Here is a 57671-nt window from a genome sequence, read left to right as displayed (position 1 = left end):
CTATCTAAGCATTTTTTGTATCTCATATAATTGATTAAGCGCTTGAAGCGGCGTCATATCTAGTAAATTCAACGATTCAAGCAAACGAATTACTTCTTTTTCTTTTTTAGACAACGATACATCCTTTGATTTCGCTGGCGCTTCTTCAGCAAATAAACTTAATTGCTCAAATGGTTTTGTTTTTTCTTGTCCCGGCTGCTCTAGCTCCGCTAAAATTTCTTTTGCACGCTGAATTAATTCGGCTGGAAGTTCTGCTAATTCCGCGACGTGAATGCCATAGCTTTGATCAGCTGGGCCGTCTTCGATTTTGTGAAGAAATACGACTTTTCCATCCTCTTCAATGGCTCTAACATGGACATTTTTTAATCGTGGAAGCGCTTGTTCTAATACCGTCAATTCGTGATAATGTGTACTAAACAGGGTTTTCGCCCCAATTTTATGATGAACATACTCGATAATCGCCTGTGCCAATGCCATGCCATCATAAGTGGAAGTGCCCCGCCCGATTTCGTCAAATAAAATTAAGCTGTTTTGCGTTGCATGGACAATCGCGTTACGTGCTTCTAACATTTCAACCATAAACGTACTTTGCCCAGATACAAGGTCATCAGCCGCTCCGATTCGGGTAAATACTTGATCAAAAATCGGCAACACCGCTTGATCCGCGGGTACAAAACAACCGATTTGCGCCATAATCGCTGTGAGCGCCACTTGACGCATGTAGGTGCTTTTCCCCGACATATTAGGCCCTGTAATAAGCAAAAGCTCACGCTCACGATTCATCATACAATCGTTTGGAACGTACGTTTGTGATCCTAGCACCTTTTCGACGACAGGATGGCGTCCAGCCTGAATCCATAGCTCACGCTCATGAGAAAAGCGCGGCCTTACATAATGACGCGCTTCACTTACTGTAGCAAACGACTGCAGCACATCAAGCTGGCTGATCATTTTGGCCAGCATTTGCAAGCGAGGAATAAACTGTTTAACCTGTTCCCGAATTTGTACAAATAGCTCATATTCTAACTCCATGCTTTTTTCTTCCGCTTCTAAAATGAGCGCTTCTTTCTCCTTTAATTCCTGAGTGACAAACCGCTCTGCATTGGCTAGCGTTTGCTTTCGTTCATAACGTCCTTCCGGCAGTAAATGAAGGTTGGCCTTCGTCACTTCGATATAGTATCCGAACACGCGATTATAGCCGATTTTCAGCGACTTAATGCCCGTGATCTCGCGCTCTTTGCTTTCCAGCTGGGCAATCCATGTCTTGCCATTGCGGCTGGCATCTCGAAAGCGATCCAATGTTTCGTTATAACCGTCTTTAATGATATTCCCTTCCTTAACCGATAGCGGCGGCTGCTCCTGAATCGCTCGCTCCAACAGCTCCACAAGCTCAAAGCAAGGGTCAAGACGTTCAGCCAGCTGCTCCGCCTCTTGATGGTTTAAACGTTGAACCACTTCCTTTAAAGCAGGAATTTGCTGCAATGATTTTTTGAGCTGAACAAAGTCACGAGCGTTGACATTGCCATAGGCGACACGTCCAGCAAGCCGCTCTAAGTCATAAACCTCGCGCAGCAGCGTGCGCAGTTCTTGGCGTTCAAAATATTGCTGAAGCAATGTTTCCACAATGCTAAATCGCCATTCAATCACTTCGCGATCCAACAAAGGACGATCAAGCCACTGCTTTAATAAACGGCCGCCCATGGCTGTCACTGTTTCGTCCAAAAGCCAGAGCAGTGAGCCTTTGCGCCCTTTTGACCGAATCGTTTCCGTCAGCTCTAGATTGCGCTTCGAATACACATCCATTTTCATGTATTGATCGACTTGATAGACTTGAGCCGGCTGCAAATGATCCAAACTCCGTTTTTGTGTCCGCACAATATAATGGACGAGCCGGGCAAACGTCATTTTTAGCTTGTCCTGCTCCAAAGCTGCCGCAACGGTAAAAAATGTTTCTGGGAGTACCGTGTTTTCTTCCTCAGACACGGTCATATCGTAACGCTCTTTCAATAACTGGCGCAACGTTTCTGGAAAATCTGGTGAAATAACGATTTCCTTCGCACCAATCGCATAGAGCTCATTCATCACCTCTTCCCACGAGTAAAGCAGTGTCACTCTGTTTTCTCCTGTCGATAAATCCATATAAGCCAATCCGTATGTTCCATCTTGAAAAGCCGATACAGTTGCCAAATAATTGTTCTCTTTCTCAAGCAGCCGCTTTCCTTCCATCACCGTTCCCGGCGTAATTAACTGAACGACCTCGCGGCGAACGACTCCTTTAGCTGTCTTCGGATCTTCCACTTGTTCGCAAATGGCAACTTTATAACCTTTTTCAATGAGTTGCTCGATATATCCTTGCGCCGAATGATAGGGGACACCGCACATTGGAATCCGTTCTTCTGCTCCACCGTCGCGGCTTGTCAGCGTGATCTCTAATTCTTGAGCCGCCTTCACCGCATCCTCAAAAAACATTTCATAAAAATCCCCTAAACGAAAAAATAAAAAGGCATCTGGATATTGTGCCTTGATCTGTAAGTATTGCTGTATCATCGGTGTGTATGTAGCCATTGCTCTCCTCCAACCGTTACGATTTCACGCTTTTTATTATAACAAGGGATAAAAGAAAAAACTAGGAAAATCGCTTTCCTAGCTTACTCGTCATCCCCAATTAGAACATCTGGGGTTAAGTCTTCTAATTCATCATCTACATCATAATCAAAATCTTCTTCACTGCCATAGCCATCTGGATGAATCGCCACCCATACTTTTGTTTCTCCGATCACCTCTGCCACAAATTCTCTTTCCGCCTGCACTACAATCTTGTTGCCATTGGCAGAAATCGTGCATTCTAAGCAATTCGGCTGCTGGACCACACGAACAATGATGTCGCTATCATCACTGATCACTTCATCGTCATTGCGATATTTTAATTTTACAATATCTGTATAAGAAACTGTTTCATTCACTACCTCTGTTTTTGTGTTGTTATGATACGAATACCACACATTAATGTCATAGCGTCCATGAATTTCAATGGTTCGGCCGTTTTTCTTTGCTTCATAGCGATGGTTAATAATCCAGCATCCTAAAATACTTGACGGATGATTTGGCGCAGCAAGCGTATGTGTCGACTGTGAAAATTTGCGCCCTTTTCCGACGACTGATTTTGTAATAATTTCTCTGTATTCAGACATACGAGCAAACCCTCCTCAAATAAATCTTCAATTCATCCTATGCATCTTTGCGCCTAATGTGCACATAAAGTTATCAATAAATCCGTATAGTTCATTGTATGCGGGGTTGCTCGAATATGTGCCTATTTTTTCAAATTACAATAACTTACTCATTTAATTACAAATATTCCAATATTTATATAAAAATGAACAGAGCGAGGAGCCGATTTCGACACATAGAGTACGATAAGCATGGTGTCTTTCTCTCACTATATAGAAAAAAGAGACTCTTTTTGAACTGAACCCCCCAAAGTTAGACAAAACGATTGGAGTTCGGTTCATTTTAGAGTCTCCTTTTTGCTTAATGGCAGCCGTAGCTACGATTTCTCATTTGCGCTCCTGTCTCTCCGCTGAGCAAATCGCCACCAGTGGAAGTAATAATTTCATCAGCCACTGTTTTAGAAATGGTAGAAGCGACTAGCTGAAGGAGATCATTCACTTCCAGTTGGGATTGCTGAAACTCATCAACAATCGGAATTTGAGAAAGCTGTTCGTAAATGTCATCAATCTCTGCCTCTACTTTTTTTAACGCTTCATGCTTGCCATAATGACGAAGGTTGACAGCCTGCTTTTGCAACGATTTCATTTGCTGAATCATCGTGCGCACTTTTTCGTTTTGGTTAATTTTTTCTTCCGCGCGCTTGAAAAAATCAACTTCTTCTGTCTCGGCGATCATTTTCGCTAACTCTTTCGCCTGAGCTAAAATGTCGTCTCTTGTATATTTCGCCATCCTATTTCACCTCAATCGCTTCTTCTACCATTTCACCATCTAATGTCCATGTTTTGGCCTTGGTAATCCGCACTTTGACAAGCTGGCCAATTGCTGATTTTGGACCTTTAAAGTTGACAAGCTTATTTTTGCGGGTATAACCTGCAAGGACATCAGGGTTATTTTTGCTTTCACCTTCTACTAATACTTCGACAACCTGCCCTTCATATTCCTTCAATTTCTTCGCAGAAATTTCATTGACGAGAGTATTCAAACGCTGCAAGCGCTCTTTTTTCACTTCCATCGGCACATTGTCCTGCATTTTAGCGGCCGGTGTACCTTCGCGAGGTGAATAAATAAACGTATAGGCGGAGTCAAATTCAACTTCACGATATAGAGATAACGTTTCCTCAAACTGTTCATCGGTTTCATTCGGGAAGCCAACGATAATATCTGTTGTCAACGCTACATCCGGAATGGCTGCTTTAATTTTGCGCACAAGCTCTAAATATTGCTCTCTTGTATATTTGCGGGCCATCATTTTTAGCACAGCCGAACTTCCAGATTGCACAGGCAAATGAATATGTTCCACTAAATTGCCGCCTTTCGCGAGCACCTCGATTAGATGGTCATCAAAATCGCGCGGATGGCTCGTCGTAAAGCGAATACGAGCGATATCGATTTTGCGAAGCTCATCCATTAAATCGCCAAGGCCGTACTTCATGTCCGTAAAGTCTTTCCCGTAAGCATTGACATTTTGGCCAAGCAGTGTGATCTCTTTATACCCTTGCGCTGCCAGATGGCGCACTTCCTGAATAATATCGGCTGGACGGCGGCTGCGCTCTTTTCCGCGCGTATATGGGACGATGCAGTACGTACAAAACTTATCGCAGCCATACATAATATTGACCCATGCCTTAATATTTCCTTTGCGTACTTTCGGCAGGTTTTCAATTACGTCCCCTTCTTTGGACCATACTTCTACAACCATTTCTTTTGACATATACGCTTCATGCAAAATATGAGGCAAACGATGAATATTATGTGTGCCGAAAATCATATCAACATATTGGTATTGCTTTAAAATTTTATTAACGACCGACTCTTCCTGTGACATACAGCCACATACACCGAGAAGCAAATCAGGATTGTTTTGCTTTAACGGCTTTAAATGGCCGATTTCTCCAAACACCTTATTTTCAGCATTTTCGCGAATCGCACATGTATTTAATAAAATGACATTAGCATCTTCTGGACGGTCTGTCGCTTCGTATCCAAGCGCCATAAAAATACCGGCCATCACTTCTGTATCATGCTCATTCATTTGACAGCCGTATGTGCGAATGTAAAACTTACGACCATTCCCCATGCCGCGAAACTCTTCCGGAATCGCAAAATCTTCATGATACTTCACTTCTTCTTTTCCGCGTCTTTTGGCCTCTTTTAAGCTTGGCGGAATAAAAACAGTAGAAAAATATTTTTCATAATCCTTGCTTGTTTTTTTCTTCAATTCATCCAAAGCGGATTTTTTGTCCGTTGGATGATCTGCCGTTTGAATATGATTGGTTTGCTCAAGACGTTGTTTTTCGTTCATAACGATCTCCTTTCTACTCTATCTGTGCCATATTACACACTATCATAGTATATAATTTGTCGCAAAGTTAAACAATAGCGTGATGCAACCTTTCCTATTTTCTTGTCTGGCCACATGCCAGACTATTTATAGTAACAAAAAACTCCTAAACAGGCAACCGCCCGTCTAGGAGCTTATGATTCGTTACATAAACTCAGCCACTAATTCATCGAATTTTTCTCTGCTCAATTGAAGGTTTGCATGGACAAGCGGTGTTTCGCTATAACCATGAATTAAATCTTGATACGATTTTTGTTCTTTATTTTGATAAATAAGACCTGTTACCAAGCCTTTATGTTTCATTAATGTTTGCATAGCCATTGTACGGTCAGATGGGTCATATTCGTCAATTGTGCTTAAATTCGTTAAATGCTCTTTAAACCAGTCATATGTGTTGACTTTATTGTAGGTCACGCACGGGCTGAATACGTTAATTAAGGAGAAGCCTTTATGTTTAATCGCTTCCTCGATTAAGTGAGTCAATTCCTTCAAATCGCTGGAAAAGCTCTGGGCAACAAATGTAGCTCCTGCACTTAGCGCCATTTCCATGATGGATAAAGCAGGCTCAACTGAACCTTGCGGCGTGCTTTTTGTTTTAAAGCCTACATCGCTCCGCGGCGATGTTTGACCTTTCGTTAACCCATAAATTTGGTTATCCATCACAATGTACGTAATATCGATATTGCGCCGGATGGCATGAATCGTATGTCCCATACCGATCGCAAAGCCGTCACCATCTCCTCCAGCTGCAATTACGGTTAAATCGCGATTGGCCATTTTGACGCCTTGAGCGATTGGCAGCGCCCGTCCATGAATGCCATGGAAGCCATAGGAATGAATATAGCCAGAAATCCGTCCCGAACAGCCAATTCCGGAAATAACAGCCAATTGGTGCGGCTCTAGGCCAACGTTGGCTGCAGCACGCTGAATCGCCGCTTGCACAGAGAAATCGCCACATCCTGGACACCAGTTAGGTTTCACATCATTACGAAAGTCCTTAAATGTCGCCATGATTATAACAACTCCTTGCTTTTTGTGTAAACTTCATTTGGCAAGAACGGATTGCCATCATATTTTAAGATGCTTGAGATTTTTTCAGCATGTCCGACATTCATTTTTAACAGATTGGCAAGCTGGCCTGTTGCATTATGCTCAACGACAATCACTTTTTTCGCTTTTTGTACAAGCGGAAGCATTTCATCTGTCGGAAACGGATGAATGAGACGAACATGGGCATGGTTAACCTTCAAACCATCCCGCTCAAGCCGCTCCATCGCTTCTTCAATCGCTCCGCGCGTCGAGTTAAAGCCAACCAGCAAGACATCTGCTTCCTCATGTTTCGCATTTTTGTGAACTGGTGTTTGAAATTTGAGCTGCTTTAATTTCCGTAAGCGCTTGTCCATTTGTGCGTTACGGTTAGAAGCCACTTCAGACGGTTTTCCTGTTTCGGCGTGCTCCACCCCAGTTACGTGATGAATGCCGTTTATCATTCCAGGAAGTACGCGTGGGGAAATGCCATCGTCTGTGATTTCATAGCGTTTAAAATTCTCTTTATTTGCCAAAGGCGGGAGCTCGTCCGCTACAAGTTTACCGCGGCGAATTTGGATTTTTTCATACTCTAGCGGTTCCACCGTCTGTTTTCCTAAAGAAAGCTGCAAATCAGATAAGACAATGACAGGGCATTGATACTCTTCCGCTAAATTAAAGGCCTCAACCATATCATAAAAAGCTTCTTGAACAGTGCTTGGCGCCATAACGATTTTCGGAATTTCTCCGTGCGTTCCATAAATCATCGCCATTAAATCTGACTGCTCTTGTTTTGTCGGCAACCCCGTACTTGGACCTCCGCGCTGCGTATCGACAATGACTAATGGTGTTTCGGTAATGCCGGAAAGCCCAATGGCTTCCATCATTAATGAAAGACCAGGACCAGCTGAAGCTGTTAATGTTCTCACACCAGCATAGTTCGCACCAATGGCCATCGTACATGCTGCGATTTCGTCCTCTGTTTGAATGACTGTGCCGCCTAATGCTGGAAGCTTCTTAATTAAGTATTCCATAATTTCCGATGCCGGAGTAATTGGGTAAGCGGCCATAAAGCGAGCACCACCAGCAAGCGCACCGAGCGCAATAGCATCATTGCCAATCATATACATCCGCTTTTTGCCGTCTGCTTGGTCCAGCTTCATCAATTGGAGGTTTTCTCCAAGCTGTTCTTTCATAAATTGAGCTCCTGCCCGGATTGCCTCCATATTTTTTTCAACTACTTGCTGTCCTTTGCGACCAAAAATTCCCTCTACTACTTCTTGGAATACATTTATATCAAGACCGAGAACCGCGCTGGAAGCGCCGACGGCCACCATGTTTTTCATGAGAGAGGTCCCTAGGTTAGTCGCTATGTCTGTAAATGGCACAGCATACAGCGTGACATGAGATCCTTCTGGAATGACTGGATTAAACTTCGCATCTGCAATCACAACGCCGCCATCGCGAAGTTCGTGGAAATTAAAATCAATACTCTCCTGATCAAAAGCTACCAATATATCAAGATCGTCAGCAACGGAACGAACTTGGGTCGTGCTTACTCTAATCTTATTATTAGTATGTCCCCCTTTAATCCGCGAAGAAAAATGGCGATAACCGTATAAGTAATAACCTAAACGGTTCAATGCAATAGAAAATATTTCGCCTGTACTCTCGATCCCTTCCCCTTGTTGTCCTCCAACTTTCCACGAAAGCTGACTAACCATTTCTTACACCCCTTTAGCTTCCATCGATTATAGCATATACATTGCTATCCATAAGTGTAGCACTTTTCAAATGAAATCACTACCATTTCAGCTTGTGATTTTTTCAAAAAATTTAGCATACATCTTATACTAAACGATTACATTCTAGACCCATCGAAAAAAAAATGCAACCCTTTCTCTGAAAATTTGTCCCCTTCTTCCCATGATGCAATCGATTCACAAAAAAGCTTGATGAGGCAGTCTATTCGGCTTATCAACGAGAACAAGCCTCTTATGTAGAATCTAAGTGTTTTAAGCGATCCAACAGATAGGAATGAATCGACCGCTCCTCTTTATAAACCTCATCCGATATAGAGGTAACTTGATATGTTAACATTTGCGACAACATGGAACATCGTTGCATCTTTCTTTTAACGGTGTAATCTAGCGTAAGGATATCAATCCAATTTAGTGTGTTAGCATTTCACGTTTTATTTTATAGGGCTCTCGGTCATAGAGAGATGCCATCCAATCATTCACGAACGAAGGGCAAGGCGCCGAGGCGAAACGTTTGATTCCCCGCGCCCGCTAAGTGTGAAACAACCGTTTTTTCATTTATTATGACAGCTATTGCGGCAAATGCTCATAAAAATTGCGGAAAAGAAATTGTTCCACATCTGTTTCAGAATAGCGCTTTTGCAGCTCGTTAATTAAATTTTCATAACCTCTTGCATTCTCCAATCCCGCCGCTGTTGTTTCGATGCCGTCGAAATCAGAACCAAAGCCGACATGGCGCGAACCGCCAAGCGAGCAAACGTGCTCAAGATGGCGGAGAACATCCAAAACAGCAGCCTGCTCTGCGTTTTCAGATAAAAAATATGGAACAAAGCTGAGACCGATCATACCATTTTTGCGAATGAGCGCTTGAATTTGTTCATCACGCAAGTTTCGCGGATGTGGGCACAAAAGGTAAGCATTCGAATGAGAAGCAATTGGAAATTGGGCGATCTCCATCACATCCCAAAACGCTTTTTCCGATAAATGAGAAACATCTGTCCATCGTTTCATTTCATTTAATTGTTGAATGACTTCTTTTCCAAACTGAGTTAAACCAGCTCCCCGTTTTTCCCATGCCCCATCGGCAACAGCATTAGCCCAGTTCCATGTTAATCCAACTGACATCACACCAAGTCGCAAAAGGGTTTTCAGTTTGATAAGGTTTGTTCCAATCGCCTCGCAGCCTTCAAGCGTAAGCATCGCTCCGATCTCATCATCTGCCAACGCCGAGATGTCCGCCTTGGACTGAACAAATTTCACATTTGGAAAACGGGCAACAATCTTTTCAAAAAACAAGTCCACCATTTCCAGCGCAGCAGTAAAACGAATTTCTTCTGGCACACGCTCAGGAACATAGATCGCAAAGCATTGCACCTTGCTGTTTATATTCATTAACGATTGCAGTGTTACATGGAGTTCTTTGCTATCATAAAATGATAAAGTCCGGTTGAGCCACAGCTTCATCAGAACATCACAATGTGCATCAAAAATCATCTGTAACCCTCCCAGAAGCAAAATAAAAATAACCTGTTTGAGAGCAAACAGGTTATGATATGATTGGACCCATCAGCGAGGTTCGACGATCAATTTAATCGCTGTGCGCTCTTCGCCATCAATGATTATGTCTGTGAATGCAGGAATACAAATAAGGTCTACTCCACTCGGTGCCACAAATCCTCGTGCGATCGCTACGGCCTTAACGGCTTGGTTTAATGCACCTGCGCCAATCGCTTGGATTTCGGCAGCTCCGCGTTCACGCAATACTCCAGCAAGTGCACCAGCTACAGAGTTAGGGTTCGATTTTGCTGAAACTTTTAATATTTCCATTCCTGGTTCCTCCTTAATTTCCACATAAGTTCATTCGTTATAAATTTCGTTCCATTTTTACTATATTCACTGTTTTCTCAAGTATTCCTGCTAGAATCAAAAATATTTTTTTAAAATTCTCAAAACAACCATTATTCAAAATAAGGGTGATCGTCGTTGATCATAACCCGTTCAATCGCTTTGGCTTTTCCCGTTTTCGGTTCGATATGAATCAATACAGCATTCAGCTGACTTCTTCCTTCAGGCACTTCAAATCGGACAGGAAGAGAGGTCAAAAACTTCCGCAACACAGCTTCACGATCTACTCCTAAAATACCGTCGTATAAGCCCGTCATGCCAACATCTGTCATATATGCTGTTCCTCGCGGAAGAATACGGGCATCAGCTGTTTGAACATGTGTGTGCGTACCTACTACTGCTGAAACACGGCCATCTAAATACCAGCCCATCGCTTGTTTTTCGCTTGTAGCCTCAGCATGAAAGTCTACGAAAATCATTGGCGTTCGCTGCAACGCTTCTGCAATTAATTCATCCGCCTTTTTAAAAGGACAATCAATGGCCGGTAAAAACGTTCGTCCTTGCAAGTTAATGATAGCCACCTCTCCATGCTCTGTCTGTACGTATACAAGTCCCTTTCCTGGGGTCCCTTCCGGAAAATTAGCAGGACGAACAAGCGATTTCGCCTCATCTATAAACTCAAAAATATCGCGGTTATCCCATGCATGATTTCCAAGTGTAATCACATGAGCCCCCTGATCAAGAAAACTGCGATATATTTTTCCGGTAATTCCTTTTCCTCCTGCTGCATTTTCTCCGTTGACAATAATGGCACTCGGCTTATGCTTTGCTTTTAATTTCGGAAGATATTGTTCGACCATTTTTCTTCCTGGCGATCCCACGACGTCTCCAATAAACAACAGTTTCATCTTATAACCCTTTCTAATATTAGAAGTCTCACTAGTTCAAGTTTGTCATAAAACCAAAAAAAAATAAAGTGGCAATACCGCCACTTTATTTTGCATATTCCACCGCTCTTGTCTCACGAATAACGGTAATTTTTATATGTCCTGGATAATCAAGCTCTTCTTCAATCTGTTTGCGAATGTCGCGAGCTAAACGATGCGCCTCAAGATCATCAATGGCATCTGGTTTCACCATAATCCGCACTTCGCGTCCTGCCTGAATCGCATAGGATTTTTCAACTCCTTCATGCGATTCAGCAATTTCCTCAAGCTTTTCGAGACGGCGTATATAATTTTCCAACGTCTCACTTCTCGCTCCAGGCCTTGCTGCAGACAATGCATCTGCTGCCGCCACTAAAACGGCGATAATGGAAGTTGGTTCCGTATCGCCATGGTGGGAAGCGATACTATTAATTACCACCGGATGTTCTTTATATTTCGTTGCCAGTTCAACACCAATTTCAACATGGCTTCCTTCCACTTCATGATCGATAGCTTTTCCAATATCATGGAGCAAACCGGCTCTTCTTGCAAGCATCTCATCCTCGCCCAGTTCAGCAGCCATCAGCCCAGCTAAAAAAGCCACCTCCATCGAGTGTTTCAACACGTTTTGTCCGTAGCTTGTCCGGAACTTAAGACGACCTAAAATTTTGATTAAGTCTGGATGCAGCCCATGAACACCCACTTCGAAAGTCGTTTGTTCCCCGACTTCACGAATGTGTTCATCCACTTCACGTCTCGCCTTTTCCACCATTTCTTCAATTCGCGCCGGATGAATGCGGCCATCTTGAACAAGCTTATCCAAAGCAAGTCTGGCCGTTTCTCGGCGAATCGGATCAAACCCTGATAAAATGACCGCTTCTGGCGTATCATCAATAATTAAATCAATTCCTGTCAATGTTTCGAGCGTGCGAATATTGCGCCCTTCACGGCCAATAATCCGACCTTTCATCTCGTCGTTTGGCAGGTTTACAACAGATACAGTCGTTTCTGCCACATGGTCAGCTGCACAGCGCTGAATTGCAAGCGATAAAATTTCTTTAGCCTTCTTATCTGCTTCTTCTTTCGCGCGCATCTCGGCCTCTTTAATCATGACAGCAATTTCATGGGATAGCTCTTTCTCAACACGCTCTAAAATAATCTGGCGTGCTTCTTCGCGCGTTAGGCTAGAAATACGCTCCAATTCGGCCTGTTCCTTGTTCACGAGTTCTTCCACTTTGCTTTCCATCTCTTCAATATGCTGTTGTCTTTGGTTAAGAGTGTCTTCTTTTTTCTCTAAAAGCGTCTCGCGTTTGTTCAGCATTTCATCCTTGCGGTCGAGATTCTCTTCCTTTTGCAGCAAGCGGTTTTCCTGTCTTTGTAATTCACTGCGACGATCACGAATCTCGCGCTCAGCCTCTGTTCGAAGTTTATGAATCTCATCCTTCGCCTCAAGAAGCGCTTCTTTTTTCAACGCATCCGCTTCACGTTTTGCTTCTTCAAGAATTTGGTTCGCAGCTACTTGTGCGCCGCCAATTTTCGCCTCAGCAATCGATTTACGAACAAAAAAGCCAACAACTGCACCAACGATTAGACCAAGCAAAGCGGAGATGATTGTACTGACCCCCATCCTTTTCACCTCCTCTTGCTATAAACTGGTTTGCTGTTTCATGAATGTCGGCGTGTACATTGTTACAAATTCAACATACAGCGCAAAGGCTTTTTCAGCTTGTCTGATCAAATGCATTTCCGACAAAAGGCCTTCAGCTATAAATTTTCATGATCCACTCATGCTTTGTCCGCCCTATTCAGCATGTCCCCCTCTTGGAGAGAAAGTGCGGACTTCTACATTTTTCTTGTAAAATATACATGTTAATTTTAAAGGTGGTAACATTTGTTGTCAAGATAATAAGCATCGCAATATGACAGAATGTTTCAAAAACTAATTGGAATACGATAAAATGGAAGTAAATTTCCTGTCATCTAGATATTCCATCCGCACAAATTTTTCGTTTGAATATAATGTGTGACATTCGTGCAATAGGGTAACTTGCTCTTACTTCAAACATTTTGCGCATGGACTGTGGGGAAATGTGTAATAATCATCATGTTATGTTGACATGTCAACATTTGTATCGATATCAAGTCTGAACGGTTGTTCAACAATTGAGTGAAGTGATTGAGCAACACGGCTTCACAGAATCATGGACGGACTATAAAGGCGGCACGGTTCGGCTCTTCGTCATGCAAATGGCGCCATCAATAGGCAAGTTACAGAACTCTTCCGATCGCAGGTGTTTATAAACCCTCATTGGTTCCATCTTTATAAAGATTCGACTGTTATCAGAGAATAATGCTTAATAGAGACTGCTTGAATAAGACATTTTGGCTTTCGTATCGTACGTTATGTGCTTGGCATCATTGTACTAAAAAATGAAAAAGCCGTGGCTATCAAACCACGGCCCTTTTTGGCTATTCGTCCAAAAAGCCTAGTTCTTCTTGCTGATCCACCGAAGCGCTACCGTTGCCGCCAAGCTCGTCCACACCGTAATGCTGGCGAATTTCTTGAGCGATCTCCTCCATGATTTGCGGATTTTCTTTCAAAAATTGTTTCGCATTTTCTCGACCTTGGCCAAGACGCTCGTCCTTGTAAGAATACCAAGAACCGCTTTTTTGGATAATATCAAGTTCTGAGGCCATGTCGATAATTTCTCCCTCACGCGAAATCCCTTCTCCATACATAATATCCACATCTGCTGTCTTGAATGGAGGAGCCACTTTGTTTTTTACCACTTTAATTTTTGTCTTATTACCGACCATATCATTTCCTTGTTTAATCTGCTCAGCACGGCGCACTTCTAGACGCACAGACGCATAGAATTTCAACGCGCGACCACCAGGGGTGGTTTCTGGCAATACCTATAGATTTACCATTTCTATAGCTTGGACTATCTCTTCATCTCCGCATAGGAGAGCCTTGCGCTTCCAGCAGTAGCCTATCCTCTGCTGTACCCTACTTCGAACCGTTGTTCTTTTCGGTAGTCTCTACACCTTCCTTACGAATGGTAAGGCTTGGCACGGTATTACCCCATTAAAAATTGGAGGGCTCCACCGTTAGCACGAGAAGCTTTCTCGCACACCCCTAGGCAATCGGGTTCACAAGGTTTTTTTCTTGCTATCGCTAGCAAGGGAAACCCAGAATAGCAGCAGCTTAATCTCTAGATGATGCATAAAAAGGCAAAGATTAAGCAGCGATCGTTTGTTGATTTCCGAACATAACCCCTACTTTTTCACGGATTTGGTTAATAAAAATGGCGATCGTTTTAGATTTATTGATCGCTCCCGATAGCTTACGAAGCGCTTGAGACATAAGGCGCGCCTGCAATCCGACATGGGCGTCCCCCATATCTCCTTCAATCTCTGCTTTTGGCACAAGCGCCGCAACCGAGTCAATGACAACAATATCTACTGCACCACTTCTGACAAGAGCTTCCGCAATTTCAAGCGCTTGCTCCCCTGTATCTGGCTGAGAAAGTAACAGTTCATCAATATTGACTCCTAGCTTCTGTGCATAAACAGGGTCAAGAGCGTGCTCCGCGTCGATGAAGGCTGCCTGACCGCCCAGTTTTTGCACTTCCGCGATGGCATGAAGGGCTACTGTTGTTTTACCTGAAGATTCCGGCCCATAAATTTCAATGATCCGGCCGCGCGGATACCCTCCAACACCTAACGCGATGTCCAATGCTAAAGACCCGCTTGAGACGGTGGAAATTTGCCGATCCGTCTGTTCTCCTAGCTTCATAATCGATCCTTTACCAAACTGCTTTTCAATTTGCTTTAGCGCCTGTTCTAAGGCTGCTTGACGATCTTGGTTCACTCGCCATTCCTCCTTATGCATTACCTATCTAATAATATAACGTTTTTTTGCTGCTTTGCCAAGAAAAAAATCGAACGTTCATTCGTTTTCTTTTTATTTTTGCTGGTAAACAGGGAAAGTAAAGGAGAAGAATAAATGAATTTCCGCTGTAAGAAATAAGTGGGGACATTATCAAAAAATTTAAAGGAAAACGGAAGCCACAAAAACTGACAGCTGTGTCATAAGGAAGCTGTCAGTTTTTTTAAAATAGCGAAACAACCATATTTGATGGTACGCGTGCGAATCGTTTCACGGTCTCCGCTTAACAATAATGCATGCACTTCCGTTTCTTGTCCGCTGATCGATATTCCTACGTACACCGTTCCGACCGGCTTTCCTTCTAGAGGATCAGGCCCTGCCACTCCTGTAAAACTAATGCCAATATCCGCTTTGCAAAAGGAACGGACATGCTCCGCTAGCAACTTCGCGCATGGTTCACTCACCGCTCCGTCTGTTGCCAGCACAGAAGCAGGGACAGAAAGAACTTGCTCCTTTATTTCGTTTGTATAGCAAACAACCCCGCCTTTTACTATTTGAGAAGCTCCAGAAATAGCCGTCAGCTCGGCAGTAAACCGACCGCCTGTTAAGCTCTCAGCAGCCGCCACTGTTTTATTTTGCTCCTTTAGCCGCTCGACTAGCTTTGAAAACAACGTATCGTTGTCATATCCATACACATATTGACCGACGCGGCGGGCAATGGCGGCTTCCGTCTCATCAAGCAGTTTTTTTGCTTCCAAAGATGATTCATGTTTGGCTGTCAAACGTAATGTGACCTCTCCATCACCTGCAAGTGGCGCAATCGTCGGATTGGATTGCTGGTCAATTAAATCGGCAATTTCTGTTTCCAACTGAGATTCGCCAATGCCAAAAAAACGCAATACTCTTGATTCAATGCGCTCATGACGCTCCAGCTTGCTCATAAGAAAGGGGCGGCCATATTGAATAAACATAGGCCTCATTTCTTTTGGAGGGCCAGGCAAAAGCATGTAGGTAATCGACGCAATCGTCAGAGCCATGCCTGGAGCCATTCCGTAGTCATTTTTCAACACTTCTGCTCCTTGTAATACAAGCGCCTGCTTTTTATTATTTTCCGTCATCGTTCGCTTGGTTCGTTTGAAATACTCCTCAATTGATCGAAGCGCTTCCTGATCCATCACAAGCTCCCGCTGCAAGAGATGAGCGATCGTTTCCTTCGTCAGATCATCTTTTGTCGGTCCAAGCCCACCTGTAAAAATAATCAGATTGGCCCTTTTTTGGGCTGCTTTGACCGCCGCTTCGAGCCTCGTTGCATTGTCGCCGACAACGGTATGAAAATAAACATTAATCCCTAATTCAGCAAGCTGCTGCGATAAAAACTGAGCGTTTGTATTCGCAATTTGCCCCAATAGCAGCTCTGAGCCGACCGCAATAATTTCAGCATTCAATGGCCGCTTCCCCTTTCTTCTTGGTTATTTGGAATGTAAAAAAGCATGCTTGTTTTTCAAAAAATAGTCCCAGCCAGACCAAATCGTAAAGATGACCGCTACCCAAAGAGCTAAATCGGCAAACGGAAAAGAAATAAACGCAAATGGCCAATTATGGAGGAGAAGTGCGGCGATCGCGACAATTTGTGTCCATGTTTTAATTTTTCCAAGCATGTTGGCCGCCACCACTTCTCCTTCTCCTGCCAACACAAGACGAAGTCCTGTAACCGCGAACTCTCGACTAATAATGACGATCACCATCCAAGATGGCGCATAATTCAAATCCACTAACACAATCAAAGCTGCGGAAACAAGTAGTTTATCCGCAAGAGGGTCTAAAAATTTTCCCAAATTCGTTACAAGCTGATATTTACGGGCATAGTAGCCATCAATCCAGTCCGTAGCTGATGCGATAATGAAAATGACCGCACCGACCAAATGGGTTACAGGCAGCGAATAGGCTCCTGCTTCAATGTTCCCCCATCGAAAAGGAACGAGCATCACAATCAAAAAGAGAGGAATGAGCATAATGCGTGCTATCGTAATTTTATTCGGTAAATTCACAATCCATACCTCCGCTGCTGAACATGCAAAAGCCATCTACGACATAGATGACTCAGGCTTTTTCAATATCAGTTTAATTTTTTGGTATACCTCTTCTTTCGGATCAATCGGATAAGTCACCGGTTGTCCGTTCACCTTCATGTCTACATCTAATGTCCGACCGATTTTTACTAAAACCTCCGATTCCGACGTTAGATCAAACGTTTGGGTTTGTCCATTTGTCAAGTTCCCTTGGAAAAAGCTGTGGCCCTTTCCGTTGAATACTCCGATCCAAGAAGCTCCCTTCGATGTGAGCTCAAGCTTTAGCTCGTTGGCGGTCACCTCGATGGTAGACGTATTCCCCGTCTTTTCTATCACATGGAAAATAGGAGCAGAAGTGGATTCGTTCGAATCATCCTTATCTGCTTCTTTCTGTGTCTTTTCTTTTGCAGCTTTGCTGCTTTTCTTTTCTTTTTCCACTGCTTTTTCCAGCGGTGAATTTTTAGGACGTTCGACTTCTGTCGCTTCGCTGGTCATTGGTTGCTGCTGTTCTGCTTTTTGACCGCCGCGCTGCAAGAAAATCCACAGCACGACTGCCAATGCCACAATAACAGCCGCGATAAGCAGTTTTGGAAGCATGGACAGCCACTTGTCATGCTTCATCGAAACCTGCTGCCTGCTTTTTACGCGAGAAAGCTGCTCTGAAAATTCTTCCTGCTGCGACGAAGGGATTTCATGCTCGTATTCATGAAAAAGCTCCTCGGGATCCAGCCCTACTGCCTCAGCATATTGCTTAATAAATGCCCGAACATAAAAATTGCCTGGCATAATCGCATAGTTTCCTTCTTCAATGCCAAGTAAGTAACGTTTTTGGATTTTCGTGATGTCCTGTAATTCGTCTAAACTAATTTTTTTCGCTTCTCTCGCCTCTTTTAATCGTTTACCTAATTCCGTCAACGATAACACCTTCCACCTTTTTCTTAAAAATCAAATTCAGAAAAACCGTCGTGGGAAAACAGCGTCTGCTGATCCACAACATCGTATGTAATCTCCTCGGATGGATCATTCCGCAATTCAATAATATAGTCAAAATCATCCAGCGAATACTCCGTATGGCGAACAAAAATATCTGGATGCTCAACAACCTTTGTCGCTTCCAGCCGCATCAGCTCGCGTATAAGCTGCCAATGCCGCTCATTAGCTCGGCGGGTCGATACGATGCCATCCATGATAAAAATGTTGTTTTCACTGTATTCATCTTCAATAAGCTGGCTGCGAACCGTTTGCTTAATCAATGTTGATGACACGAACAGCCACCGCTTATTGGCGCACACGCTCGCCGCAACAATCGACTCGGTTTTTCCAACGCGCGGCATGCCGCGAATACCAATCAGCTTATGGCCTTTTTCCTTAAAAATTTCAGCCATAAAATCAACAAGCAAGCCAAGCTCATTACGCACAAACCGAAACGTCTTTTTGTCATCTACATCGCGTTGGATATAGCGCCCATGCCTTACCGCTAGACGATCAAGCAGCCTTGGCTGCCGCAGCTTGATAATCGTGATATTGTCCATCGTCCGCAAAATAGAGGAAAGCCGCTCAATTTGCTCGTTATTCCGACAGCGAAGAAGCATGCCGCGCCGTGAATCATCAACACCATTAATTGTAACGATATTAATGGACAGCATTCCTAAAAGAGATGCGATGTCTCCTAGCAGCCCCGGACGATTAATATGAATTTCATATTCTAAATACCATTCTTGTTTTTCCATCGCATTTCCTCCCCTCGCGCTTAAGGAGACACATGTATGAGGTGATAAATTCATACTACTATAATATCAATATGAAACGCAATAGAAAAGGAAAGCAAACACAACCATTTCATTTATTCATGAAAAAAGAGAGGAAAGCCCTCTCTTAGTGTCTCTGTACTAATTTCACCATCATATTAGCAATCGCATGCTGTTCTTGCTCATCAGCTACGCTCCATAAATCGGAAAGAAGGCGCTCTTCAGGATTTTTCGGATCGATTTGCTTCGCTAAATAATCGCCAATCTGATAAGCAACATCCGAAATCACTTCTTGACCAAGTCCTTGATGCTTTGCTTGCTCAAGGCGTTCGCCTAAGAAATCTTTCCATTGTTCGAAGTTATCGAGTACAGACATGTTTGTTTCCTCCTCCTATTCAGTTTCACCAATAGTTTATCTATTTGACGTAAAAATATACTTACGTGTTAGCAATACCATCCTCCATTTACACTAATCACTTGCCCTGTAATATAGGAGGCGTCTTCCGAGAGTAAAAAAGAAACGGTTTTCGCTACTTCACTTGGCATTCCAATTCTTCCAAGCGGAATTTCCTCTTCTAATTCCTTTATCTCTGTTTCGCTAAATGGCTCAAGCATGTCTGTACGAATCGCCCCTGGAGCAACAGCATTTACGCGAATGCCGCTTGGCGCCAATTCTTTTGCCAGCGCTTTAACAAACGCGTTCTGTCCCCCTTTAACCATTGAATAAACCACTTCACACGAAGCACCTGTCAATCCCCATATGGATGAAATGATAATAATATTTCCATGTTTTTTCTTAATCATCGGCGAAAGCAATTTTTTCGTTAATAGAACAGGGCTTGTCACATGAAGCTGTACCATTCTTTGTACAAGCTCATCACTCATATCCGTTATTAGCCCGTAGTAGCTGATACCGCAATTATGAATCATAACATCGAGCGGGCGGTCAATTTGAGCAAGTAGCGTCTGCACGCCATCCTGCCGAGAAAGATCTGCTTGCACCGCAGCAGTATAAACGTTAGACAACTGCTGTTGCAGGGCTTGAACGTTTTCATAATGTCGGTGATAATGCAAAAAAAGCCCGTACCCTTTAGCAGCTAATTCTTGAGCAATACTCGCGCCAATGCCACCGCTCGCTCCCGTAATAAGTGCATATTTCATCAAGATCCCCCTAAAAAAGCATCCTTTTGTGCAAAAGGATGCTTTTTTGCTTTATTCTTTCGGAACAACCTGGCAAACCGCCAACTGCTTCTGATGAAAGCATTCGTTAGCGACTTTCATTATATCATGAATCGTCAATGACTCCAGTACCGGCACGACTTCAAATAGACTCATCTCATGAAAGGCATATCGCGTAAATTGGTTGGCGATATATTCTGGAGAGTTCAAAGAGCGTAGAAACGCGCCGATCTTTTTCTTTTTCACCCGTTCTAAATCCTCTTGCGCTAACGGCGAGTCCTGAAATGTTAAAATCACCTGCTTAATTTCCGTAGCTAATTTCTCAGGATCATTTGTATCACCGCCAATAACGGCAAAACCGAACTGTTCTTCCTCCGTATAGTCGTAAGCAAACGTTTCATCAATTAACCCTTGCTGGTATAATCGCTCATAATGCTGTGAGCTTTTTCCGAATAAATAATCAAGCAGGACATTCATCGCTAGCTCATGTTTTAATTTTTCCTTCCCTTTTTGCTTGACGGCTTTTGCCTTAATGCCGACCAAACATTTACTCGTTTGAACATGCATTGGAAGCACATGCTTTTCCTTGGCCACTTCCTCTGGTTCTTGATAGTGAAATCGTTGAATTTCAGATGCTTTTGGAAATGATTTTTTTGCTTGATTGCGACGAATTTGCTCCATCATCGCTTTCTCATCGACTGGTCCGGCAATAAACAGCAGCATGTTGCTTGGATGGTAAAATGTTCCATAGCACTCATATAACAAGTCTTTTGTGATATCAGCAATTGATTCCACTGTTCCAGCAATATCGATTTTGACCGGATGCTGCTGATACATGCTTTCAATCAATCCAAAATAGACACGCCAATCCGGATTATCGTCATACATGCGAATTTCTTGGCCGATAATTCCTTTTTCTTTTTCGACCGTTTGCTCAGAAAAATAAGGAGTTTGAACGAAATCCATCAGCGTTTCTAAATTTTTCTCAACATTTGCCGTGCTTGAAAATAAATAAGCGGTTCTGGTAAACGATGTAAACGCATTGGCTGAAGCCCCTTGTTTACTGAATTGCTGAAACACATCGCCGTCTTCCTTCTCAAACAGCTTATGCTCAAGAAAGTGGGCGATCCCGTCCGGCACGCGCTTCATCTCTGTTGTGCCAAGCGGGACGAATTGATTATCCACTGATCCATATTTAGTCGTAAATGTTGCGTATGTTTTATTGAAGGATTTTTTTGGTAAAATGTATACATCTAAGCCATTGGGCATTTTTTCATAATAAAGCTGCTCCTGTAGCTGTTCATACACAATCTTTTCCATTACTTTTCCCCCTCCATTCCGGTAAGGAAGTAAATCGTATCAAGCTCAATCTGATTAGCAACACGAACGATATCTTCGCGCTGTACCTTTTCGGTTCCAGAAAGCCACTCGTCAATAGGCCGTTTTCGTTCTGAAACCACGTTATGGTAGAGCACTTCTACCATCCCTCTTGGCGTATCAAGCGTCTCAAGCAGCTGGTTGCGAATGACCGCCTTTGTTTGCTCGATTTCGTTGTCGCTAAATTCCCCTTGCTTCATCGCGTTCATTTGCTCATGAATGATTTGCATCGCTTTTTCGTAATTGGCTGGCTCAATTCCTGACATCACCATCAAAAGCCCTTTATGACTCTCCAACCGAGAAGCAGCATAATAAGCAAGGCTCGCTTTTTCGCGAACATTAATAAAGAGCTTGGAGTGCGAAAATCCCCCGAATATGCCGTTGAATACCTGTAAGGCATAGTAGTCATCATCGTCATACGTAATCTGGGTCCGATAGCCGATGTTCAGTTTTCCTTGCTTGATATCCTGCTTTTCTACAACTTCATGGACATTTGCCACTTTTTTCGGCTCGACATGCGGTTTCTCAGCTGTTCTCGGAAGCTGTCCAGGAAGCTGAAGATGCTGTTGAACCGCTTCAAGCGCACTGGTTTCCTCAATGTCCCCGATAATGTATAGGTCCACCTCATCTTCTTGTAACGCCTTTTTGTAATAAGTAAATAATGTGTCTGGCGTAATGGCCTCCACATCTTCGAGTTGGCCATGAGACGGCAACGCATACGGTTCATTTTTGCACATTTCCTCCACTAGCCGCAAATTGGCATAGCGCATTTTATCATCATATGCAGATTGAATCCGCTGCTTTAACGCCCGTTTCTCTTGTTCAACAATCTGCGAAACAAAGCGCCCGTTTTCTAACGCTGGGTGCAGGATGATTTCACTTAAAAGTTGAATCGCCTTATTCAAGAGAGGAGAGGCGTCTTTTAAAAATTTTTCATTCGCCACATCGAGCCGGATCGTGATAATATGAAATTCTCCTTTTTTTGTCAAATCGACATTGAGCATGGCTCCATATAGCTCATCTAAATAAGTTCTAAGCGTTTTCATGCTTGGATGCGTCTTTGTGCCGCTTTGTAGCACATATGGCAAAAGAGCGCGCAATGTTACCGTTTCTTTAGATAAAGGGGCTTTCATCTTCCAAACGAGCGTGCTTGTTTTATATTTATCCGTTTGAACGAAATGCGTGCGGAAGCCTTGAGTAGTGATCGTATTTTCACGGATCAAAAAAACTCCTCCTCTTCATTTGTATTTTTTGCGAATCATTCTAGCTTATTTTTCCTTATCACCAATATACATTTTTGCCAAAATAAAATGCAAATAACAAACAAAAAAAGAACTCGATCGAATCAATCGAGTTCTTCTAAATAGGATTATCGCTTCCCTTTTACATACGGTGTGCCGAGCGCTTTTGGAGCATCGGCGCGGCCGATAAATCCCGTTAAAGCTAAAATAGTTAATACATATGGGGCAATGAGCAAATAAACCGTTGGCACGTTCTTTAAGAACGGGATGGTTTGTCCCACAATACTTAAGCTTTGGGCCAAGCCGAAAAACAACGCAGCCCCCATCGCACCAAGCGGATGCCACTTACCAAAAATCATCGCGGCAAGCGCCATAAAACCGTGTCCAGAAATGGTGGCATGGCTAAAATCACGGGAAATAATTGTCGCATAGACGGCACCGCCAAGTCCGCCGAGCGCACCGCTGATCATGACGGCAATATAACGCATTTTCGCGACGTTGATTCCCATTGTATCTGCTGCCATTGGGTGTTCGCCGACAGAGCGAAGGCGAAGGCCAAACGGTGTTTTAAATAAAATATACCAGACAACAAAAGCGAGGACGATTGCGATATAGGACGGAATATATCCGTTTGAGAAAAATAACGGGCCAATAATCGGAATATGGCTTAACACGGGAATATCAATTTTATCAAATCCCACTTGAATTTGGTCGGTTTGACCTTTCCCGTATATTTTTTTTACTAAAAACAAAGATAAGCCCACTGCCAAAAAGTTAATCGCCACACCGCTCACGACTTGGTCAGCACGAAACGTAATGGATGCGACAGCGTGAAGCAACGAAAAGATGGCACCCACAATCATCGCTACAATAAGCGCCAGCCAAGGAGTAAGCTCGCCGAACGAATCGGCAAAGGTCAAGTTGAAGACAATCCCCGTAAATGCTCCAATTACCATCAAGCCTTCCAATCCGATATTAACAACACCGGAACGTTCGCTGAATACACCGCCAAGCGCAGTGAAAATAAGTGGAGCGGCAAAGAAAAGCGCCGAAGGAATAATAATTTGTAACATTTCGTAAACGCCCACTTATTTTCCCTCCTTTTTAAAACGAGATAATAATAGACGAATAAGATAGCTAGATGCTACGAAGAAAATAATTAACGCGATGACAATATCGACAAGCTCTGTAGGTACATCCGCACTTGACGGCATTTCGAGCGCTCCTACCTTCAGTGCCCCAAATAAAAGCGCAGATAAAATAATTCCGAACGCGTTATTGCTTCCAATTAACGCAACCGCGATCCCATCGAAACCGATGCCGGTAAAGCCTGCTTTTACAGAGATATTTCCGAACGTGCCGAGCCCTTCCATCGCTCCAGCAACTCCGGCAAACGCACCGGAAATGACCATTGATAAAATAATGTTGCGCGGAACATTCATTCCTGCGTATTGAGAAGCATGCTGGTTAAAGCCGACAGCACGCAATTCATATCCTTTTGCTGTTTTTTCAAGCAAAAACCACATGATAATTGCACCGATTAAGGAAATAATAATTCCATAGTGCAACGTTGAATAATCAGTAATGGATTGAAGAAATTCTGATTGCAATGATGCCGATGGATGAACGGTCTCTGATTTAAATCCTTTATCAGAAAGCACAGAACGAATAATGGCATTCGTTACATGCAAAGCGATATAGTTCATCATAATCGTGATAATGACTTCATGCACTTTAAAACGTGCCTTTAAAAACCCGGGGATGAACGCCCATAGCGCTCCCGCCGCTGCCGCTGCCAAAATTGCCAGCGGTAAATGAATCACTTTTGGCAAATCGAGCGAAACCCCTACCCATACTGAAGCAAGCCAGCCAACAATCAGTTGTCCCTCTACTCCAATATTAAAAAGTCCTGTGCGGAAAGCAAAGGCTACCGCTAAACCTGCAAGGATATAAGGGGTGGTTTGACGAATCGTTTCCCCAATATAATAGCTGTCGCCAAACGATCCATATAAAAGGGCTGAATATCCCGCAATAGGATTATACCCGCTTACAAGCATGACAATGGATCCGGCGATCACTCCAAGCAATACAGCAAATACTGGAATAAGAAATTTCGTTAGACGACTTGAATTCATGAAGAAACACCTGCTTCCTTCTGTTTACTGCCTGCCATTAGCAAACCGAGCTCTTGCTCTGTCGTTTCCTTCGGATCGACAATGGCAACGATTTTTCCTTCGTAAATCACAGCAATGCGATCACTGACATTCATGACTTCATCTAATTCAAAAGAAACAAGCAGCACCGCTTTCCCTTGATCCCGTTGCTCAATCAAGCGTTTATGAATAAACTCAATCGCTCCGACATCCAGTCCGCGTGTTGGTTGTGCAGCAATCAACAGCTCCGGATTGCGATCCACTTCGCGGCCGATGATAGCCTTTTGCTGGTTACCGCCAGATAAAGCGCGAGCTGGCGTATATTCGTCTGGTGTACGCACATCGAACTCGGCAATCAATTGGCGTGCTTTGTCATAAATCGCCTTAAAGTTTAAGACACCATTCTTGGAATACGGCTTTTTGTAATAGGTTTGCAATACCATATTTTCGCCAATCGGAAAATCAAGAACGAGCCCATGCTTATGCCGGTCTTGTGGAATATGTCCTACCCCAGCTTCTGTAATTTTACGCGGGGAAAGATTGAAGATATCTTGTCCATTTAAAAGAATGGATCCGGATTCCGCTTTCAGAAGACCTGTAATGGCTTCGATGAGCTCGGTTTGTCCATTGCCATCCACTCCGGCAATGCCGACAATTTCCCCCGCACGAACAGTTAAATTCAAATGGTCAACGACGGTGACTCCCCGAGCATCTTTTACGACTAGATCCTTGATTTCTAGCACTTCTTTGCTAGGCTGTGCCGGTTTTTTATCGGTTTTAAACTGCACTTCACGGCCTACCATCAGCGCGGCGAGTTCATTTGGATTCGTATCGGCAACATTGAGTGTATCAATGCCTTTTCCGCGGCGAATGACCGTCACGCGATCGCATACTTCCATAATTTCTTTTAATTTGTGCGTGATTAAAATAATCGATTTCCCTTCGCGGACGAGTGCTTTCATAATTTGAATGAGCTCTTGAATTTCCTGCGGTGTTAAAACAGCAGTCGGTTCGTCAAAAATAAGAATTTCCGCACCGCGATATAACGTTTTTAAAATTTCTACGCGCTGCTGCATTCCGACAGAAATATCAGCGATTTTCGCCGTTGGATCAACCGCTAATCCATAGCGCTCCGACAGCTCGCGCACTTGCTGCTCCGCATGCTTGATATCAATTTTTCCACCCTTTGTCGGTTCGCTTCCTAGAATAATATTTTCTGTTACCGTAAATGTATCGACAAGCATAAAATGCTGATGCACCATTCCGATGCCAAGATCGTTAGCGACATTTGGATTCGCGATTTTAACAGATTGCCCCTTTACTCGGATTTCTCCGCCGTCTGGCTGATACAGCCCAAACAGCACGTTCATCAGCGTCGATTTTCCAGCGCCGTTTTCTCCAAGCAAAGCATGGATTTCGCCTTTTTTTAATTGGAGAGTAATATTGTCGTTAGCGACGAAGTTTCCAAATACCTTTCGGATATTTAACATTTCAATTACGTATTCCAAACAAATTCACTCCTCTTAAATGAGCATGTTAAAATCATTAAATAAAAAGCTACAAATTTGTGTTTGTAACTTTTTATTTAATGATTTTGGGCGAATAAAAAGGCTAGTAAGCACTAGCCTTTTTATTCAATTTAACCCCTTATTTTAAGCTTGCTTCAAATTTTTTGTATTCGTCGCGAGTAGACGGCACTTTAACTTCGCCATTAATGATTTTTTGCTTCCATTCATCAACGGCCTTTAACACTTCCGGCTTGATGTTATCTTGAGTTGGCGCGATTCCTACTCCATTTTCAGGCAAACCATACTCAAGCGTTTTGCCGCCTGGGAATTGGCCTTCTTTCGCTTTTTTCGCTACATCGTATACCGCAACATCAACGCGCTTAACCATCGATGTCAATGTCACATTGTACGTTTTTCCGCCTACTGTGACTTCACCTTCTGGAGCCTGGTCTTTGTCAACCCCGATGACCCAAAGCTCACGGTTTGGATCTTTTGTTTTTAAGTCTTTTGCTTCAGAGAAGACACCATTACCTGTTGCGCCTGCTGCGTGGTAAATGACGTCAATGCCAGAAGCATACATGCTAGATGCGATCGCTTTTCCTTTATCCGCTTGGTCAAATGCTCCAGCGTATTGCACTTCTACCTTCGCATTTGGGTTTACAGACTTGACGCCTGCAAGGAATCCGCTTTCAAACTTCTCAATTAATGGGATTTCCATACCACCAACAAAACCGATTTTATTGGTTTTTGTTGTCAATCCAGCGACAACTCCTACAAGGAACGATCCTTCATGCTCTTTGAAGGTAATGCTCGCTACATTTGGCTTGTCCACTGTGCTGTCTACGATCGCAAAATGATTTTTTGGCTTTTGCTCAGCGATTTTCGTAATCGCATCTGTCATTAAATAACCAATTCCATAGATTAAATCGTAGTCACTTCTAACAAGCTTGTTTAAATTTGTGGCATAGTCGGTATCGTTTTGCGATTGCAAATAATCGTAACCATCCTTGCCTTTTTTCATGCCATTTTCTTCACCAAATTTTTGCAATCCTTCCCAAGCAGATTGGTTAAACGATTTGTCGTCAATTCCGCCGACATCCGTTACCATTGCTACTGTAAAGCTGTCTTTCTTTTCTCCTGCGTTCTCATCGTTTCCACAGCCGCTAAGCAGCGTGCCGGCCGCAAGGACAAGAGAAAGAGCAAGACCCATGCGTTTTTTCTTCATCACTTTTACCCCCTAGTAAAAATAGTAACTAAAACCCCTTTATATTATCCAATAGATGTCGATGTTCTATGTATGAAATGTCACCCCCTTAAAAATGAACCCGTTTTCGCAGCACATGAAAGCTGAATTTATCAGATTTGAAATAGTTAATGGAATACAAAATGGGTTCATCGTTTTTATCAAAATGCATTTGCTTTAAAACAAGCAAAGCTGTTTCCGGATCGCATTGCAACGTTGGCGACACCTTTTCATGATAACCGACCGGTTCAATATGCGCTACAGCATAGGCAATATCATGATTCGTTTGACTTTGTAAATTTTCAAACAATGATTCGTGTTCGTAAGAAATTCCCTTCGGCAAGTATTTACAAGGAATTTTGTCAACACAGTACACGACTGGCTCACCGTCAGCTGTCCGTACCCGTTCCACAAGCAAAATTTCTTCAGAAGGCGAACATTGAAACCGACGTACATCTTCCTCTGTCGGACTTTGAACAGAAGAGGAAAGAAAAATCGTGCCCGGTTTTCGGCCGGCTTGTTTAATCATATCCGTTACACTGCTTAGCTGTTCAATGCCGGAGGTGAACATCGGCTTTGCATTCACAAATGTGCCGACTCCGTGTCTGCGGATAATGACGTTTTCTTCCTCTAAAATTCGAAGCGCTTCACGCAATGTAGCTCGGCTAACTCCGAGTTGCTTCGACAGCTCAAACTCTGATGGGAGCTTTTGCTTTTCCTTGTAAACGCCTGTTTCAATATCTTGTTTGATACGATCAATGACTTGCAAATATAGATGGCGATTATCAGATTTAATCGACATTCGAAAAGCCTCCACTCAATAGTTTGCAGATATCAGACCTCTGACGTAAGACAAATTAACCTAATCGACATTACTATAACACTTTTTCGCTCATAAATAAATAGGGAATAAAAATTTTGTCGAAAAAAGCAAATATCATTAACGTAAGCGTTTTCAATATGACATGATAATTCAAGCAAATCATTTAAGATTTGCTTGAATTATCCATTATGCTACGATGTTTTCGCGTTTTCTTTTGCCACGAGAACAGCGCGCGGCTTACTTCCTTCGTAAGGGCCGACAACTCCTCTTGCTTCCATCGCATCAATCAATCTGGCAGCACGGTTGTATCCGATGCGGAAGCGGCGCTGCAGCATGGAAACAGAAGCGCTTTGCATTTCCACAACAAGCTGGACCGCTTCCTCGTAAAGCTCGTCGTCAAAATCGGCTTCTTCCTCTACCGTGTCATCCGGAATCATTTCCTCTTGATATTGCGCTTTTTGCTGTGAAACGACAAACTGCACAATCGCCTCGACTTCTTCATCTGATACAAAAGCGCCTTGTACGCGAATCGGCTTAGCGGCTCCCATTGGCAAAAACAGCATGTCACCTCGGCCTAGCAGCTTCTCCGCTCCTCCCATATCTAAAATCGTGCGCGAATCCGTTTGCGAAGAAACACTAAAGGCAATTCGCGATGGGATGTTCGCCTTAATGACTCCTGTAATGACATCTACAGAAGGACGCTGGGTAGCGATAATTAAATGGATGCCAGCCGCCCGGGCCATTTGCGCAAGCCGTGTAATCGAGTCTTCCACATCGGATGAAGCGACCATCATTAAATCGGCCAGCTCATCAACAATCACCACGATATATGGAAGCAGCGGTTGCTTGGCACTCGATTGTTGATTATACCGCTGAATATACTCGTTATATCCCTCAATATTTCTCATTCCCGTATGCGAAAACAGCTCGTATCGTCGCTCCATTTCGCTCACCACTTTTTTTAATGCTTGTGACGCTTTTTTCGGATCTGTCACAACGGGAGCTAATAAATGCGGGATGCCGTTATATACACTAAGCTCCACCATTTTCGGGTCAATCATCATCATTTTGACTTCATGCGGCTTAGCACGCATCAACAGACTGGTAATCATTCCGTTAATACAGACGCTTTTTCCGCTTCCTGTTGCCCCAGCGACTAACAGATGAGGCATTTTGTTAAGCTCTGCCACGATGGCTTCCCCTGAGATATCTCTTCCCAAGCCAATGACAAGCTTAGCATCAGGCTTGTAATTCTCGGTGGCTTCCAATACTTCCCGCAATGAAACAGTGGCTATTTCTTCATTGGGCACCTCGATGCCGATCGCTGATTTTCCGGGAATCGGCGCTTCAATGCGAATGTCCTTTGCAGCGAGGGCAAGAGCCAAGTCGTCGCTTAAGTTGACAATTTTGCTCACTTTCACACCGACATCAGGATATACTTCATACTTTGTAACAGCAGGACCAAGATGAACCTGCGTGACTTTCGCTTTGACTCCAAAGCTCTGAAAAGTCTTTTCAAGCTTCCGAGCATTTGCATAAATATTGTCATGATCTTTTGCTTGATTTGCCGGCTTCGGAAGCCGAAGAAGCTCAAGCGGCGGCAATTGATAATCGACATTTTCCATTTCCGTAAACGACATAGGAGGATTCTGTCCTTCCTCGTCATCCTCTTCTTGCTCAATCGGATCTGCAGTCTGTTCATTTGCTCTTACTGCACTAAAATCAGAAATAATGGGGGGCAATGATATTTCCTCTTCCTCATCAGCCGCTTGTTCCCTCTCTTCTTCCTTTGTTTGATATGTATCTGAACTGGCCGTATCCGATCTCCGTCTCGTTTTTGTTCTTTTTTTCCAGCTGCCTTTGATATCGATGATAAACTCGTTCCATTGCTCGCGCACAAAGGAAACGATCCAAGCAATGACTTTTCCGACCGTTTCATTCAGCGATTTTCCGCTAATTAAAAGCGCACCAGCCACGAAAAGAATCAGGCATATCCATTTTGTGCCGAGCTCATCAAACAATTGGTAGCTTGCAGCGAACAAAAGCGCACCTACCATCCCGCCCCCTAAATCTGGATAGGAGGATGCCCCCTTCATTTCCTGCCAAAAAAGCTCCCATGTCGTGCGGATAATGCTAGGATCTTGAAACTTTCCTTGCCGAGACAATAAATGAAACATCGTTTGATGGCTTAGCAATAAAAGAGCAGCAGCCATCGTATAAACGCCGAGCAGCCAGCGGTTAACAAGCGGAGGCCACATACGCTTCCAAATGACATAGATAGAAGCTAAAAGCAAGCCGAGCAATAGGAGGATATGCCACTCACCAAGAAAAAAGCGGGCAAACGATACAAGCGTCTGACCTACTAATCCAAGCCGCGCCATTCCAATAACGGATAGAGCAAGCATAAGCAATCCTGTCAGTTCAAAACGAAAAGTTGTTTTCCATGTTTGGTTTTTTGCTTGTTTTTTTGTTTGTTTTTTTTGCTGACGCTTACGTTTTGCCATATTTACTCACTCCGATACAAAACTGGAAATGTCGAAAAAAGCAGCCAAGACTGGCTGCTTTTTTTCGCTTGTATTTATTATATCATGCTTAGATCTAGAATTCATTAAGTTTCGAACGACGAAGGAAATCTCTCACCAGGTGCATATTTTTGCTGCAAAAAATCAGCAGGATTTGTGCTTAAATTGCGGACAATCTGCCATTCCTTTGTTTCTGTTTCCTCCACAAGAAATGGAATGCCGTCATAATAAATCACTTTTTGCTTCGTGTACTCGCTGCTGTCTGTTTGAAAAATGAGATGCTCCGGCATCATCGTATATAAGATCATTGCAGCATCGTCCCCTCTGATTTTTTCGCATCAATCATTTCGCGCAGCTTTTTCATTGCTTGAGCTACGCCGCCTACCTCATCAATTAATCCATATTGTACGGCGTCCGGTCCCACCACATTTGTACCGATGTCACGTGTTAAGTTTCCTTTGGAAAACATAAGCTCTTTAAATTTTTCTTCGGTAATTTTTGAATGCTTTGTCACAAAACGAACCACTCGTTCCTGCATTTTATCTAAGTATTCAAATGTTTGTGGTACACCAATGACAAGCCCTGTTAAGCGAATCGGATGAATCGTCATTGTTGCCGTCTCGGTGATGAATGAATAATGACACGAAACAGCGATCGGCACCCCGATGGAGTGTCCTCCTCCTAAAACAATCGAAACAGTCGGCTTAGACAGTGATGCAAGCATTTCAGCAATGGCTAACCCCGCTTCTACATCGCCACCAACCGTATTCAACACCACAAGCAAGCCTTCGATATTTGGGTTTTGCTCAATGGCTACAATTTGTGGTATGACATGCTCATATTTTGTTGCTTTATTTTGCGGAGGAAGCTGGATATGCCCCTCAATCTGCCCAACAATCGTTAAACAATGTATATTGGTATCCTGAGTCATTTGCGGTACATTCGTTTGGCCAAGCTGTTGAATATTTTCCGCAACCTGTTCATTTTTTTCACGATTTGGATCGGATTCTGACTCAAATGCTATGTATCGCTCCTTCTCCATCAACATGCTCCTTTCTTATCATCATACCATTAGTATGTTCTATCTATTAAATAAAAATGCCGATGGAAGGATTCTCCTCCCATCGGCAGCAACATTCGACTTTGAGCATGATTGCATTAAATTTCCATAATAATGGGTAAAATCATTGGCTTGCGTTTTGTTTTTTCGAATAAATATTGGCTGAGCGCCTCGCGCATGCCCATTTTTAATGAAGACCACTCAATCACATAATCTTGCAGGCATTTATTTACAATATTTGTTACCATTTTCGTCGCTTCATCCAGCAGCGTTTCTGATTCCCTCACATATACGAAGCCGCGAGAGATAATTTCAGGTCCAGCCACAATTTTTTTCGCTTCTTTGCTTAATGTTACGACCACAATTAAAATGCCGTCTTGGGAAAGAAGACGGCGATCGCGCAAGACAATGTTGCCAACATCCCCAATTCCTAAGCCGTCGATTAAGATGTTTCCGCACGGAACTTTGCCGCCAAAGCGCGCTTGACCATTACGGAATTCAACGACCTCACCTTTATCAATTAAGAATGTTCGTTCTTCGGAAATACCGACAGCTTTAGCTAGATTAGCGTGAGCTTTCTGCATGCGATATTCTCCGTGAACAGGAATAAAATAGCTTGGTTTCATTAAATTGAGCATCAGTTTGAGCTCTTCCTGGCACCCATGGCCGGATACATGTACATTTTTATAGACCACATGCGCTCCTGCACGATATAAGGCATCCATTGTCTTTAAGTGCAGCAGCTCATGCCCCGGCATTGGCGAAGCAGCAACAATAACCGTATCTCCTTCCTTGATGCTTACATGCTTATGTGTTTGCTTCGCCATTCGTACAAGAGCTCCCATGTGCTCTCCTCGCCCGCCTGTCGTCAAAATGACAAGCTCACGATCTTCGTATTGTTGGAGATCATGAATAGAAATGATCGTTTTTTCTGGAAGCTGCAGGTAGCCTAAGCGGACTGCCACATCCATCACTTTATGTATGTTCTTTCCAACAATCGCTACCTTTCTTCCGTGTTTTTTAGCCGCGTTCAGCACCTGCTGTATTCTTGTAATGTTGGACACATAGCAGGCAGCAATCACTCTTCCCCTTGCATTATAAACAACATCTGATATCGCTTCAGCAACACTCATATCAGATCCGGTATATCCCGGCTTTTCCGCATTCGTGCTGTCCGATAAAAGACACAAAACTCCTTTCTCGCCTATTTGCGCCATTTTCCCTAAATCAGCGTAGTTGGCCCCATACGGAGTTTGATCAAATTTGAAATCTCCGGTATATACGATCGCTCCTTGCGACGTATGGAAGCTAATTCCAACAGAATCTGGAATGCTATGAATCGTCCGAAAGAATGTGACGATCGTTTTGTCAAAAGCAATTTCGGAATCAGAACGAATTTCGATTAATGGAGCGCTAGCGCTTATTCCTTGCTCTTTTAGCTTCTCCTCAACTAATCCAAGCGTCAATTTCGTTCCATATACAGGAGCTGTAATTTTTTTCAACACGTAGGCAATAGCGCCAATGTGCTCTTCATGACCATGTGTTAAAAAGATCCCCTTAATCTGTTCTTTTCGCTCAACAAGATAGGAAATATCGGGAATGACCTTGTCAATCCCAAGCATTTCATCCTCTGGAAACATTAAGCCTGCATCAACCATAAAAATATCTTCATCCAATTCGATAATATACATATTTTTCCCGATTTCTCCTACTCCTCCAAGGGAAAATATGCGTATCTTTTCTACTTTTGTCCTCAATGGCACGTCCTCCTAATGTCAAACTAACCCGCTCAAAGTCACTTGACATTATTATAACTGATGGCAGATTTTAAATACAAGCTAATTTGTTCGTCACCATTCATGGGAATAAAAACGGCCAATCCGCCCATACAGCGAATTGGCCACTTTGCTCTGAATACATCTTCCCCACCTACACTCTGTTTAAAGACGGGAAGTTTCTTAAGCAGATATAGTGAACTACCCGCCACCTGCGCTTCGCTTAGAGGAGGGGGCTTTAAGCGACTTGTGCGTGTTCGCTGAACGGTAAGCCACACACAAGAACCCTTTACGCTTCCCTTCGTTCCGAAGGGGTTCGTTCGAACAATAGAGTATCCTATCCAGTGGCGATTGCCAACTGAAATTCATCTCCCCCCTACTCACTGGGCTGTCGCCTTCACGTTCCTTGAGGATGGGAGACTTCTTTTGGAAAGCTGTTAAATATTCTGGAGCAAGCCCATCAGTTCGTTCCGCTCTTGCTCTGTTAATGGAACAAGCGGCAGGCGGACAGAACCGACATCCAGACCTTTCAGCTGCAGCGCCGTTTTAACTGGAACAGGGCTTGGCGCCGCGAATAGCCCTTTCATAATTGGAAGCAACGTTTGATGCAGCTTGGCTGCCTTGCTATGGTCACCAGCTTCGAATGACGAAATCATTTGCTGCATCTCATGACCAATAACATGAGAGGCAACAGACACGACACCAGCACCTCCAATGGCCATCACCGGAAGCGTCAGTCCATCATCACCGCTATACAGCAAAAACTCTTCCTTTGTACGTGCCATAACCTCAGCCATCGCATCAAGGTTGCCACTTGCATCCTTAAGAGCCACAACATTTGGAATCTCTGCTAACCGAACAAGCGTATCAACCGAAATATTAACAACGGAACGACCTGGAATGTTATATACCATGATAGGTAGGCTCGTGCTTTCCGCGATCGCTTTAAAATGCTGGTAAAGTCCCTCTTGATTCGGCTTATTATAATATGGAGCCACAATCATAATGGCGTCGACACCAACCGCTTCAGCTTTTCTTGTCAGCTCAATGGATGCGCGCGTATTATTGCTTCCCGTTCCTGCAATGACGGGAACACGGCCATTAACCACAGAAACAACATGGCGGAACAGGGCGACTTTCTCCTCAGTTGTCAGCGTCGGAGATTCTCCCGTCGTCCCTGCCACAACAAGAGAATCGGTGCCATTTTCAAGCAAGTATTGAATCAACTGAGTCGTTTTATCAAAGTCAATGTTTCCTTTGCGATCAAATGGTGTCACCATCGCTGTGACAACTTTTCCAAATGAAACCAATATTTTCACTCCTCATCATCATATTTCATCGGTTCGGCTTCCGAAAGATGAAAAGCGTCATGAAGCGCATTAACGGCTTTCTTTAAATCTTCTTCCTTAACCAACACCCAAATCGTTGTATGGCTGTCAGCCGATTGCAAAATTTGAATTCCTTTTTCAGAAAGGGCGGTCACAATCTTCGCTGTAACCCCTGGCACCCCAGCGATTCCTGCACCAACGGTCGACACCTTTGCGCACCCTCTTGTTACAGAAGGTTCATAGCCAATCTTCCGCAATGCTGAAATCGCGCGATCGGTCATGTCACCAGCTACTGTGTATACCACGCCATTCGGTGATATATTAATAAAATCGACGCTAATTCCTTCGTTTGCCATTGCACTAAACACATCAGACTGGAGCTCGTAATGCCCTTCTTTTGCTTGCACCTTGATTTGTGTCACGTTCGCAACATGAGCGATTCCCGTTACAAGACGCTCTCTAACATCGCTTCCTTTATTCGGCTTTACGCTGGATGTAACAAGCGTTCCTAAAGAATCTGAATAGGTTGAGCGCACCCGCAGCGGAACTTTCGCCTGCATGGCAATCTCCACGGCGCGAGGGTGAATGACTTTCGCCCCTTGATAGGCCATATTGCAAATTTCTGTATATGTGACAATATCAAGCGGACGAGCGTTTTCCACGATGCGTGGATCAGCTGTCATCACTCCTTCGACATCGGTAAAAATATCAACCCATTCAGCATTAAGGGCCGCTCCTAAGGCCGCAGCTGATGTATCGCTGCCGCCGCGGCCAAGCGTTGTTATGTCGCCGTCTTTGGTAGCTCCTTGAAAGCCGGCAACAACGGCGACATCATATTCTTCTAAAGCTTTCAACAGGCGGTCGCAACGCATTTCAATAATTTTGGCATTTGTATAATCATGATTTGTACAAAACCCTGCCTGAGCCCCTGTAAAAGCAGTGGCTTTGATGTCGTGCTTGTTAAGCAGGTTGGTAAAGACGACGCTAGAAATGATCTCTCCGCAAGCCATCAGCAAATCCTGCTCTCGCTTATTGACATGTGTATGGCTGCCATCGATTAAGCTTAGCAGCGTATCGGTTGCATATGGCTCTCCTTTTCGCCCCATCGCCGACACGACAACCACTACCTTGTATCCTTCGTCAAGGGCTCTTGCAATATGCTTGCGCGCCCAGTCACGCCCATGTTCATCGCGAACCGATGTGCCACCAAACTTTTGTACAATAATTTTCATGCTAACACCTCGATGCTTCTCCGCTCTTTATTTAACAAGTCCTAGCTTTAAGAGGCTTTCTGCAATTTGGACGGAATTCCACGCCGCCCCCTTTAATAAATTATCAGATACGATCCATAAATGGAAGCCATGATCGCGGTCTAAGTCTTTGCGAATGCGTCCGACAAATACTTCGCTTTTGCCTTCGCAATCCGCCGGCATCGGATACAACTGCTCGCTTGGATCATCCTGCAAAACGATACCCGGAGCCTCTTTAAGCACATGCTTGATCTCTTCAGCGCTGACGGCGTCTTTTTCCACTTCGATATAAACAGACTCAGAGTGTCCTGTTATCACTGGAATACGCACGCATGTTGCAGCTACCTCCAGTTCAGGCATATGCATGATTTTTTTCGTTTCATTTATCATTTTTATTTCCTCAAACGTAAAGCCGTTGTCTTGAAATTTATCAATCTGCGGAATCACGTTAAATGCCATTTGATAATGCTTGCGATCTGATTTTACAGGCAGAATTTCCGGTGTAAATGAGGCCCCCTCAAGAATCGCTTTCGCCTGTGACTTTAATTCCGTGATCGCTTGTGCTCCTGCACCAGAAACAGCTTGATAGGTAGAGACGATGACTTTTTTAAGCCCAAACGCTTGACGGATTGGCTCAAGCGCCACCACCATTTGAATCGTCGAGCAATTTGGATTGGCGATAATGCCATTATGCCATTTTAGATCTTCTTCATTTACTTCCGGCACAACAAGCGGCACATTCTCATCCATGCGGAATGCGCTTGTATTATCGACGACAATAGCACCGCGCTTCACAGCTTCTGGAGCGAGGGCCTTTGACACCGCACCACCAGCGCTGAACAGTGCGATATCAACTGTTTCAAAGCTTTCCGGTTTTGCCGCTTGCACTTCAATTTCCTGACCTTTAAACATGACTTTTTTTCCTGCCGAACGTTCCGATGATAACAGCGTTAATGTACCAATCGGGAAATTTCGTTTTTCTAATGTTTGAATCATTTGTTGGCCCACTGCGCCAGTAGCTCCGACCACTGCTACATGCAAATTTTTTTGTTCCATTCATTCATTCTCCTTCCAACTAGTCAATAAGCTGCATCCATTTCGATAGTTTTTATTTTAACATATTCATCTTTAAAGGAGAGAAACTTTTTATTTATATGCATAAATTTTCTTTTTATTGATTATTTATTAATCTGCATCACGATATTTTTCAATGATCACTGGCTGTAGCTGTTTTCCTTCAAGTGCAGCAACCACTGTATCACGCAACAGCGACATTTTAGCCACCATCGAATTCGGCTTCGTATATGGTGCATCTTGGCCAAATGGAATAAAATAGATGTTTTTGGCTGCCATAAGTCGCATTAAATTGACTCCATTTAATCCTAGGGCATCATTCGTTGAAATCCCCACTACAACCGGACGATGATTCCTCATTGTTGCCTTGGCGGCCATCAACACGGGAGAATCCGTCAATGCATTAGCGAGCTTGCTCATAGAGTTGCCTGTTAACGGGGCAATGACCATACAATCAAGAGGAATTTTGGGGCCGAGTGGCTCCGCTTTAACAATGGTATCAATCACTTTGTTCCCTGTTATTTCTTCTAGCTTTTTTACCCACTCCTCCCCTTCTCCGAATCTTGTATCTGTTGTTTTCACCGTGTAAGTAATAATTGGCAACACTTCTGCCCCTTCTTTTACAAGTTTTTCAATTTCCGGTATGACAGCATCATATGTGCAATGAGAGCCCGTTAAACCAAAGCCGATGCGCTTTCCTTTTACACTCATTTATTTTTTCTCCTTTCGTTTCGTTAAATCATTTAATAATAGCTGTGATAAAACATTTGCCAGAATTTGTCCTGCCGTTTTCGGGGCGACTACACCTGGCAATCCCGGTGCCAATAACGCCTTAATTCCTCGTTTTTCAGCATAACGAAAATCCGTTCCCCCAGGCTTTGAGGCTAAATCGACAATGAGTGTATGGGCGGGCATTTTCGATATGACACTGGCGGTCACAATCATCGTCGGAATCGTGTTAATGCATATATCGATATCCTGCACTGCCTTTTCAATATCTTGCAACTGGAACGGTTCAAACCCCATTTCACTTATTCGTGCAAGATGCTCGCTTCGTCGTGCGCCTACTTTCACTTTCGCTCCTAATGCAGCGAATGTGCGGGCAACGGTCATGCCAACTCTCCCCAATCCTAAAACGGCGACGCGTGAACCGTGAATCGTAAAATCTGTATGCTGAATCACAATCATAATCGTCCCTTCAGCGGTGGGAATGGAATTGTAAATCGCCACATCATCCCGCTCAAACAACTGCACATACTTTCGCTGAGTTGCTTCCATAAGTTCATCTAAGTAGCTATTACTGATTCCGGTATAAACGGTACAATGTTTCGGGGTTTGTAAGAGAAGCTCCTCTGTAATAAAAATCGGTTCATTGGAAAAAATGGTATTGACTTTTCCATCTAAACCTGTGCCATGAACAGGCAAAATGATTGCATCTAAATCAGAAACATCGATTTCATCAATCGACGTTTTCGTAGCACCAGTAAAGCTATGGGCAAGCTGATCAAAGCCAATAAGGGATAATTTTGCATCCAATTCTGTTAATTTGCGAATCACTTCTAGCTGCCTCGCATCTCCGCCAATGACAGCTACGTGCATCCCTGTCAGCATCATGCATTTTCACCTTCTTTATAAAAACTCATATTGATTGACAATGCCTCTTTCACATCTTATGTAAAAGATAAAAATAGGTGAATAGAGCAAATAATAAAGGAGCATGGCGAGAATTCGCCCTGCTCCTTTTCGTCATTTTCCATTTAACAGCGTAATCCAGTGTAGCTTATAATCAATTCCATTGGTTGTGTCAACAATTCCTCGCAAATGAGCAGGTAAAGAGTCCGCGATGACGGCCAGTGCACGATCATGATGTAACATGACTAATACAAGTTACGGACTTGTTTTCAGCCGTCAAAAAGGGCCCTTGCTCTTGAGGCTAGTGGATTTCTATCATTGGCAAATAAATCTTATGCCTAAATCATGAATCATTTATATATAGTGGTGTTTCTTCTCATTGATTGAACTATTTTCGTTTTTTATTGATGCCGATTTTTTATCCGAACCTCTATAAATCGTCATGCACATCATGATTCATCGGGAAAATCAATGATAATCATGTCTGTGCCAATTTTTCTAATATAGTTCCAAGGAACCCGAATCTCATTGCCTTCTTTTCGAAATCCAAACCACTTTCCTGTTGGAATTAATAACGCTTGAATGTGCCCTGTTTGCTCATTAATTTCAAGATCTGTCTGCCCAAGCACCCCTAATCGTTCCGCCCTTCTGACATCAACAATTTCCTTTCCGCTTAGCTCGCTTAGCCTCATTGCCTATGCACTCCTTTTTCATGCCTTTTTATCATTGTAAGTTGTCATTCATAAAAAAATGCCTGCAATTGATTTTTGCAGGCATTTTTATTAGCTTTGCAGCGCCGCTGGCAGTTGTCCACTTGGGCTGATTAACGCCACTGCATAATCTTCGCTGAAAATTTTCTGTGCCATCTCATTAACATCATCTGCGCTGACTTGATTAATCTCCTCAATAATTTCATCAAGCGAGCGATGGCGGCCAAGGAGAAGTTCGTTTTTACCATTGCGGCTCATTCGGCTGTTTGTGCTTTCCAAGCTAAGCATTAAGCTTCCTTTCATTTGCTCTTTGCTATTTTGCAACTCCTTTGCCGTAATTCCATCTTCTTTCAGCTTCCGAACCGTCTCTTGAATCGTTTCAAAAAGAACATCTAATTGGCTGCTTCCCGTTCCGCCATAAATCGCTAAAAGCCCGCCGTCTTCGTAGGAAGAGTGGTAGGAGAAAACAGAATAGGCCAAGCCGCGCTGTTCACGCACTTCTTGGAAGAGGCGGCTGCTCATGCTCCCCCCTAAAATATTATTAAGAATAATTAAGCTATAAATATCAGAATGGCCAATTGGCAAGCCATTAAACCCGATGCATAAGTGAGCCTGCTCCGTCTCCTTTTGGCGAGCTAATTTCTGCGGATGGAACGTCGGCACAAGTGGACGTTCAGTGCGCTGCTTCGCTGTAAACGTACCAAAATATGCTTCGATTTCTTGGATAAAGCTCTCTTTCACATTTCCTGCTACAGAAATAACGATTCTGTCAGGAGTATAGTAATCGGCCATGTACTTGCGCAAGGAATCGCCTGTAAATGTGCGCAAGGCTTGTTCCGTTCCTAAAATCGGATAGCCAAGCGGATGAGAAGCATAGCATGCTTTGCTTAATAAATCATGTACTATATCATCTGGCGTGTCTTCATACATTTTAATTTCCTCAAGCACGACATTCCGCTCTTTTTGCAGCTCTTCGTCGACAAAAGTGGAATGGAAAAACATATCAGCAAGCATATCAAGGGCAAACTGAGCATGCTCATCTAAGACCTTTGCGTAATAGCACGTATACTCTTTTGAAGTAAATGCGTTGACCTGTCCCCCAATGCTGTCAAACGCTTCAGCAATTTCCCGCGCTGTGTGCGTTTTGGTCCCTTTAAAAAACATATGTTCTAAAAAATGGGAAATCCCATTGCTTTGTTCACATTCATTGCGAGAGCCCGTTCCAATCCATATGCCAATCGCAACTGAACGCACTGTTGGAATTTGTTCTAGTACAATACGTACCCCATTTTGGCATGTGTACTTGTTAATCAAATCAGCGTTCCTCCTATTTTTGTACAATTCTTTTTTCATCTAGCAGCATTGATACGTTACCAATTTCATATTTTTGTTTAATGGCTTTAATGAGCGGTTCTAAGGCCTCTGCTGTTGATAATGTTGGATGCATTAAAATGATGGCGCCAGGATGAAGTTTAGATGTTACCCGTTCCACTATAACAGATGGCGATGGTTTTTGCCAATCAATTGTATCAACACTCCACATAATGGTTCCCATCTTTAAATCGTGGGCAATTTTTACGACATCATCTCGATAACTTCCGCTTGGAGGAGCAAACCATTTGCATTTTACCCCTGTCGTTGCTTCTATAACCTCGTTTGTTTTTTTCAGCTCTCGGCGAATCGCCTCATTGCTCATAGTTTTTAAATCAGGATGGCTATACGAATGATTGCCGATCTCCTGACCCGCATCTGCAATCATTTTTGCCATATCCGGATAATTTTTTACCCAACGCCCTTCAAGAAAAAAGGTCGCCTGAACGTTATATTTTTTCAAAACCTCCAGCATTTTAGGGATATATTCATTTCCCCATGCGACATTCACCAAGAAGGTAACCATCGGTTTTTCTGGATGGCCGCGATAAATAGCTTCAGGCGGTAAATCCTTTAAGTGTACCTTCGGAGAAATTTGTTCGTATACAAGCTTGCGTTTGTCGAAAGTACCATCCTTTTTCATGTTCTGATAAGAAGCTTCCACATTCACTTTTAACCCATTATACCCAGGAATCGCCTTCCAGACTCGATCAATTACAGCATCTTGCGGAGGGATTTCATACCGCTTTGCCTTCGTTTGAATTTCCATATAAAGCTTATCCCGCATTTTTGCTACTTCTGTGCTACCTGCTTTTAACGAATTCATATATTGATTGACAGACGGCTGGCTGGCAATGCCCCACGCAAATAAAAAAGCAGCTATCAGCCAAACTACGTAGCGCTTATAAATCGCTCATCCCCCCCTCTTTTTTTATTACAAATATGTCGAGAGAGGACAAGATAGAACTGATTATAAACAACAAAGAAGCCTGAGGCTGGTCCTGAGGCTCCCTTATTGATTCTGCTTCTCCTTTTGTTCACGTAATACCGCTTTTCTCGACAAGTTGACCCTGCCTTGCTTATCGATTTCTGTAACCTTCACTAAAACTTCATCGCCGATGGAGACGACATCTTCTACTTTGCCAACGCGTTCCTCAGCCAGCTCAGAAATATGGACAAGACCGTCTTTGCCGCTAAATAATTCGACGAATGCACCAAATTTTTCAATGCGTTTCACTTTTCCTAAATAAATTTGTCCCACTTCTACTTCGCGCACGATATCCTCAATAATTTTCTTCGCTTTCTGATTCATTTCTTCGTTCACTGAAGAAATAAAGATGGTTCCGTCTTGTTCAATATCGATCTTAACTCCTGTTTCTTCGATAATTTTATTAATTTGCTTGCCGCTTGGTCCAATGACATCGCGGATTTTATCAGGATTGATCTGCATGGTTAAAATTTTTGGTGCATATTTAGAAAGCTCTTTTCTTGGCTCGCTGATGGTTTGCATCATATGTTTTAAAATGTCCATGCGGCCTTTTTTCGCCTGTTGTAAGGCTTCTTCTAAAATTTCACGCGATAATCCTTTAATTTTAATATCCATTTGCAGAGCGGTTACACCTTTTTCCGTTCCCGCCACTTTGAAGTCCATATCGCCAAGATGGTCTTCCATACCTTGGATATCTGTTAAAATGGTATAATGATCGCCGCTTTTGACAAGTCCCATCGCAATACCTGCCACTGGCGCTTTAATCGGTACCCCTGCATCCATCATTGCCAATGTGCTAGCACAAATACTGGCTTGAGAGGTAGAACCGTTCGATTCCAAGACCTCTGAAACAAGGCGAATCGTATATGGAAACTCTTTTTCAGACGGGATCACTGGCTCTAACGCCCGTTCTCCTAAAGCTCCATGTCCGATTTCACGGCGCCCCGGACTGCGTATCGCTCCCGTTTCCCCGACAGAAAATGGCGGAAAATTATAGTGATGCATAAATCGTTTGGTCTCTTCAATGCCGAGCCCGTCTAAAATTTGCACATCGCCAAGCGCGCCTAAAGTGCAAACACTTAACGCCTGTGTTTGTCCACGCGTAAACAGTCCCGAACCATGCGTGCGAGGCAAGAGCCCTACTGCTGAAGAAAGCGGGCGAATTTCATCAATTTTCCGGCCATCCGGACGAATTTTTTCTTCTGTAATGAGACGGCGTACTTCTTCTTTAACAAGCTTATGTAAAATTTCATTGGCTTGTTTTAATGTTTCTTCATCGGCCTCTTGCTCTTCATATTTGGCAATTACTCCCGCCTTTACTTCATCAATTGCTGCTTCGCGGGCAAGTTTTTCCGGAACCTGAACAGCCCGTTTAATTTCCGCCTCGGCAAGCGCGCGGATATCGGCCTCCAGCTGGGAATCTAGCTCATATAATGCAACTTCCATTTTTTCTTTGCCGATTTGTGCCGTAATCTCTTCTTGAAAAGCAATCAGCCGTTTAATTTCTTCATGGCCGAACATGATCGCTTCCAGCATCACTTCTTCCGGAACCTCGTCAGCTCCCGCTTCAACCATGTTAATCGCATCTTTTGTTCCAGCCACAACAAGCTGAATGTCACTTTTTTCTGTTTGTTCAACAGACGGATTAATTACAAAGTTTCCATCGACACGACCAACCGTGACGCCGGCAATCGGTCCTTCAAACGGAATATCCGAAACCATCAACGCCAGCGAAGATCCAAACATGGCAGCCATTTCTGGAGAGCAGTCTTGATCAACGCTCATCACCATTGAGACAATTTGCACTTCGTTACGAAACCCTTCCGCAAATAACGGACGAATCGGACGATCGATCAGCCTGCTTGCCAAAATCGCTTTTTCGCTTGGGCGACCTTCACGCTTAATAAATCCTCCCGGAATTTTTCCGACTGCGTAGAGGCGTTCTTCATAATTCACGGTTAACGGAAAGAAGTCTACACTTTTTGCTTCTTTCGATGCGGTCGCTGTGCTTAATACGACGGTATCACCGTAACGAACAAGCACAGCACCGTTTGCTTGTTTTGCTAATTGACCTATTTCCACGACAAGCGGCCGCCCCGCCCAATCTATGGAAAATACTTGTTTTTCTTGCTCCATACAGATGAGTACTCCTCTCTATGTACAAATCAAAATAAATGATTCCTCTTTAATAGTATGAACGAATAACTATCCCGTTATCAACAACCTTTATATAACTAGCAAAAAAGCGGGAATGCTCCCGCTTTTTCCTTATCGACGTAATCCAAGTTTGTTAATTAGTTCACGATAACGCGTAACATCTTTATTACGTAAATACGTAAGCAGGTTACGGCGCTTACCGACCATTTTCAACAGTCCGCGACGTGAATGATGGTCTTTTTTATGAACGCGTAAATGTTCATTCAAGTTGTTGATTTGCTCAGTAAGGATAGCAATTTGTACCTCTGGAGAACCAGTGTCTGTTTCATGAATTTTGTACTGGGTAATAATTTCATTTTTGCGCTCTTGCGTTAATGCCATCCTTGTTCACCTCCTCATTATGAAACCCCAATTACCTAGCAAGCGCCGGTGATACGCTCTGCCAAGCAATGGTTATTTTACATACCTTTATTAGAATACATCTTTTCGCGGTAAAATGCAAGTATTTTCCTTGATTTTTCGAAAATAATCTTCCGCTCTTTCCTTATCTCGTTCGATTTGTTCTACTAATTGTTCCACACTTGCAAATTTTTGCTCACTCCGCAGCCGCTTATGCCACTCAATTGTGACTGTTTCTCCATAAATCTCTCTGGAAAAATGAAAAATGTGGACTTCGATGCTAGGCCTTCCTTGGCGGTCACGATGGAATGTTGGTTTGTATCCTACATTGCAAACCCCTGCAAATGTTTCGTTTCCTATCCTCACTTTCACCGCATAAACCCCTAGCGCCGGCAAAAGATAATCATCTTCCGGTTCAATGTTTGCGGTTGGAAAACCAATCGTTCTTCCCCGCTTTTCGCCATCAATCACCGTTCCTTCGATCGTATAAAAACGGCCAAGCAGTTCAGGAAGCTGCTGAACTTCTCCGTCTTTTAAAAGGCGGCGAATATAGGTGGAGCTAATCTTTTCCCCGTTTCGGGTTAGCTTTGGAATCACTGTATGGGCAAATTGCTCCCGAGAATGAAAAGGGATCGTCTCCATCGTCCCTTTTCCCAGCCGTCCATACGTAAAATCGAAGCCTGCTACGACATGTTTCACGTGAAAATCAATAATGTACTCGTCAACAAATTGCTGTGGAAGCAGTTCAGCAAATGAAGGTGTAAATTCTACGATGTATAAATAATCTACACCTAGACGAGCCATTTGCCGTTCTTTTTCCTTCAAGGGAGTAATCAGCTGTACGTGCTGCTCTTTTTTTCCTAGCACGATGGAGGGATGCGGATGGAACGTCATCACAGCACTTTTATATCCGTTTTCCGCCGCTAAATGAACAGCTGTTCGAATGACCTCTTGATGCCCAAGATGAACACCATCAAAATAACCTAAAGCCATCACCGTTGGCGGAAAATCTTCTCTTTTTTGATAATGGGGATATGTGATGAATCGTGTTTCCATGCTTGTTCTTCACCTTCTGCCTTTCGCTCTCTTGCTCAGTGAAACACTTTGAGCGGTTTAATCATTTGCGGTTTAGCCGGATGCTTGCAGTAAAGGGCGAGCGCTTGATTTTGCTCGTCTACCATAAGCACTGGCTCATCTACCGATTGCAGCCTGTCGGGAAGCGGTAAAACCGCACCGTTTTTTACTTTCTCTGCTACTTTATCATTAATTTGATATTTCGGCAAATGAAAAAGCGCTTTTTCGATAGGCAACAGCAGTTTATCGATACGTCCAGCGGCTAGTTGCTTTTCAATTTCCGCAAATGTCACACATTGTTCTAATAAAAATGGTCCGGAAGCAATCCGCACTAAATGGGACATGTGAGCCGGATATCCGAGCCGTTCCCCGATCATTACGGCCAGCGTACGGACATACGTTCCTTTGCTGCATGTGACACGGAAACGAAACGAAACCGCATCTCCGGAAAATGTATCTTTTTCGTCCAATAAGACAAGTTCGTGAATGGTGATAATGCGCGTCGGCCGCTCCACTTCCATTCCCGCCCGCGCATATTCGTACAATTTTTTTCCGTTTACCTTCACAGCGGAATACATGGGCGGCGTTTGCTTAATCGTTCCTGTCAGCTGTTGAAAAACATCTTCAATTTCCGGACGACGAATCAGACGATCCACTTTTTTGACAGCTATGATTTCACCAGAAGCATCCTCTGTTGTCGTCGCTGTCCCTAACGTAACTTCTCCCTCATATGTTTTTTGATCCGCAGTCAAAAATTCGGCAATTCTTGTTGCTTTGCCGATGCAAATAGGCAGCACGCCAGACACATCCGGATCTAGCGTACCTGTATGTCCTACCTTTTTGACCTGCAAAAGTCGGCGAATCCGAAAAACACAATCGTGTGATGTCATTCCCGCTGGTTTATGTAATAAAAGCACCCCGTCCATTTTTGCCACCTCTTTTTTGCACATAATGAAAATGGATAGACCGCGCGTCTATCCATTATTTCTCATCGTTATTTTCTTGAGAAATTTCCCGAATTAACGATTCAATGCGGTTGCCATAATCGATTGATTCGTCAATTTCAAAATAAATTTCCGGTGTTTTCCGCAAACGAATGCGCTGGCCGATTTCCGAGCGAATAAAGCCCTTTGCTTTCGCTAGCCCTTTTAGCGTATTTTGGCGCTGCTCTTCATCGCCAAGCACGCTAATATATACCTTGGCCTGCTGTAAATCGCCCGTCACGCGCACATCTGTTACGGTTACAAAACCGATGCGCGGATCTTTAAGTTTGCGACCGATAATATCGCTCAACTCTTTTTTCATTTGTTCACCAATACGCGTAGCCCGCAAACTCATTTTTATCACCTCGACTAAAGCCAATCAAATGTTGTAACCGTCCGTTCAATTTCCGGAAATGAATCGATCAATTGCAGCGCGAAACGAAGCTCTCTTTCAGTTGCGGATCGGTCAGCTGTAATCGCTACAATCCCAAGCTTCGTTCGCTGCCATAAATCTTGGTAATCGATTTCGGCTACTGATATATTATATTTTTGCTTGAGCCGTGTGATTATTCGTTGCAACACGGCTCTTTTTTCTTTTAGTGATTGGGCATCGTAAATGACGCACTCGCATTGGAGGTAACCAATCATTTCCGTTCGACTTCCTGCATCACATAGGCTTCGATAACATCGCCTTCTTTTATGTCGTTGAAGTTTTTAATCGTAACCCCGCACTCATATCCTTGTGCAACTTCTTTCACATCATCTTTGAAGCGCTTAAGCGTATCAATTTGCCCTTCGTATACGACAACGCCTTGACGAATGAGACGAACGCTGCTATCGCGCGTGATTTTGCCGTCCGTGACATAACATCCTGCAATCGTCCCCACTTTTGATACTTTGAACGTTTGACGAACTTCCGCTTGACCGATGACTTTTTCTTCATATTCCGGATCAAGCATTCCTTTCATCGCTGCTTCAATCTCTTCAATTACTTTGTAAATAATGCGGTGCAAGCGAATATCCACTTTTTCCGATTCCGCTACCCGTTTTGCATTTGCATCAGGACGAACGTTAAAGCCAATCACGATAGCATTGGACGCCGAAGCAAGCATAATATCATATTCCGTAACGGCCCCAACGCCTGAATGAATGATTTTCACGCGAACGCCTTCGATATCAATTTTTTGCAACGCAGCCACTAACGCTTCAACAGATCCTTGAACATCTGCTTTTACAATGATATTGAGCTCTTTCATTTCCCCTTGCTTGATTTTCTCAAACAAATCATCTAAGCTGACGCGGGTTTTAGAGCTTCGCTGTTCAAGTAATTGTTTTTGCGCCCTTGCTTCTCCCACTTGTCGCGCTTTTTTCTCATCTTCAAATACCATAAAGCGATCGCCCGCTTGCGGCACTTCATTTAAGCCTGTAATCTCCACTGGAGTGGAAGGACCTGCCTCCTTTACACGGCGGCCGACATCATTGGTCATCGCCCGTACACGTCCATATGTGTTTCCGACCACAATCGGATCGCCGATATGCAGCGTACCTGTTTGCACGAGCAACGTGGCAACAGGACCTCTTCCTTTATCAAGCTTAGCCTCAACCACTGTTCCGATCGCCCGGCGTTTTGGATTTGCTTTTAGCTCCTCCATTTCGCTAACAAGCAAAATCATTTCCAATAAATTATCGATTCCTTCGCCAGTTAAAGCAGACAGCTTACAATAAATTGTATCGCCGCCCCATTCTTCCGGCACAAGATTGTATTCCACCAGCTCCTGCATGACGCGATCTGGATTAGCCGTCGGCTTGTCGACTTTATTAACCGCTACGATGATTGGCACGTTTGCCGCTTTCGCGTGGTTAATCGCTTCGACCGTTTGCGGCATCACGCCATCGTCTGCAGCCACGACAAGAATAACGATGTCTGTCACTTGCGCTCCCCGTGCGCGCATCGTGGTAAAGGCTTCGTGGCCAGGAGTATCTAGAAACGTAATCTTTTTATTATTGACGAGCACTTGGTATGCTCCGATATGCTGCGTAATGCCGCCCGCTTCCTGCTCTGTTACTTTTGAGTTGCGAATCGAATCAAGAAGCGTCGTTTTTCCGTGGTCAACGTGCCCCATAATCGTCACGACCGGCGGACGCTCTACTAGATCAGCTGGATCGTCGACAATTTCCAATGATTCAAAATCCGTTTCGTCAATCACAATTTTCTCTTCAACTTCTACACCGTAATCGGAACAAATTAATTCGATGGCATCTTTATCTAGGTCTTGGTTAATAGTTGCCATAATTCCAAGCATAAACAGCTTTTTAATGATTTCTGACGGCTCTCTTCCTAACTTTTTCGCTAATTCAGCAACGGTTAAAGAACCTTCAAATGTAATTTTTTGCGGAAGCTCTTTTTCTTTTTTCTTTTGCACCTCTTGTTGAGGAGCTTCATAGCTTTTTTGTTTTTTATTTTTTTTATGTGTAAACACCTTTTTCTCCTGTTGCTGGCTTTGTAAATCATGCTTTTTGCTTTCTTTGTTTTTCACGACTGCCTTTTTAATTGGCACTTTCTTTGCCACGGCTTCTTCGTCATCAAAATCGCGAATGGTCCCTTTTGGCTTCACCGCTACATTTTGCGTTTCTTTTGCCGCGTTTTTTTGTTTTTCTTCATTTTTCTTATACGTATGGTTCAATTTTTCAACCACTTCTGGCTCCAGTGTAGCCATATGATTTGAAACTTCAATATTCATTTCTTTCAATTTATGAATGATGTCTTTGCTAGAAACGTTATTTTGTTTTGCGTACTCATATACACGCATTTTAGACATAGATTCACCCCCACAATGATACGTCGAACATCGTCATTAACTTTTTTGCAAACCCTTCGTCGATGACGGCGACGACTACACGAGCGTCCTTGCCAATCGCCCTTCCAAGCTCATAGCGATCAGTCGCTTGGCATAAAGGAACCTCATATGATGTGCATTTGTCTTGAATTTTTTTTCTTGTATTAGCGGCAGCATCTTCTGATAAAATGACAAGTTTCGCTCTTCCGCTACGAATCTCTTTGACAACCAGCTCTTCGCCAGAAACAATTTTACGAGCTCGGTTTGCTAACCCAAGCAATGATGTCCATTGTTTATTGCCCATTCTTTGCTTCATTCTCCCTTTCTGCTAGTTCAAGCAGCTCATCATACAAAGACTCCGCAATTTCTGCTTTCAAATGATGGGCTAAAACATTTTTCTTTTTCGCAAGTAAAATGCATTCCTTTTCCAACGTGATATAGGCTCCCCGTCCCGCTTTTTTGCCGGTCGGGTCAATGGAAACGTCCCCTTCCTTTGAGCGGACAATGCGGATCATTTGTTTTTTTGGCTTCATTTCTCCAGTCACAATACATTTGCGCATCGGAATTTTTTTTTGAACCGCCATATTTGCTCACCTCTCACTCGATTTCTTCTTTTGGTAAATCGAATGTTTGGTCATGCTCATCTTCATTATTTAACGGTGTGTCAAAAGAATCAAGCGAACGGTTCGGAACGTATGCGATCCCTAACTGCTCTGCTTCTGATTCGCTTTTAATGTCGATTTTCCAATTCGTCAATTTAGCGGCTAAACGAGCGTTTTGCCCACGCTTGCCGATTGCCAAAGACAGCTGATAATCAGGGACAATAACAGTTGTTGCCCGTTCTTCTTCATTGACGATGACACTAAGTACTTTCGCTGGGCTTAACGCATTAGCCACAAATTCTACTGGATCTTCAGACCAGCGGACAATATCAATTTTTTCACCTTTAAGCTCGTCGACCACCGCTTGGACACGCTGTCCTTTTGGTCCCACGCATGCTCCAACAGGATCGACTTCTGGCTGATCAGAATGCACGGAAATTTTAGAACGGTCCCCCGCTTCTCTAGCGATTGATTTGATCTCAACCGTTCCGTCATAAATTTCTGGCACTTCAAGCTCAAACAAGCGCTTAAGAAGGCCTGGATGTGTGCGAGATACAAAAATTTGCGGCCCTTTTGTTGTTTTTTCAACTTTTGTAATATATACCTTTAAACGGTCGTGAGGACGGTAAGTTTCATTTGGCATTTGCTCGCTTGCCGGAAGCAATGCTTCAACCTTCCCTAAGCTCACATAAGCAAAGCGAGGATCCACACGCTGAACAATTCCAGTCATAATATCTTCTTCACGATCCATAAACTCGGAATAGATCACTCCGCGCTCTGCTTCGCGTACCCGCTGGGTTACGACTTGCTTCGCTGTTTGGGCAGCGATGCGGCCAAAATCCTTTGGCGTCACTTCTATTTCGACAATATCCCCGACTTGGTAGTTCGGGTTGATGCTTCGCGCTTCATCGATGGAAATTTCTAAACGAGAATCATATACTTCCTCTACGACCTCTTTGCGTGCAAACACTCGAATAGATCCTGTATCCATATTAAAATCGACGCGCACATTTTGCGCCTGTCCGAAGTTGCGCTTATATGCGGAAATAATCGCCGCTTCAATCGCTTCGACTAACACTTCTTGGCTAATGCCTTTTTCTTTTACAAGAGCCGCCAAAGCATCCAATAGTTGCGTATTCATGAAACGAAAATCCCCCTTTACATTTAGCTGCACATTAGAAAAAGATGACGGCAAGCCTTGCGTTGGCAATTTTTTCATACGGGATATCGATCGTTTTTGTCCGCGTCTTTTGTTTCACCGTTATGGTGGCTGTCTCGCCATCAAAAGCAGTAAGTTCGCCTTCGAATTCCTTTTCTCCTTCAATCGGTTCATATGTTTTTATATAGACATTTTTTCCGACAGCCTTCGCAAAATCAGCGGCTTTTTTTAACGGACGTTCCGCTCCCGGAGATGACACTTCCAGGAAATAATTGTATGGAATCGGGTCAACCTCGTCTAGTTTTTCGCTCAGTTTCTCACTAACGATCCCGCATTGTTCAATATCAATTCCCTGTTCTGAATCAATAAACACACGCAAAAACCAATTTTTCCCCTCTTTTACGTACTCAATATCCACTAATTCGAGGTTCATGTCGTTAAGAATTGGTGTTACTAATTCTCCCACCACTTCTGTAACTTTTTTGCTCATTTTGTCCCTCCTAAACCGAAAAATCCTTCACTTGCCGTCCTAAGAACGCCATTCGCTTTATCGACAGGAAGCTATAATCAATACGAAAGAGTGGGTTTCCCCACTCTTTTCTTACCTCTTATCTTTGCCATTTCCCCTAAAACTATAACATATTGGAAAATGTTTTGCAACCGATGACTAGAATAAGGAAAGTTGGTTATGGTCAGGCAAAGAGTCGAGACAACCGCGGCTCTCTAAATATTCAAGAATCGTTTTCGATACTTTTCCGCGTTGCTGTAAATCTTCTTTTGAGAGAAATTCGCCCTCTTCTCGAGCTCGCACAATACTCAAGGCCACGTTAGTCCCAAGACCTGGGATCGTATTAAATGGCGGGACTAGCGAGTTTCCATCAATGACAAATTCAGCTGCTTGCGAACGATACAGATCAATGTTTTGAAATGAAAAACCGCGCTCACACATTTCCAAAGCAATTTCTAGTACAGTCAGCAAGCTTTTTTCTTTAGCAGATGCATCGAGACCTTTCGCATTAATTTCCTCAATACGCTTGCGAATGGCAGCAGAACCTTTGACCATGACATCAAGATCGAAATCCTCTGCGCGGACTGTAAAATACGATGCATAATAGAGCAGCGGATGATGGACTTTAAAATAGGCAATCCTTACCGCCATTAGCACGTATGCAGCAGCATGCGCCTTCGGAAACATGTATTTGATTTTTTTGCACGATTCGATATACCATTCTGGCACATCGTGTTTACGCATTTCTTCTTCAAATTCTGGCGTTAATCCTTTTCCTTTGCGGACGGATTCCATAATTTTGAACGCTAGCGACGGCTCCAGCCCTCGATAAATCAAATAAACCATAATGTCATCACGGCAGCCAATCACTTCTGATAACGTACAGATGCCATTATGAATCAATTCTTGCGCATTACCAAGCCAAACATCTGTCCCATGAGACAGCCCCGATATTTGAACGAGCTCAGAGAATGTTTTTGGTTTCGTCTCCTCAAGCATTTGCCGCACAAAACGGGTGCCGAATTCCGGAATGCCTAATGTTCCGACATTGCACATAATTTGCTCCGGTGTCACTCCAAGCGATTCTGTTCCGCTAAAAATTTTCATGACTTCCGGATCGTCCGTTGGAATCGTTTTGGGATCAATGCCGCTTAAATCTTGAAGCATCCGAATCACGGTCGGATCATCGTGCCCGAGAATATCGAGTTTTAATAAGTTATCATGGATAGAGTGAAAGTCAAAATGTGTAGTCCGCCACTCCGAGCTTGTATCATCAGCTGGATACTGTATCGGAGTAAAGTCATAAATATCCATATAGTCAGGAACAACGATAATTCCGCCCGGATGCTGTCCTGTTGTACGCTTCACCCCTGTGCATCCCGCAGCAAGCCGATCCACCTCAGCGCCCCTTAGCGTTAAATTACGATCGCTTGCATATCCTTTGACAAATCCGTAGGCTGTTTTATCTGCCACCGTACCAATCGTTCCCGCGCGATATACATTATCCTCTCCAAACAGCACTTTTGTATAGTTGTGGGCGCGCGGCTGATACTCACCGGAAAAATTCAAATCGATGTCCGGAACTTTATCCCCTTTAAATCCAAGGAATGTTTCAAACGGGATGTCATGTCCGTCCTTTTTGTACTTCGCTCCACATTTTGGACAGTCTTTATCCGGCAAATCAAATCCGGATCCAACGGAACCGTCATTAAAAAACTCTGAGTGCTTGCAGCTTGGACAAACATAATGAGGCGGGAGCGGATTCACTTCCGTAATTTCCGTCATCGTCGCTACAAACGATGAGCCGACTGACCCGCGTGAGCCAACAAGGTAGCCGTCATCTAGAGATTTTTTTACAAGCTTATGAGAAATTAAATAAATAACCGCAAAGCCATGGCCAATAATACTTTTTAATTCTTTTTCCAGCCGCTGCTCAACAATCTCCGGCAGTGGATCTCCATATATGTCTTTCGCCCGGCGATAGCTCATTTCACGAATTTCTTCCTCTGCTCCCTCAATCCGCGGCGTATAAAGCTGGTCCTTAATCGGCTTTACTTCTTCAACAGAGTCGGCGATTTTTTGTGTATTGGTTACGACGATTTTTTTGGCTTTCTCTTCTCCTAAAAACGAAAAGCACTCGAGCATTTCGTTCGTCGTTCGAAAATATACGTCCGGCAATTCGTGACGATTAAGCGGATTCGCCCCAGCTTGCGAGTGAATTAATATTTTGCGGTAAATTTTATCTTCCGGATTCAAGTAATGGACATTTCCTGTAGCCACAACCGGTATGTTCAGCTTCTCCCCTAACGCGACCACTTTGCTAATGACCTCTCGAAGCATCGCTTCATCTTTGACATAATCCATTTCGATCAAAGGTTTATAGACCTCTGGCGGGTGAACCTCAAGAAAATCATAGAATTTTGCGATTTCCTCGACTTCCTCTGGAGCTTTTTGGATCATATTGTCAAACACTTCGCCTTTGTCGCAGCCAGATCCTACTAAAATACCTTCGCGATACTTCTGCAAAACCGAACGCGGAATGCGAGGAACACGATAAAAATACTGGATATGCGCCAGCGAAACAAGCTTAAATAAGTTTTTTAACCCCACATCATTTTGCGCCAAGAGCGTAACATGAAATGGGCGCGGCCGCTGATAAGAAGTTTCCTGTTTTGAATGCAAGTTCAGCTCATCATGATAAACAATGCCTTTGTTATGGGCATCCTTCAGCATTTTCATCAGCAAATGACCCGTCGCTTCAGCGTCGTAAATGGCACGGTGATGCTGTGTCAATTCGATATCGAATTTTTTACAAAGTGTGTTTAAACGGTGATTTTTTAGCTCCGGATATAAAAAGCGGGCCAGCTCCAGTGTGTCAATAACCGGATTGGTTACCTTTTGCAATCCAATTTTGTTCAATCCAACATTTAAAAAACCAATATCAAAACTCGCGTTGTGCGCAACAAGGACGCTGTCTCCCATCCATTCATGAAACTGGCGCAGCACCTCTCCCGCATCAGGAGCGTCCTTTACCATATCATCTGTAATGCCGGTCAGTTCAATCGTTGTTACAGATAGTGGATGGTGAGGGTTCGCAAATGAAGTAAAACGGTCAATAATTTCTCCATCTCTCACCTTTACAGCTGCCAGCTCAATAATGGTATTATAAACGGCCGACAGTCCTGTCGTTTCGACGTCAAATACAACAAACGTATCCTCCAATAGCGGCCGATGCGCTTCATTATAGGCAATCGGCACTCCATCATCGACAATGTTGGCCTCCACCCCGTACAGCACTTTCATTCCGTGCTTTTTCGCAGCGCTATAAGCTTCTGGAAACGACTGAACAACCGCATGATCAGTGACGGCAATCGCAGGATGTCCCCACTTTTTCGCTTGCTCAATCAGTTTCGATACAGATGTGACGGCATCCATTTGGCTCATCGGTGTATGAAGATGGAGTTCAACCCGCTTTTCTCCCTCGTTGGCTGTGTCTTTCCGTTCATTTGGCTTTATCTCATTGACATCATTGGCCAATAATACGAGATCGCGTACAAACGTATCGTTTTGTACACTGCCCCTTACTTTGACCCACATTCCTTTTTTCACTTTTCCCATTACACTAGCATCTTCTTTATCTCGCGAAAACATTTTCACAAGAATAGAGTTGGTATAGTCCGTCATTTTAAATGTCAGCAAGGAACGGCCGCTTTTTAGCTCCTTTACTTCAGCATCAAATATATATCCCTGCACCACAACACGACGTTCTTCTTCCGTAATGCTGTCAAGGGTGCGTACCTCTTCCTCCTTGATGGAGTAGCCGAGCACAAGCGGTCCAGAGCTTTCAGGAGCCGTCTCAGCCGGTGCTTCTTTCTTAGCTGTCATTTCTGTTAATGCCGCTAAGGCTCTTGCCTCATCTTCCTGCTGCTTTTGCGCCAAAAATTGCTCATACTCGCTTTCCGATTGCTTGATGTCCGTCTCGAGCTGCAAAAACGGAAAACCAAACGATTGATATACTTCTGCGATTTTAGCAGCAAACCGGCGCTTCAATGCAATCGCTTCTGCATCATTGCGAGCTGTAACATATAATTTGTTTCCAGTCACAGCCGGAAGCTGCTCGTGCAGTAAAGCAAGAAGCGGCGAAGAGATTCCTTGCAGCTGCTCTAAGCAAGTGGACCAATATCCTTGAACATCTTCAGGAGCAAACTGAGAGTCTAGCGTTTGAATCGTATGTTTAACATGGGCAATATGTTGAAATGTCTGAACGAGCTTTGTGCTGAACAGCTGATAAACTTGGTGGGGCAAAATTTTCGGCAGCAAGAAATAAAAATGCCAGCACTTGTTTCCTTTTTCTACAACAAGCTTTTGAATCTCTGCCCCCGAAAAATAGGGAACCATCTCGTCAGCCGTCAAGTCAAGTTGCTGCAATAATACTTGAAACCGTTCTTTTTGTTCGTTCGTTAACATGACGCCGATCGTTTCTCCTCTCTTGTTCAATGAAAGTGAATAGCAGAAGGGCTGCCCTACCGACAGGAATCAGCCCCAACATTCTACAATCCTTATTGTAAAAGACGTTTCATTGTTTCAATTAATTCCGTAACAGGCACTTCCATTGATTCTCCTGTTTGGCGGACCTTCACTTCCACGACTCCTTCACCTGCACGCTTACCGACAGTCACACGAACAGGAATGCCGATCAAATCACTATCGGCAAATTTCACGCCTGGTCGCTCTTGGCGATCATCATAAAGCACCTCAAAACCGGCCTGTCCCAATTTTTCGTACCACTCATCTGCAAGCTGACGCTGCTCCTCGTTTTTCAAGTTGATCGGGATTAAATGAATGTGGAACGGAGCAACAGAGGCTGGCCAAACAAGACCGTTTTCATCGCCAAATTGCTCAGCAATAGCTGAAAGCAAGCGGGAAACACCAATGCCATAGCAGCCCATGATCATCGTTTGCGTACGTCCATTCTCATCAAGATAAGTAGCGTTCATTGCTTCACTATAACGAGTCCCTAATTTAAAAACATGGCCAACTTCAATTCCCCGGGCAAATCGGATCGTTCCTTTTCCATCTGGGGAAGGATCTCCTTCTTGAATAAAGCGCAAGTCGGCGTATTGTGAAACAGTAAAATCGCGGCCAGGATTCACTCCTGTATAATGATAGCCGTCTTCATTTGCGCCGCATACACCGTTGACAATCGCCTCAACCGCATAATCGGCAATGACTGTGACTGATGCATCTACAGCAATCGGTCCGAGAGATCCGATTGGACAATTCATTACCGCCTTTGTTTCCTCAGGAGAGGCGAGCTCTACTACAGAGGCTTCCAGCAGATTTTTCACTTTGACATCATTGGCCTCATGGTCGCCTCGAACAAGCACAAGCACATATTTTTCATCGACTTTGAAAAGCAAGGATTTAATGCATTTTTCCGGAGCTACCTGCAAAAATGCTGCTACTTCTTCAATTGTTTTCTGCTCTGGAGTATGCGCTTTTTTCAATTCTTTCAGCGGTTCTGTGCTTTTTTCGTACGTAGCAACAACTGGTGCCATTTCAATATTGGCAGCAAAATCCGAAGCATCTGAATAAGCTATTGTGTCTTCCCCAATATCAGACAACACCATAAACTCATGCGTATCTTTTCCGCCAATCGCTCCTGAATCAGCAATTACCGCGCGGAAATTTAAGCCGCAGCGCCGGAAAATATTCGAATAAGCTTCATACATTTTGTTGTATACTTCATCCAGGCTTTCTTTAGAAGTGTGGAAAGAATAAGCATCCTTCATAATGAACTCGCGACCGCGCAGCAAACCAAATCGCGGGCGCTTCTCATCGCGGAATTTTGTTTGAATTTGATAGAGTGTTAAAGGAAGT

General features: G+C 43.6%; 49 protein-coding genes and 1 pseudogene (1 of these 50 only partly in view). All 50 read right to left on the bottom strand.

Going from position 1 to position 57671, the window contains the following annotated elements:
* Positions 1-2565 (bottom strand): DNA mismatch repair protein MutS, encoded by a 2565-nt coding sequence (gene mutS / locus GRQ40_RS07110; protein ID WP_066147334.1) that lies wholly within the window; start codon positions 2563-2565, stop codon positions 1-3.
* Between the two features lie 83 nt (positions 2566-2648).
* Positions 2649-3191, bottom strand: a complete 543-nt coding sequence (locus tag GRQ40_RS07105) for an outer spore coat protein CotE (RefSeq protein ID WP_044746063.1) — start codon at positions 3189-3191, stop codon at positions 2649-2651.
* Positions 3192-3531: 340 nt separating this feature from the next.
* Positions 3532-3960, bottom strand: coding sequence for a YlbF/YmcA family competence regulator (locus GRQ40_RS07100; protein ID WP_066147332.1), 429 nt, complete (start codon positions 3958-3960; stop codon positions 3532-3534).
* A gap of 1 nt (position 3961) precedes the next feature.
* On the bottom strand, positions 3962-5533 hold the full coding sequence (miaB, locus tag GRQ40_RS07095; RefSeq protein ID WP_066147330.1) for a tRNA (N6-isopentenyl adenosine(37)-C2)-methylthiotransferase MiaB: 1572 nt from the start codon (positions 5531-5533) through the stop codon (positions 3962-3964).
* A 183-nt stretch (positions 5534-5716) separates the two neighbouring features.
* Positions 5717-6583 (bottom strand): 2-oxoacid:ferredoxin oxidoreductase subunit beta, encoded by an 867-nt coding sequence (locus GRQ40_RS07090; protein WP_066147329.1) that lies wholly within the window; start codon positions 6581-6583, stop codon positions 5717-5719.
* A 2-nt stretch (positions 6584-6585) separates the two neighbouring features.
* Complete coding sequence (locus tag GRQ40_RS07085) at positions 6586-8322, bottom strand: 2-oxoacid:acceptor oxidoreductase subunit alpha (protein ID WP_044746067.1); 1737 nt, start codon at positions 8320-8322, stop codon at positions 6586-6588.
* A gap of 606 nt (positions 8323-8928) precedes the next feature.
* Entirely contained in the window at positions 8929-9852 is a 924-nt protein-coding gene (locus GRQ40_RS07080; RefSeq protein WP_159719621.1) for a dipeptidase, read from the bottom strand.
* A 72-nt stretch (positions 9853-9924) separates the two neighbouring features.
* On the bottom strand, positions 9925-10185 hold the full coding sequence (gene spoVS / locus GRQ40_RS07075) for a stage V sporulation protein SpoVS (RefSeq protein WP_027408762.1): 261 nt from the start codon (positions 10183-10185) through the stop codon (positions 9925-9927).
* A gap of 131 nt (positions 10186-10316) precedes the next feature.
* Positions 10317-11111: a TIGR00282 family metallophosphoesterase gene (locus tag GRQ40_RS07070; RefSeq protein WP_044746069.1), complete on the bottom strand. Its 795-nt coding sequence runs from the start codon at positions 11109-11111 to the stop codon at positions 10317-10319.
* 85 nt (positions 11112-11196) lie between these two features.
* Positions 11197-12756: a ribonuclease Y gene (gene rny / locus GRQ40_RS07065; protein WP_066147324.1), complete on the bottom strand. Its 1560-nt coding sequence runs from the start codon at positions 12754-12756 to the stop codon at positions 11197-11199.
* A gap of 842 nt (positions 12757-13598) precedes the next feature.
* Complete coding sequence (locus GRQ40_RS07060) at positions 13599-14042, bottom strand: recombinase RecA family protein (protein ID WP_370514187.1); 444 nt, start codon at positions 14040-14042, stop codon at positions 13599-13601.
* Between the two features lie 340 nt (positions 14043-14382).
* Positions 14383-15024 (bottom strand): annotated as a pseudogene (recA, locus tag GRQ40_RS07055) (recombinase RecA); the annotation flags it as partial.
* Positions 15025-15221: 197 nt separating this feature from the next.
* Positions 15222-16466 (bottom strand): competence/damage-inducible protein A, encoded by a 1245-nt coding sequence (locus GRQ40_RS07050; RefSeq protein WP_159719620.1) that lies wholly within the window; start codon positions 16464-16466, stop codon positions 15222-15224.
* Positions 16467-16490: 24 nt separating this feature from the next.
* Entirely contained in the window at positions 16491-17069 is a 579-nt protein-coding gene (pgsA, locus tag GRQ40_RS07045; RefSeq protein WP_044746072.1) for a CDP-diacylglycerol--glycerol-3-phosphate 3-phosphatidyltransferase, read from the bottom strand.
* A gap of 36 nt (positions 17070-17105) precedes the next feature.
* Positions 17106-18005 (bottom strand): helix-turn-helix domain-containing protein, encoded by a 900-nt coding sequence (locus tag GRQ40_RS07040; RefSeq protein WP_066147320.1) that lies wholly within the window; start codon positions 18003-18005, stop codon positions 17106-17108.
* A gap of 23 nt (positions 18006-18028) precedes the next feature.
* The gene (locus tag GRQ40_RS07035; RefSeq protein WP_044746073.1) at positions 18029-18820 is read right to left on the bottom strand and encodes a DUF3388 domain-containing protein; all 792 of its coding nucleotides are present in this window, start codon (positions 18818-18820) and stop codon (positions 18029-18031) included.
* 145 nt (positions 18821-18965) lie between these two features.
* Positions 18966-19214, bottom strand: a complete 249-nt coding sequence (locus tag GRQ40_RS07030; RefSeq protein ID WP_044746074.1) for a DUF3243 domain-containing protein — start codon at positions 19212-19214, stop codon at positions 18966-18968.
* 68 nt (positions 19215-19282) lie between these two features.
* Entirely contained in the window at positions 19283-19999 is a 717-nt protein-coding gene (ymfI, locus tag GRQ40_RS07025; protein ID WP_066147318.1) for an elongation factor P 5-aminopentanone reductase, read from the bottom strand.
* 51 nt (positions 20000-20050) lie between these two features.
* Positions 20051-21337 (bottom strand): EF-P 5-aminopentanol modification-associated protein YfmH, encoded by a 1287-nt coding sequence (gene yfmH, locus GRQ40_RS07020; protein ID WP_159719619.1) that lies wholly within the window; start codon positions 21335-21337, stop codon positions 20051-20053.
* Complete coding sequence (yfmF, locus tag GRQ40_RS07015; RefSeq protein WP_044746077.1) at positions 21337-22617, bottom strand: EF-P 5-aminopentanol modification-associated protein YfmF; 1281 nt, start codon at positions 22615-22617, stop codon at positions 21337-21339. The genes yfmH and yfmF overlap by 1 nt, the downstream gene beginning before the upstream one ends.
* A 146-nt stretch (positions 22618-22763) precedes the next feature.
* A complete protein-coding gene (locus GRQ40_RS07010) occupies positions 22764-23723 on the bottom strand; it encodes an ABC transporter permease (RefSeq protein WP_044746078.1) in 960 nt (319 codons plus the stop codon).
* Positions 23724-24770: an ABC transporter permease gene (locus GRQ40_RS07005; RefSeq protein ID WP_044746079.1), complete on the bottom strand. Its 1047-nt coding sequence runs from the start codon at positions 24768-24770 to the stop codon at positions 23724-23726.
* Positions 24767-26296 (bottom strand): ABC transporter ATP-binding protein, encoded by a 1530-nt coding sequence (locus GRQ40_RS07000; RefSeq protein WP_044746080.1) that lies wholly within the window; start codon positions 26294-26296, stop codon positions 24767-24769. The genes GRQ40_RS07005 and GRQ40_RS07000 overlap by 4 nt, the downstream gene beginning before the upstream one ends.
* A gap of 139 nt (positions 26297-26435) precedes the next feature.
* Entirely contained in the window at positions 26436-27521 is a 1086-nt protein-coding gene (locus GRQ40_RS06995; RefSeq protein WP_080860382.1) for a BMP family lipoprotein, read from the bottom strand.
* 88 nt (positions 27522-27609) lie between these two features.
* On the bottom strand, positions 27610-28341 hold the full coding sequence (locus GRQ40_RS06990) for a GntR family transcriptional regulator (RefSeq protein WP_044746082.1): 732 nt from the start codon (positions 28339-28341) through the stop codon (positions 27610-27612).
* Positions 28342-28553: 212 nt separating this feature from the next.
* Positions 28554-30866, bottom strand: coding sequence for a DNA translocase FtsK (locus GRQ40_RS06985; RefSeq protein WP_159719618.1), 2313 nt, complete (start codon positions 30864-30866; stop codon positions 28554-28556).
* Positions 30867-30970: 104 nt separating this feature from the next.
* A complete protein-coding gene (locus tag GRQ40_RS06980; protein ID WP_066147308.1) occupies positions 30971-31192 on the bottom strand; it encodes a YlzJ-like family protein in 222 nt (73 codons plus the stop codon).
* Positions 31189-31926, bottom strand: coding sequence for a ClpP family protease (locus GRQ40_RS06975; RefSeq protein WP_066147306.1), 738 nt, complete (start codon positions 31924-31926; stop codon positions 31189-31191). Before GRQ40_RS06975 ends, GRQ40_RS06980 begins: the two co-directional genes overlap by 4 nt.
* A 116-nt stretch (positions 31927-32042) precedes the next feature.
* Positions 32043-33701, bottom strand: coding sequence for a ribonuclease J (locus GRQ40_RS06970; protein ID WP_159719617.1), 1659 nt, complete (start codon positions 33699-33701; stop codon positions 32043-32045).
* Between the two features lie 455 nt (positions 33702-34156).
* Positions 34157-35029 carry a 4-hydroxy-tetrahydrodipicolinate synthase gene (dapA, locus tag GRQ40_RS06965; protein WP_066147301.1) on the bottom strand — a complete coding sequence of 291 codons (873 nt, stop codon included), beginning with the start codon at positions 35027-35029 and terminating at the stop codon, positions 34157-34159.
* Between the two features lie 5 nt (positions 35030-35034).
* Positions 35035-36279 carry an aspartate kinase gene (gene dapG, locus GRQ40_RS06960; RefSeq protein WP_080860393.1) on the bottom strand — a complete coding sequence of 415 codons (1245 nt, stop codon included), beginning with the start codon at positions 36277-36279 and terminating at the stop codon, positions 35035-35037.
* 27 nt (positions 36280-36306) lie between these two features.
* A complete protein-coding gene (gene asd / locus GRQ40_RS06955) occupies positions 36307-37353 on the bottom strand; it encodes an aspartate-semialdehyde dehydrogenase (protein ID WP_159719616.1) in 1047 nt (348 codons plus the stop codon).
* 129 nt (positions 37354-37482) lie between these two features.
* Positions 37483-38082 carry a dipicolinate synthase subunit B gene (locus GRQ40_RS06950; RefSeq protein WP_044746090.1) on the bottom strand — a complete coding sequence of 200 codons (600 nt, stop codon included), beginning with the start codon at positions 38080-38082 and terminating at the stop codon, positions 37483-37485.
* The gene (gene dpaA / locus GRQ40_RS06945; protein WP_044746091.1) at positions 38083-38985 is read right to left on the bottom strand and encodes a dipicolinic acid synthetase subunit A; all 903 of its coding nucleotides are present in this window, start codon (positions 38983-38985) and stop codon (positions 38083-38085) included.
* 467 nt (positions 38986-39452) lie between these two features.
* Entirely contained in the window at positions 39453-39695 is a 243-nt protein-coding gene (locus GRQ40_RS06940; protein ID WP_044746092.1) for a YlmC/YmxH family sporulation protein, read from the bottom strand.
* Positions 39696-39785: 90 nt separating this feature from the next.
* On the bottom strand, positions 39786-41027 hold the full coding sequence (locus GRQ40_RS06935) for a M16 family metallopeptidase (RefSeq protein WP_066147294.1): 1242 nt from the start codon (positions 41025-41027) through the stop codon (positions 39786-39788).
* A 13-nt stretch (positions 41028-41040) separates the two neighbouring features.
* Complete coding sequence (locus tag GRQ40_RS06930; RefSeq protein ID WP_139788064.1) at positions 41041-41910, bottom strand: polysaccharide deacetylase family protein; 870 nt, start codon at positions 41908-41910, stop codon at positions 41041-41043.
* Between the two features lie 186 nt (positions 41911-42096).
* Positions 42097-44208 carry a polyribonucleotide nucleotidyltransferase gene (gene pnp / locus GRQ40_RS06925; protein WP_159719615.1) on the bottom strand — a complete coding sequence of 704 codons (2112 nt, stop codon included), beginning with the start codon at positions 44206-44208 and terminating at the stop codon, positions 42097-42099.
* Between the two features lie 132 nt (positions 44209-44340).
* A complete protein-coding gene (gene rpsO / locus GRQ40_RS06920; RefSeq protein WP_044746096.1) occupies positions 44341-44610 on the bottom strand; it encodes a 30S ribosomal protein S15 in 270 nt (89 codons plus the stop codon).
* Between the two features lie 90 nt (positions 44611-44700).
* Complete coding sequence (gene ribF, locus GRQ40_RS06915; RefSeq protein WP_044746097.1) at positions 44701-45684, bottom strand: bifunctional riboflavin kinase/FAD synthetase; 984 nt, start codon at positions 45682-45684, stop codon at positions 44701-44703.
* Positions 45685-45719: 35 nt separating this feature from the next.
* Positions 45720-46628 (bottom strand): tRNA pseudouridine(55) synthase TruB, encoded by a 909-nt coding sequence (gene truB, locus GRQ40_RS06910; protein ID WP_159719614.1) that lies wholly within the window; start codon positions 46626-46628, stop codon positions 45720-45722.
* A gap of 55 nt (positions 46629-46683) precedes the next feature.
* Positions 46684-47040 carry a 30S ribosome-binding factor RbfA gene (gene rbfA, locus GRQ40_RS06905; RefSeq protein WP_044746099.1) on the bottom strand — a complete coding sequence of 119 codons (357 nt, stop codon included), beginning with the start codon at positions 47038-47040 and terminating at the stop codon, positions 46684-46686.
* A 14-nt stretch (positions 47041-47054) separates the two neighbouring features.
* Positions 47055-47333, bottom strand: a complete 279-nt coding sequence (locus GRQ40_RS06900; protein WP_044746100.1) for a DUF503 domain-containing protein — start codon at positions 47331-47333, stop codon at positions 47055-47057.
* Positions 47330-49504, bottom strand: a complete 2175-nt coding sequence (infB, locus tag GRQ40_RS06895; protein ID WP_066147286.1) for a translation initiation factor IF-2 — start codon at positions 49502-49504, stop codon at positions 47330-47332. The genes GRQ40_RS06900 and infB overlap by 4 nt, the downstream gene beginning before the upstream one ends.
* Before the next feature lie 4 nt (positions 49505-49508).
* Positions 49509-49826: a YlxQ family RNA-binding protein gene (locus GRQ40_RS06890; protein ID WP_044746102.1), complete on the bottom strand. Its 318-nt coding sequence runs from the start codon at positions 49824-49826 to the stop codon at positions 49509-49511.
* A complete protein-coding gene (gene rnpM / locus GRQ40_RS06885) occupies positions 49816-50106 on the bottom strand; it encodes an RNase P modulator RnpM (protein WP_044746103.1) in 291 nt (96 codons plus the stop codon). Before rnpM ends, GRQ40_RS06890 begins: the two co-directional genes overlap by 11 nt.
* Before the next feature lie 13 nt (positions 50107-50119).
* On the bottom strand, positions 50120-51265 hold the full coding sequence (nusA, locus tag GRQ40_RS06880; protein WP_044746104.1) for a transcription termination factor NusA: 1146 nt from the start codon (positions 51263-51265) through the stop codon (positions 50120-50122).
* 34 nt (positions 51266-51299) lie between these two features.
* Positions 51300-51773 carry a ribosome maturation factor RimP gene (gene rimP, locus GRQ40_RS06875; protein WP_066147283.1) on the bottom strand — a complete coding sequence of 158 codons (474 nt, stop codon included), beginning with the start codon at positions 51771-51773 and terminating at the stop codon, positions 51300-51302.
* A 177-nt stretch (positions 51774-51950) separates the two neighbouring features.
* Positions 51951-56258, bottom strand: coding sequence for a PolC-type DNA polymerase III (locus GRQ40_RS06870; RefSeq protein WP_159719613.1), 4308 nt, complete (start codon positions 56256-56258; stop codon positions 51951-51953).
* A gap of 92 nt (positions 56259-56350) precedes the next feature.
* On the bottom strand, positions 56351-57671 hold the 3' portion of the coding sequence (locus tag GRQ40_RS06865; RefSeq protein ID WP_159719612.1) for a proline--tRNA ligase. Its footprint extends 380 nt past the window's final position; the window shows 1321 of its 1701 coding nt (coding positions 381-1701); its start codon lies off the right edge, out of view; the stop codon is at positions 56351-56353.

Origin of the sequence: Anoxybacillus sp. PDR2, assembly GCF_009834045.1 — a bacterium.
Lineage (GTDB): Bacteria > Bacillota > Bacilli > Bacillales > Anoxybacillaceae > Anoxybacteroides > Anoxybacteroides rupiense.
Note: the sequence above shows the minus strand (reverse complement) of the source record. Positions and strands in the feature narration are given on the sequence as shown.

Bases quoted from the DNA above. Each gene is read 5' to 3' on its own strand.
- truB (WP_159719614.1), bottom strand. From the start codon at position 46,628: ATGGACGGGGTGCTTTTATTACATAAACCAGCGGGAATGACATCACAC.
- GRQ40_RS06940 (WP_044746092.1), bottom strand. From the start codon at position 39,695: ATGAGGCTAAGCGAGCTAAGCGGAAAGGAAATTGTTGATGTCAGAAGG.
- GRQ40_RS06950 (WP_044746090.1), bottom strand. From the start codon at position 38,082: ATGAGTGTAAAAGGAAAGCGCATCGGCTTTGGTTTAACGGGCTCTCAT.
- infB (WP_066147286.1), bottom strand. From the start codon at position 49,504: ATGTCTAAAATGCGTGTATATGAGTACGCAAAACAAAATAACGTTTCT.
- asd (WP_159719616.1), bottom strand. From the start codon at position 37,353: ATGGAACAAAAAAATTTGCATGTAGCAGTGGTCGGAGCTACTGGCGCA.
- GRQ40_RS06890 (WP_044746102.1), bottom strand. From the start codon at position 49,826: ATGGGCAATAAACAATGGACATCATTGCTTGGGTTAGCAAACCGAGCT.
- dapG (WP_080860393.1), bottom strand. From the start codon at position 36,279: ATGAAAATTATTGTACAAAAGTTTGGTGGCACATCGGTTCGCGATGAA.
- rpsO (WP_044746096.1), bottom strand. From the start codon at position 44,610: ATGGCATTAACGCAAGAGCGCAAAAATGAAATTATTACCCAGTACAAA.
- rimP (WP_066147283.1), bottom strand. From the start codon at position 51,773: ATGAGCAAAAAAGTTACAGAAGTGGTGGGAGAATTAGTAACACCAATT.
- GRQ40_RS07035 (WP_044746073.1), bottom strand. From the start codon at position 18,820: ATGGAAAAACAAGAATGGTATTTAGAATATGAAATTCATATTAATCGT.
- GRQ40_RS06985 (WP_159719618.1), bottom strand. From the start codon at position 30,866: ATGGCAAAACGTAAGCGTCAGCAAAAAAAACAAACAAAAAAACAAGCA.
- rny (WP_066147324.1), bottom strand. From the start codon at position 12,756: ATGGGGGTCAGTACAATCATCTCCGCTTTGCTTGGTCTAATCGTTGGT.
- dpaA (WP_044746091.1), bottom strand. From the start codon at position 38,985: ATGATGCTGACAGGGATGCACGTAGCTGTCATTGGCGGAGATGCGAGG.
- GRQ40_RS07005 (WP_044746079.1), bottom strand. From the start codon at position 24,770: ATGAATTCAAGTCGTCTAACGAAATTTCTTATTCCAGTATTTGCTGTA.
- ymfI (WP_066147318.1), bottom strand. From the start codon at position 19,999: ATGAAATATGCACTTATTACGGGAGCGAGCGGTGGCATTGGCGCGAGT.
- GRQ40_RS06995 (WP_080860382.1), bottom strand. From the start codon at position 27,521: ATGAAGAAAAAACGCATGGGTCTTGCTCTTTCTCTTGTCCTTGCGGCC.
- rnpM (WP_044746103.1), bottom strand. From the start codon at position 50,106: ATGGCGGTTCAAAAAAAAATTCCGATGCGCAAATGTATTGTGACTGGA.
- mutS (WP_066147334.1), bottom strand. From the start codon at position 2,565: ATGGCTACATACACACCGATGATACAGCAATACTTACAGATCAAGGCA.
- GRQ40_RS06930 (WP_139788064.1), bottom strand. From the start codon at position 41,910: ATGAATTCGTTAAAAGCAGGTAGCACAGAAGTAGCAAAAATGCGGGAT.
- GRQ40_RS06980 (WP_066147308.1), bottom strand. From the start codon at position 31,192: ATGATCTTATATACGATGATGCCGGAGCATCTCATTTTTCAAACAGAC.
- yfmH (WP_159719619.1), bottom strand. From the start codon at position 21,337: ATGGAAAAGATTGTGTATGAACAGCTACAGGAGCAGCTTTATTATGAA.
- ribF (WP_044746097.1), bottom strand. From the start codon at position 45,684: ATGGAAACACGATTCATCACATATCCCCATTATCAAAAAAGAGAAGAT.
- GRQ40_RS07070 (WP_044746069.1), bottom strand. From the start codon at position 11,111: ATGAAACTGTTGTTTATTGGAGACGTCGTGGGATCGCCAGGAAGAAAA.
- GRQ40_RS07080 (WP_159719621.1), bottom strand. From the start codon at position 9,852: ATGATTTTTGATGCACATTGTGATGTTCTGATGAAGCTGTGGCTCAAC.
- miaB (WP_066147330.1), bottom strand. From the start codon at position 5,533: ATGAACGAAAAACAACGTCTTGAGCAAACCAATCATATTCAAACGGCA.
- GRQ40_RS06990 (WP_044746082.1), bottom strand. From the start codon at position 28,341: ATGTCGATTAAATCTGATAATCGCCATCTATATTTGCAAGTCATTGAT.
- GRQ40_RS06900 (WP_044746100.1), bottom strand. From the start codon at position 47,333: ATGATTGGTTACCTCCAATGCGAGTGCGTCATTTACGATGCCCAATCA.
- spoVS (WP_027408762.1), bottom strand. From the start codon at position 10,185: ATGGAAATATTAAAAGTTTCAGCAAAATCGAACCCTAACTCTGTAGCT.
- GRQ40_RS07105 (WP_044746063.1), bottom strand. From the start codon at position 3,191: ATGTCTGAATACAGAGAAATTATTACAAAATCAGTCGTCGGAAAAGGG.
- nusA (WP_044746104.1), bottom strand. From the start codon at position 51,265: ATGAATACGCAACTATTGGATGCTTTGGCGGCTCTTGTAAAAGAAAAA.
- GRQ40_RS07090 (WP_066147329.1), bottom strand. From the start codon at position 6,583: ATGGCGACATTTAAGGACTTTCGTAATGATGTGAAACCTAACTGGTGT.
- GRQ40_RS07030 (WP_044746074.1), bottom strand. From the start codon at position 19,214: ATGTCTGTACTCGATAACTTCGAACAATGGAAAGATTTCTTAGGCGAA.
- GRQ40_RS06975 (WP_066147306.1), bottom strand. From the start codon at position 31,926: ATGGAGAAGGAGCGATACATAGCATTTGAGTCAGAATCCGATCCAAAT.
- GRQ40_RS06870 (WP_159719613.1), bottom strand. From the start codon at position 56,258: ATGTTAACGAACGAACAAAAAGAACGGTTTCAAGTATTATTGCAGCAA.
- rbfA (WP_044746099.1), bottom strand. From the start codon at position 47,040: ATGAGTTTGCGGGCTACGCGTATTGGTGAACAAATGAAAAAAGAGTTG.
- GRQ40_RS07100 (WP_066147332.1), bottom strand. From the start codon at position 3,960: ATGGCGAAATATACAAGAGACGACATTTTAGCTCAGGCGAAAGAGTTA.
- GRQ40_RS07085 (WP_044746067.1), bottom strand. From the start codon at position 8,322: ATGGTTAGTCAGCTTTCGTGGAAAGTTGGAGGACAACAAGGGGAAGGG.
- pnp (WP_159719615.1), bottom strand. From the start codon at position 44,208: ATGGAGCAAGAAAAACAAGTATTTTCCATAGATTGGGCGGGGCGGCCG.